The following is a 57671-nucleotide window of genomic DNA, read 5'->3' on the forward strand; positions in this document are numbered from 1 at the left end:
TGACTGGCCGCCCTCAGTACCTGGTGGATGGCTGGTCACCGATGCCGGAACTGATTTAGAATTGATCGCCAAGAGAGCGGGAGGTATAAAAGCCTCATGTATCCTGTCAAAACCACCATTCCTGAGGGGTTAATCCTCAAAGACGGCGACGAAGCTGACCTTCGTGTGGTGATTGAGGACGGAGCCATCGTGGTGACGAAGATTCTGCGCAAAAAATCTGCGGCTGAAGCGGCATCCGTCCAGCATACGATCAAGCTGGGAGTCTGGAACCGGAAGTAGTACTTTTGGAAAGGCCGCGCGACAGCCACCGTATTTGAAGGCGCATGTCGTGGCCACATCCAACTCATCCTGTTTCCCGCCGTGAAGTGATTCAGGCGGGAGCGGTGGGCTTGCTGGGCATGGGAATGAACCACCTCAGCGCTCTTCAGGCCATGACGGCGGCCACTCAGCCGGCGCGTGCGAAGTCGGTGATCTACATCTTCCTCTCCGGCGGTCTGGCGCAGCATGAGAGCTTTGACATGAAGCCGGACGCGCCCATGGAGATCCGCGGTGAGTTCAAACCCATCCGCACGCGCACGCCGGGGCTGCACATTTGCGAGCACATGCCCAATCTCGCGCGCATTTCAGAGAAGTGGTCGCTGGTGCGTTCTCTCACGCATGGCAGCAGCGATCACTCGCTGGGCCACCACATCATGCTCACCGGCCGCAGCGATGCTCCGCTCGGGTTTGATCCGTCGAAGCCCAAAAAATCGGATCATCCCAGCATGGTCGCTTTGGCCACCGCGCTCCTGCCGAAGCGGAAAGACAATCTGCCGCCTGCCATTGTCCTGCCGGACAAGCTCGTGCATCGTGAGGGGCGGACTCTCGCCGGGCAGTTTGCAGGTACGCTTGGCGCACAGCACGATCCATGGTTTTTGGAGATGTCGCCCTACCACCCGAAGCATTACGGCGCGTATCCCAAATACCTGTTTCACCATGAGCGCGGTTTTGAAACCGACACCGCGCTGAAGTTTCAGGCACCGCATCTTTCTTTGCCGCAGGGCCTCACGCTCGACCGCGTGATGGACCGTGTATCCCTGCGAAATGCCCTCGAATCTCAGACGGACGACCTGACTGCGCTCGCCGGCGATGAAGCCTTCGATTCCACTCGCCAGGCCGCCATTGGTCTGCTGGGAAACCGCAAGGTACATGACGCTTTCAGTTTGGAAAAGGTAGATCCCAAAATGCTCGACCGCTACGGCCGGCACAGCTTTGGCTGGTCGTTGCTGATGGCCCGCAGGCTGGTGCAAAGCGGTGTTCGCATGGTGCAGGTGAATCTGGGCAACAACGAGACCTGGGACACGCATCAGGCTGCCTGGGGCAATCTGAAAAACTACCTGCTCCCGCCGATGGACCAGGCAGTGAGCGCCTTGATCGAAGACTTGGATGCCAGCGGCCAGCTTGATGAAACACTCATCGTCATGGGCGGCGAATTTGGCCGCACGCCCAAAATCAAGAGCATTTCCGCCAAGGCCCTGCCAGGACGCGATCACTGGGGCCACGCGCAAAGCATCATGCTTGCCGGCGGTGGCATCAAAGGAGGTCGCGTCATTGGCGAGACTGACAAGCAGGGTGGCTATCCTGTCAGCGATGCGCAAACTCCCGAAAACCTTGCTGCCACCATCTACGAAGCGCTTGGGCTACCCCGCGAAACGATCTGGAAGGACTTTACCGGTCGTCCGCACACACTTTACATGGGTTCGCCAATCGGCGGACTCGTGTAGTGATTGATGACTTCACGCAAAGCCGAGCAGCTTCTTCAGTCCGTCGATCACTTTCTGCTCCTCTTTGCTGATCTTGGAACCAAGCCCCAGAAAGCCGCCGCCTTCGGCTTCCGCAGTCTTGACGGCGATTGCCAGGGCGACCCTTCGGTAAAGGTTGAAATCTTCTTCTCCGAACTTAGCGGCGGCGAGCACCACGGCCTCGGCGACCATTCTGGGCGGATGCGCACCACGGGCGGTGACGGCAGGCCAGAGAATGTGCATCTGGTCGGGAATGCGGGCTGCGGATTTTAGGATAAGACTTGTCGCCACGCCCTCAGAGACCGCCTGAATAATTTCGGCGAAAGTCTGGCATTCTTTGTCGCCCACATGGCCGTCAGCAGCAGCCACCAGCAGAAAACTTGCGACGAGTCCCATGCTCAGGATGTCCCACTCATCTTCCGGCAGTCCGCCACTGGCGATCTCCACATCCTGGCCCTGCATCAGCTCCAGGATGCTGGCCAGCGTGTCGCGGGCCATTGGCGGGGAATCCGCTGTCACCAGCGCGGCGGCAAGGCTGTGCAGGTGCTGGAAAAAAGCAGCCTGCTCGGAGGCGTCAAACTTCTGCGACACCAAGGCATGACCTTTGACAAACACAGGTTTGGGAAACTCCTCAAACTGGATATCGGCAAAACTCAGCCAGAAAAGCTGGTCGTAATAACGCAGCAGTGCGTGGGCGGCGCATGCCTCCATGCCGGGAGTGTAGCCTGCCATCAGCCAGTGTTTGAGGGCGTTTTTCCGCGCTTCCCCCAGCTCCCCGCCATGGCAGCCGTTCATCGCGGCGTACAAGCAGGCATAGACGGAGGCAAGCTGCCGCAGCTCGGTTTCGGTAAAACGTTGCAGCGCCGGATCAACGCCCGGCCAGTAGGTGGTGACCTGCAGCTGGTCCGTGAAGCGTTCGTTGTTTTTGCCGTAGGGCATGAACTTGAACATTTCGCCCAGCTGTACGGCCATGGCGACGCGTTCGGGAACGGGATTGCCGCCGTCATCACGCACGGCGGCTGCTGCCACGCGGCCCAGGTGCAAAACAAACTGCAGCTTGTCCTTCGGCGTGAGCTGCTGCATCTCGGCCTGGATTTCTTCGATCACCGGCGCTGTGTCCTGCGCTGTGGTCAGTTCTGAATAGAGCCTGTGGAAATGCGTGGCCAGATGCTGCAGCCCGCCTGTGTAAACACAGATGCGTGCGTTTGGATCGCCCGACGCTTCGACGTGCTCGTTGAACCGTCTGGAGTCCACGGGAGTCGGGCCGGCATCAACTCCGGTGATGGCGAGGTGAACAAACAGGGGCGCTTTTGCGAGGGTGTCAAAGTTAGGTGAGCTCATGAGCGTGCATTAAGAAGAAAGCAGGGCTTCTGTTATCACTTTTCTTTCTTTGCTGTCACGTCCTTTCCATCGGAAGTGATCTCAATGTTGCCATGCCACGCGGTGACGAATACCTGCGTGCCGAGCGGTTCGAACTGCTTGGTGAGCTTCTCGCCTGGAGATGGCACCTCGCTGCCGGCGTAGAAATCCAGGCATGAAGCGATGGCAAATTTCGGCCGGGTCGCGGCGGCGAATTCGGGATGAGTGTTAAATCCATGATGTGGCGCCGTGACCACCGCGGCTTTCAATTTCTCGGCCGGTGTCTTCTCCAGGACGTAGCGCTGGCCTGTGCCATAGGCGTCTCCGGGAAAGAAGAGGACGTTCTGCCCGTGCTGCATGCGCAGGAACAGGGAGTTCGTGTTCAGCAGGCCGTGCTCGGTGATCTTGGCAGGATCCGTGTCCAGATTGTGCATGGCCTTCGGTGGAGAGAGTACCTCGACTGCCAGCGCCGGATCAAAGTCGAGTTTGTCACCCTCCGTGGCGGCGATGTACTTTGCGCCACGCTCCTGCGCATGCTGACGGAGGCGGTTGTAAGCCAGCGAAAAGCCGCGCGCCGTGTAGCCGGTGTCCACAAAGGTCTTCACTGGCATGTGGTCGAGCAGCCACATTGCGCCGCCGTAGTGGTCCCCATGCGGGTGACTGATGGCGATGCCGTCGAGCTGCGTGATGCCGCGTGCTTTGAGAAAGGGCTCAATGGTGTCGCGTCCCGCATCATACGGTTCAGACTGCGGCCCGGTGTCGATCATCCATGTGTGGCCTCCCGGCGTCTGCACCACCACGGCCAGACCGTGCTTCGGCATGTTCAAATACGTGATGATGAGCTTGCCGTCTGCCGCGTGGAGAGATGTCACCAGCAGCAGACAAAGGATGAGGAGGGATTTCATGGATGTTTCAGCTTGTTCCAGCCGTTCGCAGGCTGTCGAGGCAAATCCCGCCACTGCGGCACCTGCGCGATGGTTTGCTCCATCAGGTCCGCGCACTGTTCGGCGATCGTCACCAGCGTGTCCCGCATGCCTGCGCTCTCGGCCATATCGATCATCGCATCAAACTCAAGGCCGCCGCTGACGCGTTTCGCCTCTTCGCTGTTTCGCGCCACCACGCGAAGCACATCCTCCGTGTGGTGCGGCAGCCAGCGGCGGTTTTCCGCGAGCACGGCGTTTAGCAGCGGCCGCAGTTCGGGCTTCCACCCTTCATCAAACAACTGCGCGAGTTCGCCGCGTTTTTCGCCGATGCGCATGTAGTGCGGCTGGATTGCCTCCACTGGCGTGGCCGCCATGTCGCGGAATGTTTTCTCCCATTCGATGCCGAGCTCTGTGCCGATGATGTGAAACGTGAACTGATCCTGCACGATGCGGTTACGCGGTGTGTAAACGCCATCCAGCAGGTGCATGTGGATGCCCGGCTGGACGGACTTGATCAAGGAGTCGCCGACAATGTGTACCATCCATCCCAGTGCGTAGGCCAGGCCGCGCTCGGAGCTCATGTCATCACGAACCGCCCGCGCGCAGTAGTCCGCCAGATGGTCCCATGGCACGCGCAGGCTCACCTCCTGCGGCGCCCAGCCGAATACGAGATGCGCACGGCCATAAAACAGCTCGTGGATTTCCTTCGGCCGATATTTCCGTCCGTCAAAATTCAGCGTCCAGGTTTTCACTGCGCCGCCGGTGACAGGGCTCTTCTCCAGCGGCACCGTGCCGAATCCCACCTCGCGTCCGGTGTCCACGCAGATGGCTTCAGGCATCACCTGGATGTCGCAACCGAGGTATGCGCCGCAGAGGAAACTCGGCAGATGGCGCTCAATGAGCGGTGCGACAGACAGGCCGCGCCCTTGCGCGGCCTTCGCCGCGAGGATGCCATACATCGTGTGTCCGATCAGTCCGCTCATGTTTTGAAGCAAACGCTCCGGCTTTCGTGGGTCTGGCAAGAGTCCCGATCTTCCCGCCGTAGGTTTGCTCGGCCCTTCAACCAGCCATGCTCAATCTCTACTCTCAACCCAGCGGCGGCTATTGCGACGGTGTGTCGCGTCGAAACTTCCTCAAGATCGGCGGGCTCGCCATGGGCGGGCTGTCGTTGAATGATGTGCTGCATGCAGAGGCTGTGCAAAAGACTGGCAGGTCGCACAAGGCTGTGATCATGATCTTCCTTCCGGGCGGCCCGTCGCACCAGGACATGTTTGACATGAAGCCGGATGCTCCGTCCGAAGTTCGCGGGGAGTTCAAGCCGATCTCCACCAACGTTCCGGGCATCCAGATTTGCGAGCACCTGCCGCGCCTGGCAAAGATGATGGACAAGTGCACCATCATCCGCTCCCTGGCCGACTGCGACTCGCGCCATGATGCCTTTCAGTGCCTCACCGGCCGCAACTCCAAGCAGCAGCCTCCCGGCGGCTGGCCTTCCTTTGGCTCCACGGTCTCGCGTTTGCAGGGAGGCACCAATCCTGCCATGCCTCCCTTCGTCGGTCTGGCGCCGAAGATGGGGCACATGGAATGGGCGCGCACCGGGGAGCCCGGCTTCCTAGGAGTCGCGCATGCACCCTTCCAGCCCAACCGTGGTGGCGGTACGGAAGACATGTCCCTGCATGGCATCACGCTGGATCGTCTGCGCGATCGCAAGTCGCTGCTCTCGAGCTTTGACCTTTTGCGCCGTGATCTCGATGCCACCGGTCTCATGGGCGGAGTGGACGTCTTCAATGAGCAGGCATTGAACGTGCTCACGAGTCCCAAGCTCCTGCACGCGCTCGATTTGAGCCGGGAAGACCCACGCATCGTCGAGCGCTATGGCAAAGGCGAAAACCGCAACCGGGATGACGGCGGACCACGCCTGCCGGAGCACTTCCTCGCCGCGCGCCGTCTGGTGGAAGCAGGTGCGCGTGTCGTCACGCTCGCCTTCAGCCGCTGGGACTATCATTCCAACAACTTCGGCCAGCTCCGCGAAGACCTGCCGCTGCTCGACAGCGGCCTCACGGCCCTCATCAGCGACCTTCACGAGCGGGGCATGGACAAGGATGTATCCGTTGTGGTGTGGGGTGAGTTTGGCCGCACGCCCAAGATCAATGACAAAGGTGGCCGCGACCACTGGCCACGCGTAGCCTCCGCGCTCCTCGCCTGCGGCGGCATGCGCCACGGCCAGGTCATCGGTGCCACCGATAAGCAGGCCGGCGAACCCACCGAGCGTCCCGTGGCCTTTGGCGAAGTCTTTGCCACGCTCTACAAGCAGATGGGCATCGACGTCACCAAAGCGACCCTCACCGACCTCACGGGCAGGCCCCAGTATCTGGTGGATGGACATCTGCCGATGGCGGAGCTGGTTTGAAAAAGCGCCGCCGAAAAGCACAGACTTAGTTTGGGACGACAAAATGTGTCACCGGCCTGCGTAGGTTTCGTTTGTCATGAATCTGCCACGCTACACTCTCATCGCCGCATTGGTTTCCGCCGCACCTGGTTTCGCGGCAGACGCGCCGCGCCCGCTGAACTTTGCCAACGACATCGTTCCCATCCTGACCAAGGGCAGCTGCAATTCCGGCGGCTGCCATGGCAAGTCGGGCGGGCAGAACGGCTTCAAGCTTTCGCTGCTCGGCTTTGAGCCGCAGGAAGATTACGAACACATTGTTAAGGAAGCGCGCGGTCGCCGCGTGTTTCCGGCTTCGGCGGAGCAAAGCCTGCTCCTGACCAAAGGAACGGCGCAGCTGCCCCACGGCGGCGGCAAAAAGCTCGACCCCAATTCAGAGGATTACGCCGATCTCGTGCGCTGGATTCGTGACGGCATGCCCTATGGAAAGGACACCGATCCGAAGATGGCCAGCATCAGCGTCGAGCCCGCCAAGCTCACCATGCCGCTCAAAGGGGCCCAGCAGCTCAAGGTCACCGCTCATTACACCGACGGCAGCACCCGCGACGTCACCAAACGGGCGCTGTATGAGGCCAATGAAAAAGCCATGGCCGAGACAAGCGAGACCGGCCGTGTGCAGCTCTTTGATCTCCCTGGCGACGTCGCCGTGATGGTGCGCTATCAGGGCAAGGTCTCGACCTTCCGCGCCACCGTTCCTCTTGGCGCTCCGGTGGAAAAACTGCCCGCATCCCGCGGCTTTGTGGATGATCTTGTCTTCGCCAAATTGAAGACCATCGGCATGCCGCCCTCAGACATCGCAGACGACGGCACCTTCATCCGCCGTGTCACGCTCGACATCGCCGGACGCCTTCCCACTGCGGCGGAAATGAAGGACTTCATGGCCTCCAAGGAAGCGAATAAGCGCAGCATCCTCATCGACCGCCTGCTGGACTCCCCGGACTACGCCGAATACTTCGCCAACAAGTGGAGCGCCCTGCTGCGCAATCAGCGTACGCAGCCGACCTTCGCGCGCGGCAGTTACCTCTTCTGGCAGTGGATTCGCGACAGCATCGCCGACAACAAGCCCTACGATCAGTTCGTCCGCGAAGTGGTCTCCGCCTCCGGGGATCTGGATCAAAATCCCCCCGTCGCCTGGTACCGGCAGGTGAAAGAAATGAAACAGCAGATGGAGGACGTGGCGCAGCTTTTCCTCGGTACCCGCATGCAGTGTGCGCAGTGCCATCACCATCCCTTTGAAAAGTGGAGCCAGCAGGACTACTACGGCTTCGCCGCCTTCTTCAGCAACGTCAGCCGCAAGCCCTCCTCGTTTGCGGGTGAGGAGATGATCTTCAGCAAGCGCGGAGTTGCCCAGACCACCAACATCCGCACCAAGGAGGCCGTCATGCCCACCAGCCTGGGTTCCACCGCCTTAAAGCTGAAGCCGGAGCAGGATCCGCGCCTCGCGCTGGCGGACTGGATGAGCCAGAAAGAGAACCCCTTCTTTGCCCACACGCTGGTAAACCGCTACTGGAAGCACTTCTTCAATCGTGGCCTCGTCGAGCCCGAGGACGACATGCGCGAAACGAATCCTCCCGTGAACCCAGAACTGCTGAGCGCTCTGGCCGCCGACTTCGTGAAGAACCGCTACGACTTGAAGCAGCTCATCCGCACCATCACCAATTCCACCACCTACCAGCTCAGCGCCGTTCCGAACGCACACAATGCGAAGGACCGCCAGAACTTCAGCCGCTACTATCCGAAGCGTCTGAACGCCGAAGTGCTCTACGACTCCGTCAATACGCTGCTGGACGTCCAGACCGCCTTCGCCGGCCAGGCCCCTGGCACGCGCGCAGTCGCACTGCCGGACAACAGCTACAACCAGAGCACCTATTTCCTCAGTGTCTTCGGCCGTCCCGACTCCTCCAGTGCCTGTGAGTGCGAGCGTACCCAGGAGGCCAGCCTCGCACAGAGCCTGCACCTGCTGAACGCCGCTGAAATTCAGACTCAGCTCTCGCGTGGCAACGGCCGCGCCGACGCGCTAACGAAGGATGCACGCCCTGATGACGACAAGATTTCCGACCTCTACCACATCGCTCTCAGCCGTGATCCCAATCCGTCCGAAATCAAATTCGCCCACACGCACATCGACAAAAAGACCGCCGGTAAATCGGGTGATGAAGCCTTTAAAGGAAAGAAGGAAGCTTATGAGGACATCCTCTGGGCATTGCTGAACACGAAAGAGTTTTTGTTCAATCACTAAGCGCCCGCCTGCATGCCTCGTCTCAGTCTTCATGTCGCCATTTTTCTGGCCTGCGCTGCTCCAGCGTTTTCCCAGGCCACCTTTCCGTCTCCGACGCTGACCTCCGTTTCCCCTCTCGGAGGAAAGCCTGGCGAGACTCTCGAAGTCACCCTGCGCGGTTCGGACCTGGAAGGCCCCCAGTCCGTTCTTTTCAACGACCGCTCCATCCCGGTCAAGAATCTCAAGCCGAATCTCTTCAGCATCGCACTTCCTGCTGACCTGAAGCCTGCGCTTTATGATCTTCGGTTTGTAGGGCGTTATGGAGTGTCCAATCCGCGCGTGTTTGAAATCAGCCCGATCGAGTCAGTCACATCCTCAGGAGCGAACGCCAAGTCTGACAAGGCTCAGAAGGTGGCGCTCGATTCCGCCATTCAAGGCGCCTTCAAATCCAATTCTCCTCATTGGTTTTCCTTCGAGGCGAAAAAAGGCCAGTCAATCAACGTCAGTTTTGACGGCCGCAGTTTCGACACTCGCACCGAACTTCTCGGCGTCATCACCACGAGCAGCGGCAAGGAGCTCGCCCGCATGCGTAATGGAGTCATGTCCTTTGCTCCTCCAGGTGATGGCACCTATCTCCTTCGGCTCAATGATTTGATGTATCGAACGGGTGATGATTATGCGTATCGGGTGACGCTGGGATCGAAGAAGCCGGCTTCTCCTCCCGCCTCGCCGTATGGTCCGCAGCCTGTGCCGCCCATCAGCGTCAAGATTGGCGATGTCATTCGCGATCAATTTCCGGTGCAGGGCCAGCCGCGCATTTTTGATCTCGCTTTCAAAGCAGGCGATCAGTTCATCCTCGAAGTGCATTCCCACCAGCTGGGCCATGCGACTGACCCGCATCTCGTCATCGAAAACCTCATGCCCGACGGCAAGCTCACGGCACAGGCCGAGATCGCCGACGCGCCCGCTATCACCCCCGCGCCGGACATTGCATTCGTCAACCGAGACCCTTCCTATGCTTACACGGCCAAGGCCGATGGCACTTTCCGCATTTCCATCAGCGACAGCTTCGCCACCACCCAGCCCTACGAGCTGCGCATTCTCAAAGAAGCGCCGAAGCCCCCGGCGCTCATCGCCATCAATCCCATTCTGCCCGGAGCGAAGACCAAGGGAGCGGAGCTTGGCAGTGCCAATGTCCCGCGCGGTGGCATCGCCGCTCTCGAAATCATCGTCCCCAATCGCAACTCTCTCAGCGAGCCCGTTGAACTCAAGGCTGACAAGCTCCCTGCGGGTGTCACTTGCCTCGGCGGGTTCATCGGCAAAGGCCAGTCCTTGGGTTACATCGCCTTTCAAGCCAGTGCAGACGCTCCCGCAGGCGCCAGCATCCTCGGCGGCATTCCACAGAGCCGCTTCGCGAGCTTCGGCGTGGCGGACGCCACCAAGGACAACATCCTCTACCGCACCACCGGCGCGCCTGCACTCGGTGTCAGCGTGCAGCCCACTCCTGCATCCGTGCAGACCGAAAAAACGGACATCCTCGAAGTCGCTGCAGACGGCAAACTGGAGATCGCCCTCAAAGTCACACGACAGGCAGATTTCACCGACGCCCTGAAGCTCAAAGCCCTCGGCCTCATCGACGCTGCCAAAGCTCCAGAAGCTGACATCCCCGCGAAAGCCGCAGCAGGCAAATTCACGCTGGATGTCAAAGCCCTCAAACTCGCCCCCGGCGACTACGGCTTCATCCTGCAAGGCCCGGCGAAGACGAAAGTTCGGCGTGGTGTCGAAGAACTCAACGCAGCCGAGGCCGATGCCAAGAAGGCTGGCGAAGCTCAGGCTGCCGCCAAAAAGCAGCTCGAAACTGCCAACGCCGATACCTCACCCAACAAGGCTGAGCTCGTCAAGACCGCCACTGCCGCGCTCAAAACTGCAGATGCCGCCAAGACCGCCGCCGCTGCTCTCGTCAAAGATCTCACCGCCAAATCCGCAGCCAAGGAAGCCACTTTCATCGTTTGTTCCAATCCCATCCGCATCCGCGTGAAGGAGGTCGCCAAGAAATGAGATTCATTCTCCCATTCGTCGTTTTGCAATCGTCGTTCGTCATGGCTGCGAGCCCCGCGCCCATCGATTACGACAAGCAGGTCCGCCCTTTTCTGAAGGACAACTGCATCGCCTGCCATAACAAGACCACCACCAAGGGCGGCCTCAACATGGAGACCCCCGAACTCATGGCCAAAGGCGGTGAGAGCGACCGGGGCATCATTCCGGGCAAAGGTGCGGAAAGCGTCATGTATCAGGCCGCGGCCCACACATGGGATTCCGAGATGCCGCCAAAGGGCAACAAAGTTGGTGCGGTGAACCTTACTCCGGAGCAGCTCGCGCTCTTCAAGGCGTGGATCGATCAGGGCGCAAAAGCCTCCGCCAAGCAGGAGATCGTCATCGCCTGGCAGCCTCTGCCCGCAGGCCTGCAGACCATCTATTCGGTGGCTGTGGCCCCTAGCGGCGACTATGCCGCCGCAGCGCGTGCCAATCAGATCAGCATCTATCATCTGCCCACACAGAGCCTCGTCACCAAGCTGACAGATGAATCCCTGCTCAAATCCGGACTGTACAAGCAGCCCGGGGTGGCGCATCGGGATGTGGTGCAGTCGATTGCCTTCAGCCCCGACGGCACCCATCTCGCGACCGGAAGCTTTCGCGAAGTGAAACTTTGGAAACGCAGCAACCCTGCAACTCCCGCGTTTGCGCCTTCGGCCAAATTCACCGCCACGCAGGAGGCGGACAACTCCATCAAGCTGACAGAGACTGCGGGTGGCAAGCTGATTGCCCACATCAAATCGGATCTCGCTGCCGAGCAGGCATTGGCGCAGCGCAGCCTCGCGGCCGTGCGTGCCGCGCTGGAGGTCACGTATCAAAACGAAGCCATCAAAAAAGCCGAAACCGACGCGACCGAGCAGGGCAACCGCCTGAAAAAAGCCAACGAACTGGCGGATCTCGCCAAAAAAGCGCTCGAAGAAAAGAAGAAGGACATCAAGCCCAAGGAAGACGCCAAAGCCGCTGCGGAGAAAGCAGCGAAAGAAGTCGCCGACCAGCTTGCGAAGGTGCCTCAGGAGAAGCCCGACGAAGCTTTGACGAAAAAGAACACCGAAGCGCAGGAAAAAGTCACAAAAGCTGCTTCGGATCTCAAGCTGGCCCAGGAAGCGCTTGCGCGCGCCGAATCGGCCATCACCGACACGGCCAATGAAATCAAGCTCGTCACGGAGAATGAAGCCAAGGCCAAGCAGACCGTCACAGATGCCAAAGCCCGTCTCGAAGTGGTGAAGAAGGAGGCAGAGAAAGCAAACGCAGAGCGCGATCTCGTGGCCAAGGCCCTCACGACCAGCCTCAAGAAAGCCAAGGCGCTCCAATTCTCCGCCAACGGCCTTGAACTCGTTGCTGAGCAGGACGCTGGTCCGCCTCTTGCCTGGAGCACGGTGAATGGCAAACCCATTGTGGCCGGCAGCACCAGCATCACGTGGACGCTCGAACGAAACCTCGGCACCGGCGATGGCAAATCTCAGATCTCCGACCGTGCAAATAGTCTCGCATTCTCACCCGATGGCAAAACACTCGCCATTGGCAGCGGCGAGCCTTCGCGCAGCGGCGACATCACTTTGTGGGACGTGACCACTGGAAAGCTGACGAAGGAGTATGCCGAGCGTCATCTCGACAGCATCTTCGCGCTCGACTTCTCACCCGATGGCAAACTCCTCGCCTCGGGCGGTGCCGACAAAGCCGTGCGCATCACCGACCTGAGCACCGGCAAGGTCGTCAAAGTCTTCGAAGGCCACACACACCACGTGCTTGGCGTGAGCTGGCGTGCGGACGGCCGCCTGCTGGCGAGCAGTGGCGCCGACAACGTCGTCAAAGTCTGGGACTGGACCACCGGCGACCGCCGCAAGAGCGTCGATGGCTGGGACAAGGAGGTCACCGGCGTTCATTACCTCGGTGCCGCAGACCAGATCGCCACCAGCGCGGGAGACAGCAAACTTCGCCTCATCACCAGCGACGGAGGAGAAGTGAAACAACTGGCGGGCGCCACCGCATTCCTGCAATCTCTCGCCACAACGAAGTCCGGAGATCTCATTCTTGGCGGAGATCAGGACGGCAACCTGCGTGAGTGGGATGTCACCACGGCGAAGGAGATTGCGGTCTTCAAACCATGATGCGTGGCGTCATCGCCTGCATTCTGTGCTGTGCCACTCTTCACGGTCCGGCCGCGGAGCTGGTCTGTGCGGGTGGCAATGAAGTGTTTGTGATCGACACGGATGGCGATGCCTCCCGCAAGCTTTGGCGCTGGAGTGGCGAAGACGCTGCGGATCTGCCAGTGGAGGCGCGGCGCGAGTTTAATCATCTCGACGAATGCAAGCCCCTTGAAAACGGTGCAAAGCTCCTGGTGTATGCTTCCAATGGAGGCTGCGCTTTGATCGAGCGTGCGACGAACCGCCTGCTCTGGCGCGCACGGGCACGCAATGCCCACTCCCTCGCACTGCTGCCGCACGACCGCATCGTCGCCGCCAGTTCGCTCAGCGGCGATCATCTGGAAGTATTCAACCTGTCCGGTTCCGCAGTTCCAGTTTTCAAGACTCCGCTGCATTCCGCGCATGGTCTTGTCTGGGACGAAAAACGCCAGTGTCTCTGGGCGCTGGGATTTGACGAGCTGCGCGCCTACACGCTCGAAGCATGGGACAGCGAACAGCCAGTGCTAAAGCTCAAAAGCTCGCACCCTTTGCCGGACATGGACGGCCACGATCTGCGTCCGGTGCCCGATACGAATAACCTGATCATCACCACTGAGAAAACCGTGCAGTTGTTTGATCGTGAAAGCGCCAGCTTCAAGCCGCATGCGCTCCTTGGCAAAGAGGCCGGAATCAAATCGGTCGATGTGCATCCTGTCACAGGTCGCATCGTCATCAGTTCCTGGGGGCCGGCGATCCGGCTGCTGGAGCCTTCTGGAACCATTCATTTCGAAAGTGCCCGGCCCTACAAGGTCCGCTGGCTGCGCTGATTGCGGGCGTGTTGCACGAAAGGATGTGTCCGGCTGTTCGTTTGCCTGTCACGTTCTTTCCACCCAACCCAATCAACCCATGAAATTTCATTCCTCCCTTCGTCTTTGCTCTCTTGCTGTCGCCCTGGCTCTGCCACATCTGGCCAAGGCAGAAATCGCCGTGAAAAGCGGCGAGAAGATTGCCTTTCTCGGCGATTCCATCACTGTGGGCGGCTGGGGCAATCCCGCAGGCTACGTGCGCCTTGTCATCGCCGGACTGGAGGCAAACGGCGTCAAGGCCGAGGCCGTTCCGGCAGGCATCAGCGGACACAAATCCGACCAAATGCTGGCGCGCCTGGACAAGGACGTGCTGAGTAAAAAGCCACAATGGATGACGCTGAGCTGCGGCGTGAACGATGTCTGGCATGGTCCTCGTGGCGTTCCTTTGGACGATGCGATGGCAAAGAGTGGAACCTACGATGACAAGGTCTCCACCCGCGGCACCTACAAGAAAAACATCACCGCCATCATCGACCAGGCGCAGGCTGCTGGTGTGAAGCCGGTCATGCTCACCGCCACCGTGATCCATGAGAATCTCGACAGCAAAGAAAACGGCCTGCTTGCTCCTTATAATGCCTTCCTCCGTGAACTCGCGAAGGAGAAGAAAATCCCGCTGGCAGATCTGAACGCCATGTTTCAGGAACGCATCAAAACCGAGAACAAGCCAGGAGTCAAAGTGCTCACCAGCGACGGTGTCCACATGAATGTGGAAGGCAACAAACTCATGGCCATCGGAGTGCTCCAGGCGCTCGGCCTCAATGCCGCCGAACTCGACAAAGCAAAGGCCGCATGGCCTGCGCTCGAATCTGCGGCCGTCGAGGCCGCGAAGAAAGCCGCCGAGGCTAAAGCCAAAGCAGCGGCGGAAAAGGCCGGTAAAAAATGATCGGAATTATTCATCCGATCATGAAATACATTCTCATCTCTTGTGCCGCTGTCATGTTCAGCGGCCCCCTTGGTGCTGCCGATGGCATTACCTGGCTCGTTCAGTACGACGGCAAAGCCTTGCCGGACTCGACCTGGACCACGGTCGGAACGGTGAATGCCAAGGTCGAGGCCGAAGGGCTTCGCCTCGTGGATGATGGCAAGGATTTCGGGCATTTTCGTGCGCCTTGGAAAGCCAGCCCCGGAGATGAAATCATCGTCGAGGCCACCGTGAAAACCGGTGCGATCACCGGCTCGCAGGCCAAGAAGCCTGCCACGTCGCTCTGGCCCTGGCGCGATGGCGCGCCGGTGATGGTCCAGGTCAGCGATGGCAGGCATCAGGAGGGGCTCGTTCTCTTTCCTGCGCAGGCCACGAGCTTCACGGACCGCTTCATACCCATGGACACGGCGGGCCAGTTTCACACCTACCGTCTTGTCATTCATGAGACGGACATGAGCATGTGGGTGGACGGTGTGCAGAAAGTGGCCGGTCAAAACGCCTTCTGGAAGCCAGCGGATTCACCGCAGCCATTCATCCAGTTTGGGTCCAGCGCCAAGACTGCCACCGGTGAGGCTGTCTGGTCCTCGGTGAAACTTGGCGTGCGCAAAGCCGCAGCACCCCTGCCGCCTGATCCGGTTCAGCTTGCCGTTGGCGAGTCCTGGCTCATCCCGAGGGAAGACGTAAAGCAGACACGCCCCTATCTGTATGACATGGGCAAAGGTCTGCTCCTCACAAGCGTCGCCCAGGGGCCGGATGCCTTCTATGAACCCTACGGCTTGCTCAAATCAACCGACGCTGGCAAAACCTGGACTCCTATTCCCGGGCTCGACAAGATCGACACCACGCCACTGCCCTGCCTGCGGCGGCCGGATGGCAGCATCCTCGGCATATCACGCTGGACGCGTACCCAGCCGGACGGCCGGGTCATGGGCAAAACCGTGCGGCTGAACGAAGATGCCACAAGCTTCACGATGACGGACAACGAGATCATCCTGCCAAAGCAATACGCCAACGAGTCCAAGAACGACCAGATCATCTGCGAACGCCACATCTGGAACGACGACGATGGAGGCATCACCATGGTGGTATGGAGCCGTAAGATGGTGAAGCTGCCAACCGGTCGCAACAGCACCGAGCGCTGGTCCCATCTCCTGCGCAGCACTGACGAAGGCAGGACTTGGAATCATTTTTCCGTGGTGGGTCCGGGAGGAGAGCCTGCCGTCGTGCGCCTCAGCGCCACCGAGCAGACGGCTGTCATACGAGGAGACCGCAACTCTCTCATGAGACAGATGTTCTCTCATGATGCTGGCAAAACCTGGAGCGCGCCCGTTGATCTCGAAGTCGGCAAAGTGCTGCCCGATCTCGTTTTGATGAGCAATGGCATTCTCGCATGCAGCTACGGTCGTCCCGCAAGCTGCCTGATGTTCAGCCTGGACGGCGGAAAGACCTGGCCCTCACATCATGTGATCTCAGAGAAGACAGGTTTCAATTACACCAGCATCCGCGAGATCAGCCCTGGCCGCCTGCTTTACCTCCACGATGCGCCTAAATTCAGTGGTCTCTTCGTCGACGTGAAGCCCGTCAAACCTTGACGCGACTCCTATGAAGCCCCTTCCGGTTCTCTTCCTCCTTGTTCTTTCTGCCGTGCCTGCAGCCGGCGCTTTCCTGGTTCAAGATGGCCAGGCGAAGGCTGAGATTGTCATTTCAGAAAAGCCTGCGCGAATGACGAAGCTTGCCGCGAAGGAACTGCAGGCCTACGTGGAAAAAATCAGTGGTGCGAGGCTGGAGATTGTTACTCAGCCACACGCTGGCAAAACACCGGTCTACGTCGGCAAAAGCCATTTTACGGAAGATCTAAAACTCAGTGCCGAGGGCCTGAAGGATGGCGCCTTCCTCATGGCCGCCGGGGCATCATGGCTCGCCCTTCTCGGTCCTGATGAGGATTTCGTTCCCATCGAGCCATGGGGGCGCAATCGCAGCGTGGGCGAGACGACGCGTGTGAACGCGGAGTTCGACAAGATTACCGGAGACACCTTTTGGAATCACCATCGGGATGTGCATGCCCGCTATCACAAGGACCTGGATGTATGGGACTACGACGACGCAGGCACTTTGAATGCTGTGTACGAATTCCTGCGCAGCCTTGGAGTGCGCTGGTATGCACCCGGAGATCTGGGCGAGGTGGTCCCTTCGATGAAAAGCATCCCGCAGCCAGAGGTGAACAAAACCGTTGTTCCAGACTTCGGCATGCGCCGTTTCACCTTTTATACGGACCATACTGGCATCGGCGACAAGGCCATCTGGTGTTTTCGTCTCGGGCTCAACAACGGCCACAAGATCGGCGGCATCACCCAGATCTGCCATGGCGCAAAGTTCGTCCTCATGCGAGACGAGATGAAGCAGGCACATCCGGAAATGTATCTGCTGACCGGCGGCAGGCGCGATACCACCACCAAAGGCAGCGGTTATCCCGATCTCACCTCGGCGGTGTTTTTCGAAAAGCATCTCAAATATGCACGCGCCATGTTTGATCACTTCAAGGAGCCCATGCTGAGCATAGATCTCGTGGATGGCTATGGTGGGATGACTTCTGATGATCCGAAATGGATGGCGCAGCTCACCCCGGAACGTGGCTGGTCCGGCAGCATGTCAGACCATGTCTTTGGTTACCTGAACCGGCTTGCTCTGGAATTGAACAAATCTCACCCGGATCGCCTCGTCAGTGGCCTCGCCTACAGCGCCTACAAGCTCCCTCCGGAAAAGATTGAAAAAATGAGCCCCAACTTTGTGCTCATCGAAACACGCCAGCGCCAGAGCTTCTGGGATGAAGCGAAACACAAGGAGCACCAGGACATGCGCGCCGCCTGGACGAAAAAACTCGCGCCAGACCGCTACCTCACCTGGGACTACAGCATCAATGCACGTCCCGAGCAAGCGGGGCGGCCTGTGTATTACACGCACCAGATCTCGCGTGACCTCCGCGAGCTGAAAGGACATACCCTCGGCGAGATGATCGAGATCTACGACCATCCTGCCGGCAGGGAGTCCACGTTCGGCTATGACCCCTTCGCCATCGAGCATCTCAATCTCTACATCACCTCGCGCCTTTGGTGGGACGCCAGCCAGGACGTCGATGCTCTCGTCTCGGAATATCTGAACGCTTACTACGGTCCCGCAGCCGCAGCCATGCAAGCCTTCATTCAGTACTCCGAGGCGAATTGGATGCACATGGGGCAGGACGCCGGGAAAATCGGCACGGCGCTGGCTCTTTTCGCCAAGGCTCAGGACTCCGTGGATCCGCAATGCGCCCCTGGCCGGCGGCTGCAAAAAATAGCCGACATCATGAAACCGTTGAAGGCCTTGCAGCAGCAGCTCAGCCGCAAGCGCGAGACCGACGCCGACTATCGCGTCCTGGAGGCGCACCAGACCGGTGGAAAGCCCCTCACCAGCAGGCCTTTCGATGGTCAGGTCCTCAAGGACTACTGGACCGAGGCGCGTTCCGCCGCTCTGACAAAGCTCTCCCCCGCCGCTCCACATCCGAAGGCCTTCACCCACTTCCAAATTCAGCGTCAGGACAGCATCCTCCATGTCGGCATCATCTGCCAGGAGCCCGACATGCCCGGCATGAATATTGCAACGACCGCTTCCGATGATCCCAAACTGCTGGAAGGCGATCACGTCACGCTGCTCATCGAGTCGCAGTCCCGCAATTACTATGAAATCGCCATCAATCCCGCCGGGGCGATCTTGGAAATCGACCACGCCAATGGTGGCAAAGGAGTGAACTGGGCCTCCGGTGCGCAATGTGCCGTCCATCGCGGGGACAAGCTCTGGAGCATCGAACTGCGTCTTCCGATCATTGGCGAAGGCGCCTTTGCTCTGGATCCACTCAAAGGCATCGATGGTGCCCAGCCGAAAAGTCTCTTTCCCTGGCACTTCAACCTGTGCCGTCAGCGTGTGCGCGGCGGCACCGTTGAACGCACCGCCTACGTTCCCACCGGCAAAGACACCTTCTACGTCCCAGAAAAGTTCGCGAAGATGTGGGGCAAGTAAAACATCCCAAGACAATGAGCAGCCGGCATCTCAAGCTCCTCACTCTCCTTGTGTCGGTCAGCCAGGCCTTTGCTGCTGATACGGTGACGGACATCGGAGACCGCCTGGAAATTTTCGTGGACCGCGCCCTCATCGACACCATGGAGGGCACGGCTCTTCAGCTGGCTCAGCCGAGGCCCGAGGAGATCAGCATGACGTTTGATTATCCTTGGGAGGGAAATTTCTCCGCCGCATACATGACCGTCATCAAGGACGGCGGCACCTACCGCCTTTACTATCGCGGTGGCACCAAGACAGAAACCGGCATTCTCAAACCCGGCACTGAAGTGACCTGTTATGCGGAAAGCACGGACGGGAAAACATGGGTGAAGCCAAAGCTGGGCCTCGTCCCGTTTGAAGGCAGTACTGAGAACAATATCATTCTCGGGCCCACTCCGCGCCGGACTTCGGTCAATTTTACCGCCATGCTTGATGACCGTCCCGGTATTCCTGCAGAGGAGCGCTACAAAGGCGTTGGCGCTGGCACCGGACGCGAAGAAGGCCTCCTTCGTTTTGTTTCGCCCGATGGCATCCATTGGAAAAGCTATTCGGACGAAATCATCTTCGACGGCTACAAGCTGGATTCCCTCAATGTCTTGAGCTGGCTTCCGGCGCAGCAATGCTACGCCATCTACATGCGCGCCTGGAGCGAGGGCGGCACTCCCGGACATCCCAAGCCGAGGGAGGCCTATCGAACCATCGCCCGTGCAGTTTCCAAAGATTTTAAAACCTGGTCGGAACCGGTGCGCATGCAGTTCAGCAGCGAGGAAAAAGTGCGCAATCTCTACTCCAATGCCACGATGCCGTACTTCCGCGCTCCGCACATCCAGATCTCAATGCCACACCGCATGATCAGCGAGGAAGTGGTGCCGCGTGCGGAGCTTGAGGCTTATAAAACTGAGACTCGTGCCATCGCCAATTCAATCGGAGACGTCATGCTCATGTCCTCACGTGATGGCACGACCTACGACCGCACCTTCATGGAGGCTTTTGTGCGTCCCGGCATGGAGCGCGGCGCGTGGCATGCCCGCAGCTTGTTTGCCTCCATGGGCATCGTCCCCACCGGCGCTGCGGAGATGTCATTTTATGTCTCGACGAACTACGCCATTCCATCGCACCAGATCCGGCGGTACTCCCTGCGCACCGATGGTTTCGCTTCTGTCCATGCTGGGTACAGTGCTGGTATCATGACGACGAAGCCTCTACGTTTCAGTGGTGAAAAACTTGTCCTCAACTATTGGACCTCCGCTGCAGGCCGTATCCAGGTGGAACTTCTCGAGGAATCCGGAAGACCCATCCCAGGGTATGCCGCTGGCGACTGCGATAAAATCATTGGCAACGAGATCAGCCGCACGGTGACGTGGAAGGAGAATTCCAGTCTCCGTGAACTCGCCGGCAGGCCAGTGCGCCTGCGTTTCCGCATCACGGACGCCGATCTTTATTCCCTGCGCTTCGAGCAGTCAAAAGTCCCCTGAACCTCCATCCCATGAAATCGCTCTTTCCATTTACCCTGCTCTGTATTGCCATGGTTCTCGTCTGGCGCACCCAGGCCGTTGAACCTTCTCCTGAACGCATTGTCGTCCTCACCTTTGACGACTCCGTGGCCAGCCACGCCACCTTTGTGGGGCCGCTGCTCAAGAAACAGGGATTTGGCGCCACCTTCTTCATCACTGAAGGCTTTGAGTTCCTTGTGGACAAGGAGCACTACATGACGTGGGAGCAGATCCAGGCTCTGAATGCGGATGGTTTTGAAATTGGCAACCATACTCGCAGACACGCAGGTGTGGCAAAACAGAAGCCGGAGCAGCTCGCGGCGGATGTCGAATACATCGAGCAGCAGTGTTTGAAATTTGGCATCCCGAAGCCGGTCAGCTTCTGTTATCCAGGCTATCAGACCAGCGAGCCGGCGGTGAAACTCCTGCGCGAGCGCGGCTACCAGTTTGCCCGTGCGGGAGGCGCGCAGGCCTATGACCCGTCCAAGGATGATCCTCTCGTCTTGCCCCAGGCCTTCGATGGCAAACCGGACAGCACGCTGGAGCAGTTCAAGGCGGCGGTGGCTCAGGCAAAGGATGGCAGGATCGCCGTCATGACCTTTCACGGCGTGCCCGACATCAAACACCCCTGGGTGAACACAGAACCCGCAAAATTTGAAAGCTACATGCAACACCTCAAGGATGAAGGCTGCACCGTGATCGCTCTCAGAGATGTGGCGAAGCACGTGAAGCTCAGGCAGCCGTGAAAGCAGATGGCGCGGAAACTTCTTTGGGCAACTATACGCGCCCGCCATGATGACACGCCTGCTCCTCCTTCTCTTCGCTGCTTTTCTAACTCCGGCGCAGGCCCTGGCGCAGGCGGGCCGCGCCAGTCTGCTGGAGAATGGCAGCTTTGAGACCGCTACCAGCACAGGATTCCCGGCACGCTGGCCGGTGAATGAAAACATCACCTGGGAGCAGGAGGGCAGTAACCACTTTCTACGGCTGAAAAGTCCGCGCCCGGGTGCAAACGTCACGGCCTTCCGCCATGTGGCGCTGCCGCCAGAGGTGAAGGCTCTCGAGCTTGGCTACAAGGTGCGCCATGAAGGAATCAAGCGCGGCAGGAAGGCGTGGTTCGACGGCCGCATCATTCTGAACTTCAAAGGCGCGTCCATGGAGGTGGTGAATCCATCCCCAAAAGCTCCCACGTTCACGGGCACCTCCAAAGAATGGAAAACCAAAGTGCAGCAGTTCCGCGTGCCCGAAGGCGCGGTCACGCTGGAGCTCTTGTTCACCCTGTTTGAAGCGGATGGCGGCCAGCTCGACTTCGATGACATCACCCTTACCCCCATTTCCGCAAGCATCATGGATGCCGCTGAGTCCGAAGCCGCGGCGAAGGATGCGGCACGCATCGCCGCGCTGCCAAAGCCCAAGCCTCAGGTGCCGGCCGCTCTGCCTGACCAGCTTCCGCCACCGCTGCATGTGGCGGGAAACCAGCTGCAGACACCCGAGGGCAGGTCCGTCTGGCTGCAGGGGCTCGCACTGCCCAGCATGGAATGGTCGGCAGGAGGGGAAAACATTCTCAAGTCCATCGAAGTGGGACTCACAGGGTGGAGGGCCAATTGCATCCGCCTCTGCCTGCGCGAGCACTTCTGGGCAGGGAAGGGACCCTATCAAAACGATGGCGGCATGCGCTATCGCCAGCTTGTAGAGGATGCGGTCAATGCCTGCGCGGCCAAAGGCGCGTACATGGTGCTCGATCTTCATGACTACCGCGCGCCCCGTGAGAAGCACGCAGAGTTCTGGCAGGACGTGGCGAAAAAATACAAGGACCATCCCGCCGTCATCTTTGAACTGCTCAATGAACCGCATGACATCCCATGGAAGGTCTGGCGCGATGGCGGTCCCGTCACTGACAAAAAGAAAAGCGCCGATGTCGCCGCGCAAAACAGCCAGGCTCTCGTCAGCTTCCAGTCCATCGGCATGCAAAAGCTCGTGGATGTCATCCGCGAGACCGGCGCGAAGAATCTCATCATCGCCGGAGGCCTTGACTGGGGCTATGACCTCGGTGGCATTTTGGAAGGCTTCGCTCTCGAAGACCGTGGCGGAAATGGCATCATGTATTCCAGCCACGTCTATCCCTGGAAAAGCGACTGGCAGGGCAAGTTTCTGAACGCCGCCGCCAAATATCCCATCTTCATTGGCGAGGTGGGAGCGGACACGCAGCGCATGGACTTCCTCCCGCCCGAGCGCCAGGAAAACCCCGCCACATGGGTGCCTGACATGCTCGGCATCATTCAGAAACATCATCTTCACTGGACCGCCTGGTGCTTCCACCCGAAGGCCACGCCGCGCGTTCTTCTTGACTGGGACTACACCCCCACACCCTTTTGGGGCGCTTTTGTGAAGCAGGCGCTTTCAGGCACTTCTTTTGAAACGAAGCGCCTGCGCTGAGAAAATGGCTGTGTTCTTTCGCCGTCCATGCGGTTGAAGCTATAAAAGCCTTCGGCTGCTGCGTTTGAAGAGCAGCCATGAAACTTATCCTTTTGTCTCTCCTTGCCTTTGCCTCCGCCGCATTTGCCCAGAATGTAAAGTCGGGCATCCCTTATGCGGAGGACGGCCATGCCCGGCATGTTCTGGATGTTTACGCTCCAGAAAACGCCAAAAATCTTCCCGTCGTCTTCTGGATCCATGGCGGCGGCTGGCAGCAGGGAGACAAGACAGATGTGAAGCTCAAGCCGCAGTGGTTCATGGACAAAGGCTTTGTGTTTGTCTCCACAAACTACCGCCTTTTGCCTGAAGTGGACATGGGCACGCTCACACGGGATGTCGCCAAAGCTTTTGGCTGGATGGAGAAGCACATCGCTGAATATGGTGGCGATCCCAAGCGGGTGCTGGTGGGAGGTCATTCCGCCGGAGCAGAACTGGCCGCGCTGATCTGCACGGATGACCGTTACCTGAAAGCGGAGGGGGCCACTTTCGACTGCCTCATCGGCTGCGTGCCCGTGGATGGAGACACCTATGACGTGCCTGCCATCATTGAAACTGCGGAGACTCGTCTGCGAGTGCACCATCTGCCGCCACGGGTAAATGGCCACCGCGAAAAGTTTGGCGGCACTCCGGAAAAGCACATCGACTTCTCGGCCGTCACGCATGTGGCGAAGGGCAAAGGCATCCCGCCCTTCCTCATCCTCCATGTGGCTGCTCATCCAGATACCAGCGCTCAGGCGGCACGCCTTGGCAATTCGTTGAAGGAGGCCGGAGTTCCGACCACTGTTTTTGGCGCCAAGGACACCAGCCACGTGAAGCTCAACGACGATCTCGGCCTGTCCGATGACCCAGCCACTCAGGCACTGGCCAGGTTCATTGGCCAGATCCTGAAGCCGTGATTCATCAGCTGGTGCAAGTCACACGCCTTCGATGATCTTGTTCAGCCGGTCGTTGAACTCCGGCAGCGGCAGGCCGCCGTCTTCCAGGGTGATCCAGCCGTTGTAACCCACATCATCCAGCGCCTGGCGCATCTTTGGCCAGTCGATGCTGCCATCGCGCGGGTGCACAAATTTCCCGCTGTGGTTGTCCGGGGCGAGTGCGTAATCCTTGATGTGGATCTTCTTGATGAGGCCGCCAAGCGTGTGAATCCAGTCATGCACGGGCACCAGGTATTTCACGTGGTTGCCCACGTCATAATACGCCTTCACAAACGGGTGGTTGAAGGACGCGACAAAGTTCTTGTACAGGTCCGGGCGCACCCATAGATTGTTCCAGACGTTTTCGAGTCCGATGATGACATTCAGTTTCTCCGCCAGCGGAATAAGCTTCGTCACCTGTTCCTTCGAACCGTCCGTGGACTTGTTTTGCAGCCCGATGTATCGCGCAAACGGGGTGTTGTCACCCTTCACCACCCGGCTCACGTGGCCGGTCTTTTCATCAAACTCGATGTCAAAATCCCACGGGTCCGGCATCTTCACCGTCGGCCCGCCCACACGGCAGGGCACCAGCAGGATCGTCTCTGCACCCAGCCAGTTTGCCGTGCGCAGCGCCTTTTCCGTCACCGCATAGCTCGCCGCCACCTGTCCTGGATCATCGCTGTTGAACTCCGCCCAGCCCCGCAGCACGGAGTGGACTTTCAAACCCATGCTTTCGACGAGTTCGCGCGCCTTTTTGGCCTCCGTTTCTTCATCAAAGAGATGGGAGACTTCCACCCCATCAAATCCCGCCTCCTTAAGTTCGCGAAGCGCCGTCTCCTCCGGCTTGCCGATGATCTTGGCCTTCTTGATCACCGTCTTGAAGGTCGCCGCGTTCGTGGATGAAAAGAGCGACAGGGAAGCTGCGCCTGCACTGACGAGGAATTGACGACGGGAGGGAGTGTGGACGGTGGGTTTCATCGGGAAGCCAAACGCTTCTCGCTCGCAACATGTTGCTGTGTATGGACGATTGCCTTCGTGGCATTAAGTCTTCCCATGAAATCTCTCTGCGCTTTTCTGCTTTCCGCTGCGTCACTCGCCGCCGCCGACTCCATCTTCGATGGCCGGACGCTCGCGCACTGGTCCGGCAAAGCCGAGCATTGGCGCGTGGAGGACGGCGCCATCACGGGCGAAATCCCGGAAAATCAGCAGCTCAAGAGCAATGAATGGATCTTCTGGGATGGCGAAGTTCACGACTTCGATCTCACCGTCGAATTCCGCATCACGGGCGGTCCTGGTGCGAATTCGGGCATCCAATACCGCTGCCAGCAGAGTCCAGACGGCCATGCCAGCGGCTATCAGGCGGATCTTGATCAGGGGGCCGTCTGGCTCGGCCGTATTTACGATGAGCATGGCCGTGCGTTGCTCGTCGAGCGCGGCTCACGCGTGAGCATCGCGCCGGACGGCCGCCGCTGGGCCGATGTTTTCGCGGAGCCCAGGAGTCTCGCCAGCGTCATCAAAGCTGGCGACTGGAACAAATACCAGATCACCGCCACCGCTTCGCACGTGGAGGTCCGCGTCAATGATGTGCTCATGAGCGTGCTCGACGATCACGAGGCCAAAGCCGCCGAATGGAGCGGCAAGATCGCATTCCAGCTCCATAGCGGCCCCGGACCTGCAAAAATTCAATTCCGCAACATCCAGCTCACCCACCTCGGCAAAACCGCCCTGCCGCAAAGAAGTGATGCGGGCACTCCTGCCCGCAATCTTCCCATTGCCGACGTCCTCTCCATCCCACCACCCGCCGAACTCAACCTCGGCTTCGAAACCGGCACCCTCTCCGGCTGGAAGGCCGAAGGCGATGCCTGGGACAAGCAGCCAATCGAAGGCGACACCGTCGCCATCCGCAAACGCGGCAATTCCCAGCACGCCGGCAAATTCTGGCTCGGCGGCTACGAGCGCCTCGGCGACAAAGGCACCGGCACTCTCACCTCCACCAGCTTTGTTGCGTCTCATCCTTGGGCCAGCTTCCTCATCGGCGCAGCCGCCGATGCGAAGACCGAGCGCGTCGAAATCGTCGAAGAAGCCACCGGCAAAATCATCCAGAGCAGCAGTGCCGCGCAGCAGGAAAACATGAAGCGCGTGGCCGTGAATCTGGAAAGCGTTGTCGGCAGATCTGTCTTCATCCGCATCATCGACCAGTCCAAAGCCGGCTGGGGCCATGTGAACTTTGACGACTTCGTCTTTCACGCTCAAAAGCCCACCTTCGCCGTGGCTTCCTTCAGCGTCAGCGCAGACCGCACCAAGCGCGGCGATGAAAGCCCCGTCCTCTGGCACCTGCTCCCCAATCCCGCCAAACCCACGAGCATCAAAAACGACGCCGCACAAAAACTCGTCGCTGGTATGAAATTGCAGGAAGGCTTCCAGGTTGAGCTTGTCGCCGCAGAGCCGGACGTTCGCCAGCCCATCGCCTTCTGCTTCGATGAGCGCGGCCGCATGTGGGTGGCCGAAGCCTTCAGCTATCCCAACCGCCAGCCGGAAGGGCAGGGGAAGGACCGCATCAGCATCTTCGAAGACAGCGATGGCGACGGCTCCTTCGAAACCAAGAAAATCTTCTGCGAAGGCCTGAACCTCGTCAGCGGCATCGAAGTCGGCTTCGGCGGCGTCTGGATCGGCGCGGCTCCTTATCTGCTCTTCATCCCCAAGGACGCTAACGATACAGTCGGCAAACCACAAATCCTCCTCGACGGCTGGGGCTATCAAGACACCCACGAAACACTCAACAGCTTCACCTGGGGCCCTGACGGCTGGCTCTACGGCAATCAGGGCGTCTTCACCCAGTCCCTCATCGGCAAGCCCGGCACTCCCGATGACCAGCGTACCACGCTCAATGCAGGCGTCTGGCGCTACCACCCCGTCCGCCACGTCTTCGAAATCTTCTGTCACGGCGGCAGCAACCAATGGGGCCTCGACTACAACAGCAACGGCCACTTTTTCATGACCCACTGCCGCAGCTTCTGGGGCAAAGGCGGCACCACCCATGCCATCCGCAACGGCCACTTCTGGAACCAGGCGAATAGCAAATACGCCCCCTTCATCTCCGCCACCGCTCCCGACTTTGCCCCCGATCTGCAAAACTATCTCCCCGCTTCTGCGCGCTACGATAGCGGCGAAGGCGGCGCGGGCAAGCCCGGCACCACCGCCGTCTATGGCGGCCACTCCCACGTCGGCACCATGATCTACAACGGCGACAACTGGCCCGCCATCTACCGTGACCACCTCTTCACCCACAACCTCCACGGCCATCAGATCAATCAGCAGCACATGGTCCGTACCGGCAGCGGTTACGAAACCTTCCACGCCGGTTACGATCTCCTCTACAGCCCCGCTCCTGACTACATCCCAGTCGATCTCCAGACCGGTCCCGACGGTGCCGTCTATGTCATCGACTGGACCGACACCCAGCACTGCCACAACCCCGAAGACGAAAAATGGGACCGCACCAACGGCCGCATCTACCGCATCTCATGGAAGGAGACTTACAAGCCGGTGAAGGTGAATCTGGACAAGATGAGAGCCCATCAGCTTGTAGAATTGCAGCTGACCGGCACAGATTGGGAGGCGCGGATGGCACGTAAAAAACTGCAGGAAATACAAGATGCAGATGTGTCAAAAATTTATGGTCTGGAAAACAAGGGGGATATGGTTTGGCTACGCGCGTTATGGACGCTCGCATCTCAGAGCCGATTTGAAGTCCCTATAGCACAGCAAAGCGCAGAGCATCCGAACGACATCGTCCGCTCCTGGGCCATCCAACTCGCCACCGAAGACCCCGGCAAACCCAAGCTCACCTCCGCCACTCTCCTCAATCTCGCCCAAACCGACCCCTCACCCACCGTCCGCCTCGCCCTCGCTTCAGCACTGCCAAACCTCGACACCAAAACCGTCTGGGAAGTCGCCTCCGCACTCGCCATGCACGGCGAAGACAAAGACGACCGCTTCCTCCCCAAGATGATCTGGTTCGGCCTCGGTCGTGTCATTGCTGAGGACTGGCCTCGCGGCCTCGCACTCGCCGCCAAAACACCTCTCCCATCTCTCGCCGACTCCATCCGCTGGTTCGCCGCCACCAGTCCCGCCGGTCGCGAGGCCTTGATCCCCACCATCCAAACCGAGCGCGATCTCAAAATCCTCGCCTTCGGCATGAAGGACGAAGCCAAGGCCGCCATGCCCAAAGCCTGGCCCCAGCTGCAAGCCAAGTTCCCCGGCGCCACCTCCGATCAACTCTCCGCCCTCTTTGGAGACAAAGCCGTGCTCGCCAAAATGCGCGCCATGCTGGCCGATGCATCCCAGCCGCTCCCACAGCGTCGCACTGCCTTCGATCTCCTCAAACGTGTTAACGACACGGAAGCCACCCCCATCTTCGCCAAACTCCTCGACCAGCCCGACTTCACCAGCGTCGTCATTCCGCTGCTCTCACGCTCCACCGATTCCGCCACGGCCATCGCTCTCATAAACCGTTTCGCCAAACTCAACGACACCGACCGCAGCGCCGCCCTCGGCACCCTCACCAGCCGTGCCGAACTCGCCCTGCCACTCCTCGCCGCCGTGAAGTCTGGCACCTTCGAAAAGAAGCACCTCAGCTCGCTTCAAATCCGCCAGATGCGCAATCTGAACAACGCCGAGATCAACACCCTCCTCGACACCACTTGGGGCAAAGTGAACGAATCAACTGAAGCCGCCAAAGCCAGCATCGCCAAACTCAGGAAAGCGTATCAGTCCGCGCCTCTCTGGGCCTTCAATGCCAAGTCAGGCGAGGAAACCTTCAAGCAAGTCTGCGCCGTCTGCCACGCGATGGGCGGCGTCGGCGGCAAGCTCGGCCCCGACCTCGCCGGCTCCTGGCGCAACGGCCTGGACTACTTCCTCGAAAACATCATCGATCCCAACGCAGTCGTCGGAGACAACTTCCAGCTTCACGTCCTCACCAAGAAAGACGGCAGCGTCATCTCCGGCGTCATCGAGCAGGAAACCGAAACCGCCATCACCGCCCGCACCGTCACCGAATCCCTCATCATCTCCAAGGCCGACCTCAAAAGCCGCCAGAAAATGCCCGTCTCCCTCATGCCCCCCGGCCTCCTTGAATCCATGCCCGAGCGCAAGGCGCTGGAGTTGCTCAAATATCTGCTGAGCAAGCGGGAGTAAGCGCTCGGCCAAAGCCCCCCGCTTCCTCCGAAGCGCATCCAGGTTATTTCCAGCACTCAACTGGCATATCCGCAATGGCCGAAGCGTATAATCCGGATCATCATGAAGCCTGCCCTGCCGATCCTTGTTTTCGCTCTCGCATCCTTTCTCCAGGCCCCGGCACAGACGCCCGAATGGAAGGCTGCGGCCGCCAGCACGGTGATCACACCGACAGAACCGATGTATCTCGCCGGCTTCGCAAACCGTGAGGTTCCCGCAGAAGGGACGGCGATGGAGCTGCATGCAAAGGCCCTCGCGCTTCAAGATGCGCAGGGAGAGCGCTTCGTCATGGTCACGCTCGATCTCGTAGAGGTGACGGCCCAGCTCCGTGAAGCCGTTGCTGCCGTCGTAAAGGCCAGGTTCAGTCTGCCGGAGAAGGCACTGCTGTTAAACTGCTCGCACACGCATTGTGGTCCGGAGCTGCGCTACACGGACCTTGAGTTCATGAGCTTCACTGATCCTCTCCGCAAGGAGCGCTGCCTGCGCTACAATGAATGGCTGAAAGACAAGATCATCGGCATCATCGGCGAGTCGTTGCAGCAGATGGAGCCTGCGACGATCAGTTATGGTCATGCGCGTTGCGGATTCGCCATGAACCGCAGGCTGAGAAACGACAAGCCCACAGGCGATCCCTACTTAAACAGCCCGAATCCCGAGGGCGTGGTGGATCATGATGTGCCGGTGCTCACGGTCCAAACCGCAGCCGGTAAATTGAGCGCCATCGTCTTTGGCTACGCCTGTCACAACACCTCGATGAGCATCAAGCAATGGCACGGTGACTATGCCGGTCATGCGCAGCAGTTGATCGAGGAGGCGCATCCGGGCACCATCGCATTGTTCATGATGGGATGCGGCGGTGATCAAAACGCGTATCCACGTTTCAGTCCCATTTTCAGCCTGCGCCACGGCCAAAGCCTCGCCACTGCGGTGGAGGCAGCCATAGATGCCAAGCCAAAACCGCTGCATGGCCCGCTTCGTATTCACTGGCAGACCACTCGCCTCGACTACCAGTCGGTTCCGACGGCGGAGCAGATCGAAAAACGGCTGAGCACAGGGGAAGGCTATGAAAAAGGCTACGAGGTCTATCAGCGCAAGTGGGATGAAAAGCGCTTGCATACAATCAAGCACGGCGGATTGCGCGACCACTACGACTACCCGGTTCAGGTGGTGCGTTTCGGTCAGGATCTGACCTTCGTGGCTCTCAGCGGCGAGACTTGTGTGGATTACTCGTTGCGCCTGAAGCACGAGTTCAAAGGCCCGGGAGCCTTGTGGGTCGCGGGTTATAGCAACGACATCCTCGCCTACATACCGAGCAGGCGCGTGCTGCTGGAAGGCGGCTATGAGGCTTTTCGTTCGCTGATGTACTGGTCCAACCCGCTGCATCCGGACAAATTCGCGGATACCCTGGAGGAACGCATCATCTTAAAGTCGCAGGCAATGATGCGCTAAAGATTGTCTTGAGGGAAGGGAGTCGGAATCGGACGCAATTACGTTCTTGCGTCGGAGCGGCCTTTCTCGTCATGCTGTGTGCATGATCCGTTTTCTCCTTTTTCTCAGTCTCTTCTTCACCGCCGCGCTTCACGCCGAAGAAAAACGCCCCAACATCCTCTGGCTCATCGCCGAGGACTTTGGCCCGCATCTCGGCTGCTACGGCGCCAGGGAGGTCTCGACACCCGTGCTTGATGCTCTCGCCGCTAAAGGCATGCGCTTCACCCGCTACTACACCACTGCCCCCGTCTGCTCCGCCAGCCGCTCCGCCTTCAATACCGGCATGTATCAGACCACCATCGGCGCGCACAATCACCGCTCGCATCGCGATGATGGCTACACGCTTCCAGAAGGCGTGAAGGTCATCAGCCAGCGCATGCGCGATGCCGGTTACTTCACCGCCAATGTGAAGGACCTGCCGCCTGAAGCAGGCTTTAAAGGCACCGGCAAGACAGACTGGAATTTCAAAGAGCCGGAGAAGCCCTTTGACTCCTCCAACTGGGATGATCTGAAACAGCACCAGCCCTTCTACGCTCAGCTCAATTTTCAGGAAACCCACCGCACCTTCCATGCCCCGCCCCATGCCGATCCCGCCAAGGTGGAAATTCCACCCTATTACCCCGATCACGAAGTCACCCGTAAAGACATGGCGCAATATCTTGATGCAGCCACCGCTCTCGACGCCAAGATTGGAAAAGTCATGGACCTCCTGAAGCGCGACGGCCTCATGGAAAACACCGTCATATGCTTCATGGGAGATCACGGAGCTGCGCACGTGCGGGCCAAACAGTTCTGCTACGAGGAAGGGCTGAACACGCCTCTCATCATGCACTGGCCCGCAGCTGTGCCCGCACCCGCAGGCTATGAGGCTGGAAAAGTGAGCGACCGTCTGCTTATGTCCATCGACCTCACCGCCACCTCCCTCGCCTGGGCAGGCATTCCAAAACCCCAGGGCATGCAGGGCCAGGTCTTCATGGGAGCCACCGCAGAGCCTCCCCGCGAGTACGTTTTCGGTGCACGCGACCGCTGCGACATGACTGTGTTCCGCTTCCGCACCGTCCGCGATGCCCGCTACCGCTACATCCGCAATTTCACCCCGGACCGTCCCTTCCTCCAGCACAACGCCTACAAGGAAAAGCAATACCCCGTGTGGAACCTCATCAAAGATCTCGCCGCGCAGGACAAGCTCACCCCGGCCCAGGCCTCTCTCGCTGCACCCACCATGCCCGAGGAAGAACTGTACGATCTGCAAGAAGACCCCTATGAGATCCACAATCTCGCCAGATCAAACCAGCCCGAGCATCGCTCCGCCCGCGAACGCCTCAGCTCGGTTCTCAACTCCTGGATCGAGCAGTCCAATGACCAGGGCCGCATCCCCGAAGCCGAAGATGTCGCACGCAATGAAGGCCGCACCAAGGAAGCCCCTCCGGCGAAGCAGGAAAAAGGGAAGAAGAAAAAGGCATGAGCGGTGAATTCAAAGTGACGAATGCGCAGCCCCGGCCATCCTCAGCGTGTGAAGCTGCTCCCCAACCATCGCGCGCATGACGCGCAGCATCTCATCCAGCGCTGGCGCGTGCTCGCGCGCGCCGCAGGCTGCCGGGTCAGAACCCTGTGCAAGGCCGGCGATTTCCCCGTCATTGTCCTCGAATCCGCCGCTGCGCAGGCCCGTGAGCCCGCCGTCTATCTTTCCACCGGCGTGCATGGCGATGAAGCCGGCTCCGCCTGGGGCCTCCTCACATGGGCGGAAAAAAATCTGCGCCGGTTGCAGCTCGGCTCTTTCCTGATCGCCCCCTGCGTCAATCCCGTCGGCCTCACGCTCAACACCCGCCTCGATCACCGTGGCTTCGACATCAACCGCCGCTTTCACGACTCGTCCGATGAAATCTGCGGACCCTGGCAGCAGTGGATCACCGGTCGCGCCATGCGCTTCGGCCTCTGCCTGCATGAGGATTACGATGCCCAGGGCATCTACCTCTACGAGCTCAATCACTCACCGCAGACCGTCGGGCATGACGTCATTTCTCGTTGTGAACGCATCATGGCGCCGGACCCCCGCCGCAGCATCGACGGCCAGCGGGCAAACAAAGGCGTCATCCGCCGCCGGACTCTTCCCACGCATCTGCCCGGCATGCCGGAGGCCATCGAGCTCCACGTGCGTGGCTGCCCCATCACACTCACCTTTGAATCCCCGTCGGAGTTTGACTTCGACACCCGTGTGCGGGTGCAGGTGAAATTTGTGGAGTCCGCGCTCTCCCTTCTCGCCTGAACCATGCGCGCTTTCATCCAGCAATCGCTCGTCCTGGTGCTTCTCACCGTTCTGAGCAGCTGCGCTTCAGTGAAACAATTAACCGCAGGCCGTGCCATGCTGAATGCCGAAAACTGGGTAAGCCACGATGGCAAGATCATGCCATGCAAATGCTGGCCTGTGCCAGCCGGCGGGAAGCCCCGTGGCGTGGTGATCGCCGTTCACGGCCTCAGCGGTGCCAAGTCTGACTTCTGGTATCTCGGAGAGCAGCTCCCGCCTCACGGCTACACCGTCTACGCCTACGATCTGCGCGGGCAGGGGAATGATCCCGTCATCGCCGAGCGCGGCGACATCAAAAAAGCCGCTGCCTGGCAGCATGACCTCGCCACCTTTCACGCGCTCGTCAAACGCAGGCATCCGCACACCCCCGTTTTTTGGTATGGCGAGAGCCTCGGCAGTCTCATCACTCTGCACACGGCGGCGGATCTCCTCAGCAATCGCGCGGATCCTGACGGCATCATCCTGGCCACGCCCATCGCGGGTTTGCGCAAAGCACTCAGCGGCTTCCAGCGCTTCCTGCTCGAAACCGCCGCCAAGCTTTCTCCCCGCACACGCTACACCCTTGGCGAACTGGCAGGTGTGGATGAATCAAAAATTCAAGTCACGTCCAATTCCACCTTGGGCAATCAGATGGCGGTCACCCCCCACCACGTCCCTGCTTTTTCACTGCGCCTCCTTTCCACCATCGGCGGCATGATCGATGCGAACCCGGAATCAGCGCACCGCTTAAAAATGCCGGTTCTCTTCATCGCATCGCCGAACGACGTCCTGTCTTCTGCGGATCAAATTCAGTCCCTCTTCGCGGAAGTTCGCAGCCGCGACAAAAGGCTGCTCTGGTATACCCGCTCCTACCACTTGCTGCTTCACGATGTTCAGCGCGAAGAAGTGGTGCATGATGTGACCCATTGGCTGGACCGCCAGGTCACAGCCTCCCGCCGTTGATGCCATGACTCTCGATCAAGCCATCCTGGAAGCTCTGGGGCAAAGCGAGCTCCCGCTGAAAGCGGCGGAAATCATCCGGATCATCAAGCCTGTGGTCGGGCGCGTGGCCACGCCCAAAGCCGTCGCTGCAGCTCTGGAGGCGAAGTGTGCAGCCGGTGCCCTTCACCTCATTTCCGGGACAAAGCCGCTCTTCACGCCGCATAGCCCCACAGCTGCCGCCACGGCCCTTCTAAGACACTTCGTGCAAGTTTCCAAAAAGGAGCAGCCGGCGGCAAAGCTGAAGAGCAGGCTCCCGACCGCACTGCATCCCTGTTTTGAGCCCGCACTGGCGCTCCTTGCCTCACAAGGCGCCGCCTTCGTACTGCCGGGCTCCCGGCGCCTTGTCTTTGCCCGTCGCCCCCCGCCGTCGGCTTTGCTCAGTCCCGCTCAGCGTCGCACCCTTCAAAAGACTTTTGATGTCGTAAACAGCCTCCGCGTCTGCCCGGCCACGCTGGACGCCTTCATCGCCTGGCTCGATGAAGAATCTTCCGCTGCGCCTTCTTCTTCTTCTTCTTCCTCCATTGATTCATCTCCCTGCACTCCCGGCGAGGCCGAGCTGCGGGCTTGGTACGACGCAGACCGCATCCGTTCTTCCACGGTGATGATTCCCATCCCCCGCACCTTCGCTCGTTATCAAGCCTGGGCGGCGGAACGTGGCGGGATGGCTGATAGTCAAGTTCTACGAAATTTGCTTGAGGGGCTTTACAACAATGGGCTGCTCCTGCTAGAACCTTGTGAAAGACCGCAAGACCTCCCGGATGATGAGCGTGCACTGCTTGTTCCCATGTCCCTCGGCCCTCCCGGTTACTCCTGGTGCTGGATTTCTTGATGCAGCACTTCATCTCGCCTGAACTCCGTACTGACTCCCCAAGACCATGTCTTCCTTTGCCGGCCTGAATCCCTTCATGTCCACAAGCGTGGGCGAGAATGACCTGTGGAACGCAGCCTCTTTCATTGATGTGCCGCACATCAATTCGGTGCCGTTCGGTGCGCTGCGCATCGCTGTGGATCAGGTGCGCGCGCAGCATCGCAGCCAGGTGCGGTTTGTCCGTGGCGCGGGCGGTTCCGGCAAGTCCCATCTCTTTTCGCGCCTCCGGCGTGAATGCGCAGACAGCATCTTTTATGCGTATGCGCCCAATCCGCCGCTGCAGCCGGAGGCTTTGGAGAACTTCATTCTTACCAGGTTTGTCGGCAGCTTGCGTCATCCGGCACGTGGCAGGGATGGCAAAGAGGCGCCCTACAGCCAGATGCGCCTCCTGGCCTACGCTCTGCTCAAACCTGTGGTCGAGGAAGATCACACCTACCTGCAGTTGCACGAGGCCTGGGCCAGGATCGACATCGAGACTCGCAAGGAAATGATCCATCAGGCCGTCCAGCTTCTGGAAGCGGACCATCCCATGGTGCCACGCAGCGTTTTGCGCTGTCTGCTCAATGTCTTGCGCGACGACAAGGAGCATCTTGCGGCTCAGTGGCTCTCCGGCGCAGCCTATCTCACGGAGGGGGAGCTGAAGTATCTCGGTGTCGCGGAGCCTCTGGCGCGCTCAGAGATGGGGGTGGTCATCCAGCTCTTCGGAAAGCTCGCCGCCCAGATCGGCTCCCCTGTGGTTCTTGTGCTCGATCAGCTGGATCTCATCGTCACCCAGCCGCAGTTTGACGAAATGCAGCGCCTGCTGTTCGCGCTGATAGATCAAAGCGAGAACTGGGTCGTGCTGATCGGTCTCGTGGTGGAACGCTTTGCCGCATGGGATGGCGCTCTTTCACAGGCTCTTCGGGGTCGTTTAGGTGTGCCGGACTCGAATGCTCCCATGGGCTTTCGCCTCCCGGTCATCGACATGCTGCCCATTGCCAATGAGCAGAAGCGCCTGCTGCTCAACTGCCGTCTTGCCTTGCCTGGCCTTGTCGAACAGCGCGCCAAAGAAGGCATCACATCGCCCATCCATCCGCTGCTGGAAGAGGACATGCAGCGGCTCACGGCTGGGGGCGCCATCTTCCCGCGTCATCTTCTGGCGGCTGCCGCAGAGGCCTTCGCCATGCGAACGATGCGCTCGGTTCTTCCACCGGAAATCGTGGGCGCCGTCGCTGCGCAGCCTCCGGCCCCGCAGGCCATGCCGCCGTCCATGCCTCGCCCGTCGTCGCCGGTCGCGGCACCACCGGTCACCACGCTGCCTGTGGCTGTTCCTCCTGTGCCTGCACTTCTTGCGCCTTCGGCAGAGGTGCCAGTGGCGCTGGCAGTTGCGGATGAAGCCAAAACGGCGCCTGTTGTGCCCCCCCTGCCACCTCCCGCCGCGGTGCAGCCGCTTCCGCTGCCACCTCCGGCGGCTTTGGCGGGCGTCAAAACAAGCCTGGCTGACAAGATGGATGGTCTTCTGCAGCAGGCGGTGGCTGCCGCCATGTCCGAACCTGTGCCTCCTACGGCTCTCGACCTTGGCGAGCGCACACGTGATCTCATCGAGCTTATGGTGGCTCCGCCCGTCACGATAAGCGAAGGAGACATACGCAAAAGCTACGACAATTTTGATGGTGCCGACCGCTGGTTCGAATGGGGTGGAAGCAAGGTTCGCATTGTCACCAGCGATGCCATGCGCGGCAGTTTCATCGCCGTGCTCGAGCGACTCAAACCCGCTGCCGGAGACACTCTTCTGCTGCGCAATGTCATCGCTCCTGTCTCCGGGCAGCTCACCATGGAATTGCTCAATGCCTTCAAGGCAAAGAACATTTTTCATCACCTCACCGCGTCTGAGGCTGCTGTCCTAGCGGCGCTGGGTCGCGTGCTCGCAGACCTCCGTGAAGGCTCCTACGAGCAGTTTGCCACCGAACCTCCTGCTTCAAAGGACCATGTGCTTGCTGTCTTGCGTGCTCATCCTCTCCTGCGCAGTCTGAGGCTGTGGGGCATGATTCAGCAGGCTCATGCCCCCAGGCAGGTGCAGCCCGCGCAGCCGCAGAGTTCTGTGCTCTCTTCCATCGTTCGTCCGACGCCTGCCGCCATTCCTTCGGTCCTTCCCTCGGACACGCCCCCCGTTTCTTTGGGTGCCAAGCCGCCCCTCGTGCCTGTGGCCAAGCCGCCGCCTCCACCCCCGTTCACAGGCGCTGCCAAGCCGCTCGCGAAGCCGCCATCTGCTCCGGCTTCCAAGCCGGTGGCCAGGCCGCCTGCGCCACCCATGATGAAGCCCCCGGCAGCGGCGCCGCGTCCGCCCGTAAACAAACTGCCCCCGCCTTCCCAAGGAAACGCCGCCTGAGCAAATCGAGGTGCTTTGCCGCTACATCGCCATGGTGCGCGACGTTATTCGCGCACCATGAAAGCATTCGTCACCTTCCTGCTCTGCAGCTTTGCCATTCACATCCTCGCAGCGGAGGCCCGGCGCCCCAACATCCTCTTCATCTACGCCGATGACCAGTCCACCAAGACCGTCGGCTGTTATCCCGGTTCCTGGCCCTGGGTGAAAACACCGAACATTGATGCGCTCGCCAAAAACGGCACGCGCTTCCACGCCGCCTACCTCGGCTCCTGGTGCATGCCTTCACGCGCCACCATGCTCACCGGCCGCTTTCCTCACGGCATTGAGTCCATGTCCATGGAAGGTAAATACCCCGGCAGCACCTACGATCCCAAGCAGTGTCCCTTCATCCCTGCAGAAATGCGCAAACAAGGCTACCACACCGCGCAGATCGGCAAATGGCATACTGGCACGGACACCGGCTGGGGCCGCGACTGGGACCACCAGATCGTCTGGAATCGCCCGCTGCATCCCGAAAACGCCGGCGCTTACTACGAAACGCAGATCATGAGCGTCGATGGCAGGGAGCAGACCATCGAAGGCTACCCTGCTGACAACTACACCAAGTGGTCCCTCGACTACATCCGCGGCAAGAACCGCGATGCCGCCAAGCCCTGGTATCTTTGGGTATGCTACGGCAGCGTCCACGGCCCCTCCACTCCCGCCAAACGCCACAAGGGCACCTACAAGGACGCCGAAGTGCCAGTCCCCGCAGACATCTTCCCGCCCCGCCCAGACAAGCCCGCTTACCTCAACAAAAAGCAGGCATGGACCAAAGGCCCGGACGGCCACCCCATGGCTGGAAAGGGCGGAGAAGCCTTTGGCGAAAGCAAAAAGGGCAAGCGCTTCGACGACTGGGTGCGCCAGGTCAACGAATGCGTGCCTGCCATCGATGAAGGCGTCGGTCAGCTCATCGCAGCCCTCAAAGAGTCCGGCCAGTATGACAACACCCTCATCATCTACACCGCAGATCAGGGCTTCTCCATGGGCGAGCACGGTTTCCGCACCAAGCTCGCCCCCTATGACGCGAACTACCGTTCGCCCCTCATCATCAGCATGCCCTCACGCTTCCCCACCGGTCAGGTCTGCGCTGCTTCGGTAAACGCCCCCGACCTCGCCGCCACCTTCCTCTCCATCACAGGTGTCAAAGTCCCATGGCAGACCCACGGCCGCGATCTCACCCCTCTTCTCGAAAAGCCCGCCTCCGCCTGGCCGCACCCCTGCTACTACGAGCACATGGGCAATGAGTACGGCACCAAAGTCAGCCAGACCATCCTCACTGGTGCCGAGCAGCAGAATGATCAGGGCGTGCCCCTCTACAGCGCCCTCGTTCAGGATAACTTCAAACTCATCCACTACCTCGACGGCAAATCCGGCGAAGAACTCTACGACCTCAAAAACGACCCCGAGGAACTCAAGAACCTCATCACCGACCCCTCTCAAACCGACCGCATCACCAAACTCCGCACCGCCATACAGTCCGAACTCAAACGCACCCAATCCGGCTTCACCGACTTCGTGGAGTAAGCGATTGAACCGCTCCGGAACGTAGGATGGGTGTGGCGACAGCCCGCCCGTCCACCAGCGCTCCGCAAACACCCACGCCCCCCGGTCAGCCCCCCGCGAAGTGTACCGCACATTCCATGTGCAGTCTGGTACAGTACTCATCTCGCTCCGCGAGATGAGCCCAGCGCTCCCTCACCCGCACAAAAAGCCAAGACAACAGGGCTAGGTCTTGATCTGATCTCCCGTTTGTTCCGTGTATTCCGAAGGCTGTCATCTCCCTTTCAGCCAAACCCTCACGGCCTCAAAACCGCCCCCTGCCTCACCAACTCTTCCTGCATCTCCCCCACCGGCACCTTCCGCACTTCCACGCCATGCTGGATCGCCAGATGCGCCGCCACTCCCGCCGCCTGCCCCAGCGCCATCCACGTCGGCTCCAGCCGGATGCTTGAAAACGCCACATGCGTCGTGCTCGCAGGCACGGGCACGATCAGCCCATCGACCTTCTTCGGCACCATGATCCGATACGGAATCTGATATGGCCGCGTGATCTTTTTCAGCATCCCCAGATACCCCTCCAGCACCACCGTGTCCCCCGGCTGCCGCTTCTGCATCGGAAAACTGTCGATCGGAAACTCCCCCACCGCGATCGAATCCTCATGCATCCGCTCAGAGGGTAGCCCCTCCTGCTCCGTGATGTTCCGCTCGCTCAGCGTAAACTCACCCACCAGCCGCCTCCCTTCGCGAACATAAAGCTGAAACGGAAAGTGCCCGTGCTCCGGAAACTCATCTTTGCACGGCTGATACTTCAGCGCCGTCTCATGCGCATTCTCCGCCACCTCGCTGTCATGCTGCAAAAACCACAGCAGCCCCAGCGACAGATCGCGAATCTTCTTCGTGATCCGCTCCCGCTCCTCCCACCCGGCCTCGATGTAGCCCGCATTCTCTTCCGCAAACACAAACCCCAGCGGCAGCGGCTTCATGTTCAGCTCCACCTTCTCATTCGGGAGCTTCCTTACCGTGAAAGCAATCGTCGTCAGATTCCCACCAAACCTCCCACCCTTGAGATCATCAAAATACCCCAGATACCGCGTGCGATCATACCCCGCCGGCGCAGCCGTCAGCCGCACCTGATTCTCTGGATTCGAAGACAGCGGAATCCGAAACGTGAACGCCTGCATCCGCTTGTCTCCCTCCCCCGTGCCACCGATGCGCTCACCTCCAGGCACATTGTAAATATGCCCCGCATGCGGCTCCCGAAACTCATCCCGCCCCTCACGCCCCAGTCGAAATTCCGCCCCCGCCGCCGCGATCAAATCCCCCTCATAAGTCCCATCCACAAACACCTTCGCACTCAGCTTCTTCTTCTCCTTCGTATCCCGGTCCAAAATCGTCACAGCGACCACCCGCCCCTCCTTCACGTCCGCACTCACGAGTTCGTGATGCTTCAGCGCCGTGATCTTCGGCTGCTCCTTCACAAAACTCTCGAACACCTCTTCCGCCACCTTCGGCTCATACCAGTAGCCATCCTTGCACAGCTTCACCGCCTCCGACTTCTCCCCATAAGCCGCCACATAGTGCGCTTTCACGCGATCCACAAACTCGCGAAAAAAACCCTGAATCATCTTCCGGTTTTCAATGTCACTCGCCCCCAGTCCGCTCGCGCTCATCCCACCAATCCGCTTGTGATACTCCACCAGCGTCACCGCATGCCCCAGCCTCGCCGCCGTCACCGCCGTGGCGATCCCGCCCGGCGTCCCACCAATCACCACCACATCCTGCGCATGCAGCGCCGCCGCAAACATCGCGATTAAAAAACAAAAGTACTTCATGGCTTCGTTTGAAGCTTTTTCCCCGGCAGCAGAAACATGCGTCCCGCCTCATTGCAGATGAGCAGATTCGGCCCGTTGCCACCCAGCATCGTGCCGACCGCACCCGTCTCATGCGCACCACCCGGCTGAATGACCTTGCCCTCCGCATCCTGAAACGTCAGCGGCCTCGCAAATTGCATCTTCGCATTCGTCCCCGTGTTCAGCATCACCAGCGGCGTGCCCAGTGTCTTCTTCAGCTTCGTCGGCAGCGCCGAATCCACCAGCTTCCCGATCACTCCGCCCACCACCGGATTCTGCCCCAGCGCCGCCATTGGATATCCCGTTTCACGATCCGGGATGGAGCACACCCGTCCTGTCCCAATCACAAAATCCAGATTCCCATCCTCGTTCCAATCAAAGAAGTCCAGCTTGCACCGCCCGCTCATTCCCGCCACGCCACCGCTGGCGCCAATCGGCTTTCCATCCTCCAGCAACAGCTTCCCGCCGTCCTCCACATTGTAATCATCAATGCGCCAGTACAGGTGAAACTGATCATCTCCATCCACGATCGCCAGCGCCACCCGCTCCCCGATCTTCGCCAGCGCCGCACGGCAGCGCCACATCCCATGCAGGTCAATTCCATCGCAATAAATAGGATGCGCCGCATCCAGTCTCGCCTCCGTCTTCGTGCCACAATTCACATAGATCAGATAATTCCCGGTGATGTCACACGTGATCAAATCCGGCAGCCCGTCTCCATTCCAATCAATCACATTCGGCGAAAGATACCCCCATCGCGCCTCCTGCAGTCCCTGCAAACTCCCCGCATACCCCGCCTGCACCTGAATCTCCCGCCCGCCTGCGTGCACACGCGTGGCAGGCAAAAACTTCGGCTCCTCGTTTCTGCCCACGTTTTTAAAGAACAGCACAAAGCCCTCCGAATTCCCCGCCAGTATGTCCAGCACACCATCGCCGTCCCAGTCCACGGCCGTCGGTGATGGCAGCGTGCCCGCATACAGGTCTGCATGCTCCTGCAGCACCGAAACGGGCTCCGCAAAAACCGGCGCTCCAGCTTTCGTAAACTTACCCGTGAACCGGTAGAAATACAGCGAGCCCTCTCCACACGCAATCAGCCCTCCTCCATAAGCACACACGCTCGGGTTGATGCTCGGATGCCGCAGCGCATTCCCATCCTCACCCGCAATCAGCCGCTTCGTTTCCAGGTCAAACCCGCTCGCAGCCCTGTTCCGATAATACACCAGATTCCCCTGCCGCGATCCCGTCACCACATCACGCTCACGTCCTTTCCCGAGGCTCAGCCACGTGATCCCATGCATCGAAAAATACACCTCATTCTTCGTCTTCGTGATCTGCTTCGCCTCACCCTTCGAGTTCACACCCATCAGATACCGATACCGCAGATCCCCCACCGCAATCCCCGATGAGTTAAACGGCCGCCACTCCTCCGTGTTCGGACTCCCCTCCGGCCCTTTGCCGCCGTTCGACATCTCAAACGCCAGATCATAGCCACCATCCTCATTGAGCAGCACCCCCACGCTCCCCGGCGACTTCACCGCCCCCGGCAGCTTCGTGCGCTTCGTCTCCCGAAACTCCAGCGTCTCCCGGTCAAACTCCGTCGTCACCAGCGCATCCTTGTCGATCCACAGCCCGATGATGACCCCATCCTTCCGCTGAAACACACTGCCCTTCTCCTTGTACGCACACTTCACCTCCACCGGCTGCGCAAACACCGGCGCCCCCTTTTCCGCCGTATCCACCCACCGAAACAAATGCACCGCCTGCGGCCCCCCATACCCCGCCACAAACAAATCATCCCCCTTTCCACCAAACACCCCCGCATGCCCCAGCACATGATGATTCAAATTCACCAACGCCAGCGGCCCCCTCCCATTCACCGCCGCCGAAGCCAGCGCCTTCGTCCCCTCCGGCAGATGCGGTTCCGCAGCCAGACAAGTCACGGCAAAAATGAGAGACAGGAGAAGCGATTTCATAGAGGTCCAATGAGCTGTCGTAACGCTTCAATCCCAACAACATCTATCCAACTTCAGCAGCCAGTTGCTGCCGAATCTTGAACCCGCATGAGCATCTTTGACATGCGGGTCCATGCTCGATCAAATCTACTTCGCAGCCGCAGCCTCCGGTGGCACCAGCTTGCACGACTGCCACGCCAAAAAGCGCCATGTCCCACCCTCCAGCTTCCACACCCCCAAGAACGCCAGCGTCGGCTCAATGACACCCGTCGGCGTCCCAATCTTCAGCTTCGCACTCCCCGTCATCAGCGCGATCCCCGGTGCCGGAAAGGTGAAATTCCTCTCCACGTAATCAATCGCCTGATACTTCGTCGTCCCCTTCAGCAGCACCTCAATAAACGACGCCTTCGTATCCACCACACCCGTCGAATGCGAATACCTCAGCTCATCGGAAAAGACCGCGCTCAGCTTCTCACGGTCCGGCGTTTTCATCGCCGCCACGCGCGCATCATCCGCCGCCTGCACCGCAGCCAGCGGCGCCTCTTCGGCAAAGGAGACAAAAGCGACCAGGCAGATCAGGGAGGTAATCAGTGTTTTCATGGTTTCGATGTTTTAGCAGTCAGTTGTTTCACAATAAAATTCCAAATGTCGTCATACCCCTCCGTGGGGTGCTCCGGATATTTCACATAACACGTGGCTCCCGCGGCCAGCGCCAGCTTCTGAAACCCCACCGCCCACGCAGGCGAGTGCACATCATAGTTGTTCTGCGTCAGCGGCGTCCGCACCTCCGTCTTCTTCCCGCTGCCGTCCACCTTGGTTTCGACGATGTAGTCAGGCTTCGTCATTCCCCACTCATTCTCAAAATACATCGGCGTCGCGTTCTTGTGCAGCAGCCAGTCCGGCGACCACTTCTTGATAACCGGCAGCAGTTCATCGCGCCGTTTCAGCGATTCCTCAAAGTTGCACCCCAGCGCAGGCGCTCCCCATTCCACACCGGGCACCCACTCCTGCATCCGCTTCGGATCAATCGTCGGCTGGCAGCGATACGCCGCGATGCACGTCACAAGCTCCGGCGCCTTGCATCCCACATACAGCGCTGGCAGCGCTCCCTGCGATCCACCACCCAGCGCGATGCGCTTCGGGTCCAGTTTCCACTTCTCCGCGTTCTCCACCACAAATTTCACCGCGCTCATCGCATCCTCCAGCACATAGGAAATCGGTTCCGGCGCCTTGTCCGCCGTCGCATCCCCCATCGTCCTTACCTCCACCGCGATCACCGCAATCCCATGCGGGAAAAATCGGTTCACATCCACCGCATGCTTTGATGCCTTCCAGATCCCCCCAAACCACAGCAGGGCAGGGAAGGGGCCTTCCCCCTTCGGGGGCACATGAATGTCGATCAGCTGATGCGGATGCGCCCCATACGGCACATCCGCGTGCATTGGTTTCGGCGGCTCGGCCGCATGGGCCATCGTCAAAACCATGGCGGCAAAAAGTGAGCAAATTCTCATGGCTGTTTCGTCTGCGTTTTTTTCAAATACTCCGAGGGCGTCATGAACACAACGTTCTTCGATTTCAGAAACTCAATGATGCCCGTAAATCCCGCCCAGCGCTTGTCATCCCACTGCTCCGGATGCCCCTGCAGCACCAGCACCTCCCGCTTCGCCGCCTTCGCTTCATAGAACGTTTTAAACTTTTCCAGGTCCGGCACAAACGTCGGATTCTCCAGCGCCATCACCCGCGGAATGCTCAGCCGCTTGTAATACTTCGGCTTCTCCGGTCCATACAGCCAGATCGTTACCTCCGGCACCATCTCCATTGCCTCATCCGTCGCCTCCGTGGTGCCGCTCCAGTGCGGCCCAAAGGCTGGCAGCGTAAAGCCCAGCTTCTCTTTCGCCAGTTTCTCGCCCTTGGCCAAAACCGCCCGCTGCTCCTCCGCCGTCCCATGTTCAAACTCTCCCGGCTCGCTCGCATTCTTCATGTGGTAGCCATGCATCCAGAACTCGATCTGCCCCGCCGCCTGCACCGCCTTCAGCCATTGGAAATACATCGCATTGTCTTTCTCCAGCGATTCTGTGATGATGCCAAACGAACCCTTGATCTGGTTCGCCGTCAGATAGTCATGCACCTTGAGCCATCGGTCGGACACCGGCTTCGCTCCCACCCTTCTTGCGATCACATCATCCAGCTTCAGTAGAATGATTTGCGGGTCGGCAAATGCCGGAACGGCAAGTGCGAGAAGGAGAAGCAAAGGCAGGGTTTTCATGGGCGGGGGTGGAACTCGTCAGGGCCTCGACCATGCGTCGGAAGGGCACGGATGCCAGTCGAAGCTTCTTTCCCTCTGCAGCGCATGCTCTTTCGGCCCGTCGCACGCTCCCAATGGATGAACACCCTCTCCCGCGCTTCGCTGCACACCAATCTCCTGGCTACCTCTCTCCTTCGTAGTACGTAGTGCAGGTATGCTCGAGGCCCTGCAAACCATCCCCGTCCTGCGCATCTTTGACGAAGCCAAAGCCCGTGAGTTCTACTGCGGCTGGCTCGGCTGCAAGGTGGAGTTCGAGCATCGCTTTGAGCCCGCCGCCCCGCTCTACATGGGTGTTAGCCTCCACGGCCTGGCCCTCCATCTCTCCGAGCATCATGGCGATGGCACCCCCGGCACTCATGTCTTCATCCGCTGCAAACACCTCCGCGAATGGCATGCAGGCCTCCTCTCCCAAAATTACAATTACAACCGCCCCGGCATCGAAGACGCCTTCTGGGGCGGCATCTGCATGACTCTCACCGATCCCTTCTGCAACAAGCTCATCTTCAGCGAGCAGGATGTGACCTGAGCCTTCAAACCATTGACCAAGAAGGCCGAAAATCAGCCCACTCTCATCTGGGTGAGCAGGGGCGACGCATTGCGAATCTAATTCAGTATCAAAGCACCCCAGCGTGAATCCCCTCTCCAGCCCTTGTTTTCACAGCTCCAACACACTCTTCGGGGCACCGTAGCGAAGCGGGTCGAAGGCCGCCGAAGGACAATAGACGAAGTCAAAGGCCGGGTGCGGGCCTTCACAAAGCCCTTGTGAATGGCCTCCACGTCACATCACTTCCCCACCTGCACCGCCTCACCGGCGAATCTTCCCACCTCTTCAATGGCATTGCCCTCATTGACCACGCCGGTGCTTTTCGCCACCCACACCACCGCATTCTTCGCGATGCCATAGCTTGCTCCCGTCTCAGGCGGCGCATCATGCTGTGGAGAAACAAACCGGTTGTGGCGAATGATAATTCCCTCCGCAGAAGAAACCACCAGCTGCGGCCCCGCCCCTCCTTCAATCACATTGGTTTCGATCTGCACGTTTTTAAAAACCGCCTTTGTCCTCAGCTCCGAACTGCTCGAACTCGATGTCATTGAAACAATCCCCGCCTGGCATGACCACGGCGCCGCACAAAACCAGCCGCCATTCCGGATCACATTTTTTCGGATTATCAGGTCCTCAATGCCTGCCGCCGCCGTGCCCGGCACCTCCGGACACACGATGAGCGCATGCGGCGTGTCGAGAAGGTTCCCTTCCATCAATCCTCCAGCCTTCAGCAGAATGCGCCCCGGGCTATGCACGTGGTTGTTTCGAAACACGAACCCGTTGCCCATGCGGTCCGGTGAATAAACACAATCGCCCGGCTTCAGCTCCGCAGCCCGGTCCAGCGTCACCACATGGCACTTCGGGCTTACGTGCCACAGGTCCCATGTCTTCGCCTGGCCCAGGTTCTCTTGCACTTCCGCGGACAATCCCGCATCTTTGCGTGCCACCACTTTGCGGGAGGTGATCTGCCATTCCGGCCCGTCCACACCCGCCCGCACCCGGTCGCCGTTTTGAACGCCATCCGTAAACTCATCACGGCTTGCCAGCACCACGGTGCCTCCATCATTTTTCAGTACCATGTAATCAGACGACTGCACGCTCCACGAATCATCCCCCGCATCCGCGATCTCGCAGTTTTCGATCAGCGGCCCCTTCCGCATCGTCTTGCTTTGAAACGCATCCCACGAGCTGCTCAGCAGCCGCTCCTCGACCGCGCCCGCAGGCTTGGGCCCCGGCACAATTTTGCATCCGGTGAAAACGGACCCGCCCTCGCCATCGGCTTCCAGAATGCCCATGCCCGGTGCACTGTGCACCGTCACATTCCGGAACGTGATCCGTTCGCATTGATCAATGGCAATGGCGTGCGGCGCTCCCGTCTCCTGGCCGGTGCTTAGCGAGGCCAGATCGCCAATCACCGCCGCCTTCGCAATTCCCTCCCTCCGAATGCGAACGACATCTTCGCTGATCATCTCCGCCTTCGTCCCCCACAGGAAAGGCATGCCCTTCTTCCGAAACCGCGTCTTCGCATCGATCACATCTATCCGCGAATACGCTTTCCGCGGGTAGCCCGCATGAATCTTCACATCGATGGATCCGCCATCCGCCGAGCCCGCGATTACCTCCCCCTGTGTGAACGGCAGCGGATCATAGTCCACCGTCAGACCCTGCACCACCACACTGGAACAGCGGTGCATGCTGATCGCTCTCATCAGCTTCGCCCCCACCAGCGTCACCCCGTCCGCGATGATCTCCACATCCTTCACGCCGCTCAGCGCCCAGAGTTCACCTCCGGACTTCGGCTCAAGGCGATAAATGCCTGGCGCGATCACGATCCGCTTCTCCCCGCGCCGCAGCGCCTTGTTTACCAGCGGGCGGAAATCCTCGGCGCCTGGGGCGGAAGCAAGGATCAAAAGCGAGAAAAGGCAGGGCAGGGAGTGGCGCAGTGGCATGCTGCTCTCTAGGCAGCCGGCGCACCATGTCACTGCGGATTCGCCGCTTGCTTCAATACAAAGTCCACCAGTTCCCGGCATTCAAAAAAGGAAGGCCCCACCTTGTGCCCTTCGCCTGGAATCACCTTCACCTCGATCTGCCCGCCGCCCGCCGCATACCGCTCCTTCAGCAGGCCCGTGTTCAACTCGTAAGGCACCACCACATCCGAGTCTCCATGCACCGAAAACATCGGCACCTTGTTCGCCAGCAGCCCCTGCAGGTTGTCCACAGGATTAAACTCCTTCAGCTTCGCGGTCAGCTCCGCCTCCGTCATGCCATAGTCGGCCAGCGTCTGCGGCTTGGAGTTCTTCAGCGGCCAGCTCTCCAGGTTGCACACCGGATAAATGCCCGCCCACGCACGCACTTTTTCCGGATTCCGAAACGCCCACGCCAGCGTCATCATCCCTCCTCGGCTCTGCCCCAGCAGGATCGGCTTCGCGGAATATCCCCGCTTCACCATTTCATCGTAAAACTGCGTAAACTTCGCCGTGCTCCCCGGCGCACCGCGCACTTCTCCCAGATCATACCCCGCGATGCTGATGCCCGCCTTCATGAATGTCTCATAATACATCTTCCGGCCAAACAGAGACACACCGCCCAAAGTCGGTGCATACCACACCCACGGTCTGCCCGCGCCAGCTTTCGGTGCAGCATAGAGGAAGGCCTTGTGGCCACCCACTTCAAAGATCTCGGCAGTTTTAGGCAGCACCTCCTGCGCGCTCGCTGACCACGCAAAGCCCAGGATGAGAGAAAGAAAAAAGCAGCGGTTCATGCCGATGAAATCGCAGTCCGGCAGTCCATTATTTCCGGGTTTCAAACGCCCTGAAATAATGCAGCACCGGGTAGTCATAGCGGTTGCCCAGCGTTTCCTTCAGTTTCCCCAGACTTTCGATCCCGTGCTCGCTCGCGGCAGCCTGCATCTCCGCTTCTTCCTCAGCGTTGTAGTAGTCACGCGGGTCCGCCTTCAGTTCCCCCGCCTGAATCGCCTGCGCCAGATGATTGTGGATCGTGCTGATCGCCAGCCCGCGCAGCTCCGCGATCTTCTCCGCACTGTGCCCCTGACGCTGCAGCCGCAGCGTCTCCAGCACCGTGCCCGTGAGACCTTCCTCGATTTTCATTTTCGGCGGTGGTGGTGGCGCGGCTTCTTTTGCAAATGTCTGCGCCTCATGCGTCTCCAGCCATTGCGTGATGGCTCCTATGAAGGCCGTCCCAAAATCCGCCAGCTTCTGGCTCCCCACGCCCGGAATCGCCAGAAACTCCCGCTCCGTGCGCGGGTACTCCCGGCACATGTGGCGCAGGCTTGTGTCTCCAAACACCACATACGGCGGCACTCCGCGCTCATCCGCCAGCCGCTTGCGCAGCGCGCGCAGTTCTTCAAACAGCCCCTCGTCACAGGCGATGCTCCCCGCCTTCGCCACCTTCGCCGTGCTCGTGGCCGCTTTGGCCGCCGCCGGAGCTCGTGTCAAAATCACCGGCGTGCGGTTCATCAGCGCCGCCAGCCCCTTTCTGGAAAGGCTCAGCGTCTGAAACGCATCCGCCGTCGCATCGATGTACCCCAGCCGCACGAGCTGTCGCCCCAGCGCCGCCCACTCCTCGCGCGGGGTATCTTTGCCAATGCCATACGTGCTTAGCTGGTCATGGTACCATTTGCGGATCTTCTCCGTGTTCGCCCCCGCCAGCACCTCCACCACATGGTTCAGCCCCGTGCTGAACCCGCTCTTCTGCCGGATGCGGAAGATGCAGCTCAGCAGCTTCTGCGCCTGCGTCGTCGCATCCCACTGCTCGCGCGGCTGCAGGCAGATGTCGCACCCGCCGCAGTTGTCTCCCGGCCACTGCTCGCCAAAGTAATCCAGCAGCGCCGTGCGTCGGCATTCCGTGCCCTCCGCAAAATCCGCCATCATGCGCATCTGCCGCACCGCGATCTCCGCCGCCTTCGCATCCGTCATCTCATCGAGAAACTTCAGGTTTCTCACCAGGTCTCCTCGCGAATACAGCAGCACGCACTCGCTCGGCAGGCTGTCGCGTCCCGCGCGCCCTGTCTCCTGGTAGTAGCCCTCGATGTTCTTCGGCAGGTCCGCATGAATCACATAGCGCACGTCCGGTTTGTTGATCCCCATCCCAAAAGCGATCGTCGCGCACACCACATTCGCCTCATCCCGGATGAAGGCCTCCTGGTTCGCCGCTCGCTCCTCCGGCTGCAGCCCCGCATGGTACGCCACGGCCCTCACTCCCTCGGCTGTCAGCGCAGCCGCCAGGCTCTCCGCGCTCCGGCGCGACTGCACATACACGATCCCCGCCTCATTCGGCCGCTGTCGCACAAAATCATACACCTGGCTCGTCGCCTTCGCCTTTGGCAGCACCGTGTAGCTCAGGTTCGGCCGGTTAAAGCTCGCCAGAAAAACCTCCGGCTCATGCAGATGAAGCTGGCGGATGATGTCCTCGCGCACCTGCTCGGTCGCGGTTGCCGTCAGCGCCAGAAACGGCACGCCCGGCAGCTTGTCACGCAGTTGCGCCAGCATCCGGTACTCCGGCCGGAAATCATGCCCCCATTCGCTGATGCAGTGCGCCTCATCCACCGCCACCGCCGTCACATTCCAGCGTTGCAGATCGCTCACAAAATCCGGCATCATCACCCGCTCCGGCGCCGCATACAGCAGCTTGTAGTGCCCCTCTTCCAATCCCGAGCGCCGGCGATGCGCCTCGCTCCCTTGAATGGAGGAATTGATAAACGTCGCCGCCACCCCGCTCGCCACCAGCGCATCCACCTGGTCCTTCATCAAAGCGATCAGCGGTGAAATCACCAGCGTCAACCCCTCGCGTGCCAGCGCAGGCAGTTGAAAGCACAGCGACTTCCCGGCACCTGTCGGCAAAATCGCCACCACATCCCGCCCCGCCAGCGCCGCTTCCATGATTTCCCTCTGCAGCGGACGGAACGTGTCATAACCAAAAGTCTGCTTCAGCAGTGGGGCAAGTTCAGCGTGGCTCATGTCGGGTTGCGCCCTTATTGTGAGACGCCCGCTATAAATTGCCAGTCGAAGCTGCGCACTTCACGGCCCGTCCGGCAGTTCCCTCAGCCACGCCAGATTAAAAACATAATGGTTCTTGCTCGTGATGAGCTGCACATTCCCATCCCGCGTCTGCGTCGCGGAAAGATACCCGCACGGCTCCGCCATCGTGTCACTCACCACGCACATCCCCTTGTCGATCATGTTAATGGATCGCTCCTTCCCACCCGGCGTGATCAGCCTCCTCACCGGCCACGTCTTCCCTTCATCAAACGACACCGCTGCAAACATCCCGTATCCGGTAAACTCCCCGCTCTTCGATTTAAACTTCATCCCTTTCCTTTCCTTCCACCCGTTCCATTGATCCGTAAAACTGCACAGCAAAATGCCGCCCTCGCTCAGCCGGATCATCACCGCCCGCTGCACACTGCTGATCGCCGGAAACTCACTCGACTCATAAGTCCACGTCTTTCCCAAATCACTGCTGTAGCTGACCGGCGTCTTAAACCCAAACTTAGCCTGATCCTCCGGCCTGTCATTCCGACTCACAGCCATGATACGTCCATCGCTGAGCTGAACGATTGGCGCATGAATCCCCGGATAGCGAAAGCCCTTTCCGCCCGGCCGGAAATCACTCGCTCGCTGTTTCACATCATTAAATGCCCACGTCTTCCCCGCATCACGGCTGAAGACCAGGCTGCTCTGCCGCGCATCATTCGTGATCACCAGCGTCCCATCCACCAGCCGGATCATCTGATTCCCAAACTCCCCCACCGGATCTGCGAGCACGGGCACCGACCATGTTGCCCCATTGTCCGTCGAAATTCGCACCAGATTTTCGTGAGCACCACGCACCAGATGATACAGCGTCGATTTCCCGTCCCACCAAATCTTTGGCCCATGGTCATTCACGTCCGCCCCATCCCAAAACGGCGATGCCTCTTCCCACTCGCTGCTCCCGCGTCGCAAACGGCTCGCCACATTGCACAGCTCGCTGCCTCCTTCATCCACGCATGAATACCACACCGCCAGCAAATCACCGTTCGGACATTCCGTGATCGCCGGACTGTGATTGTGCGTAAAAAACAGCGGCCCAAACGAATCCTTCGCGATCTTCACAAACGGCTTCGGCTCCACAAACACCGGTACATCCTGCGGCCCTTTTTCAATCTTCAGCGCGTTCTGCTTCACATTCTGCGCATTCAAAGGAGGCGCTGCAGGCGCAGTCATCTTCCCCGGCGGCATCTCCCCCATCACCACACGAAAGCCCACCCGGTTGCTCCGCGTCTGCGGCAGCCATCCCTCACGATTCGCCGAACGCAGCAGCCGCACAAAGCTCGAGTGATGCCCCCCGCGAATCACCCGAAAATCCCCCGCGCTCCTCCCCATCGCATCCGTTTGTTCCCCCGCCTCATACGGCCCATACCAGTCCAGACACCACTCCGACACGTTCCCGTGCATATCATAGAGTCCCCACGCACTCGCCGCCGTCTGCCCCACCCGCACACCCGCCTTCGCATCTTGCCGATACGCCTGCGGCCACGCACCTGGAGTGAAAAAACGATCTCGATGCGCAGTGTCACTCCACCACGGCTGAAACCCATCCGGCAGCGCATCCCCCGTATGAAACAGCGTCGTCGTGCCCGCGCGGCACGCATACTCCCACTCCGCCTCCGTCGGCAGCCGATACGTCTTGCCCTCCTTCTTAGTCAGCCATTCACAAAATCCCGCCGCCTGCCCCCACGTCACCGCATTCACCGCGTCATCATCCGCATCCTTCGGCCGAAAATCCGCATCATATTTCCGATACTGCTCCACCGTCACCTCCGTCACCCCCATGTGAAACCCCTGCGTGATCTTCACCCGATGCGCCGGCTTCTCATCCCAGTCCGCATCATCAAACTTCTCCGGATGCTTCACCATCTTATAATCCGCCGCCGGCCCATCCTGTCCCATCACAAAAGCCCCCGGCTCAATCCTCACCAGCCTCATCCCAATCGAATTGGTCACCGGCTCCGCCGCATGCAGAGAAGCCATCAAGGCAAAGCTAAAAACAAAAGTCCGTGTCATAAGCAAAGTCATGAGTCGTTAATCGCACTCAGTTAAGCTCGGATTTCGCACGCTTTGCAACCACCAACGAGTGCACGACCTTGAACCCCGCATGAGCATCTTTGACATGCGCGACAGTCTCAATTCGTTCAGCCCTGAAAGGGCGACATAGTGCAGCCTTGGGCAAGCGAGCGCAGCCCTGGGTAATCGACACGCAATCCGGGAAGCAAACCCAAAACTCCTCCACTCTCAGCGTTCACCAGCAGCGTCCTCAGAAAGCCCCGGCACACGCCTGCCGCCCAACGCACGTCATCCCCCTCACTCCCTCTTCACCACCACCCGAAACGGCCGCAGCGGCAGCCCCGCTCCGTTCTCCAGCGAGAGAATCGGATTCTCCGCCCATGCATACCTCAACTCCTGCGGCTTCGGTGCATCCTTGCTCCACACCATCACCTCATTCCCCTCGATTTTCCCTTCGGCCCACACCCACTTCCCATCCGCATTCTTCAGCACAAATCCCCGCACCTCCCCACCACGCGCTCTCAGCCCCTCCGCGTGCTTCAACCGCAAACGCACCTTCTCCCCTTCAGCCTCATACGACACAAATTCCGGACTGTGCACCTCTCCAAGCTCAAGCCCATACACCTCGGCCAGCGCCAGATTAGCCAGCCGATCCCCCACCGGCTTCTTCACGGGAAAGTGCGCATTCTCCGCGATGCCCAGATCAATCGAGCACACCACGCCCGTCTTCGGCAGCTTCAGCGCCGCATTCTGCACCTCACGGACCACTGGCAAAGGTTTGTCCTCATCCGGCTTCGTCTGCAGCGGGTGCATGTTGTTCACCTCCACATAGTAAAACGGCAGTTCCGCATGCCAGTGCGCCCGCCATGTGCGGATCAGTGTCTGGATCAGCTCCGGATACTCCGCCGGATGCTTGCCATTACCATCCCCCTGAAACCAGATGACACCCTTCACCGCATAAGGCTCCAGCCCCGCGATCTTCCCATTGTAAAGCCTCGTCGGCACCTTGCTCCCATCCGGCGTGTAAAAGGGCCGCGGCCTCACCTTCGCATTCTTCACCATGAGTTCTTGCGTCGGATTCGCCTTCCGCCACGCCGCCTCCTCACTCTTGTATTTCTCCTCCGCCTCCTTCGAATATCCCTTCAGCGCCTCCTCATGCCGCTTCCAGATTGCGGCCCCCACCGAAGTCTTGTTCAGTTCCTCCTTCGGAATCCACATCTCCGCACCCGTGCCACCCACGGATGAAACAATCAGCCCCACCGGTGTGCGCAGCCTCTGCTGCAACGCCAGTCCGAAATACCAAGCCACCGCCGAGCATTTGCCGATCGTCTCCGGCGCGGCCACGGCCCAGCTCCCCTTCACATCCTCCTGCGGCTCATCAGCCCCCTGGCTGCTCACCATGAAAAACCGGATCTTCGGCTTCACCGTCAGCGTCTGCGCTTTCGCCTCCGCCAGAGTCTCCGGTGCCACATTCGGCGCCGCCACTTGAAAGGCCATGTTCGACTGCCCGCCTCCCAGCCACACCTCGCCAATCAGCACATCCTTCGCCGTCACCGTATTCGCCCCCTTAACCGTCAGTGTCTGTGGCTCATCAGTCGCCTTCATCGCATCCAGCATCACCTTCCACTTCCCATCAGCGCCCGTCGTCACGCTCTTCGTTTCCGTCGCCAGCGTCACAGTCACCTCCTCACCCGCCTTCGCCCACCCCCACACCGGCACCGGCGTCCCCGCCTGCACCACCATGTGATCAGAAAACAGCGCTGGCAGCTTCACCTCCGCACGGCTCACTCCAGTGCCGACACACAACAACAAAAGCAAAAGGCAGGTCTTCATAAAAGGATTGGTTCATTCAACGCCTCACTCGCTCACTTCTTCACCGGTTTGCTCTTCTCAAACTCCTCCTCCATCAGTTGCGGCTCACGGCTCTTGTGCACACCACCTTCGCTATCAGCCAGCCGGTTGATCATCTGCTTCAGCTTGCCCCCCTCCGTCACGATCTTCCCCGCCTTGATGTCCACCTCGCTGAACTTCGCAAACAGGATCTCCTGCTCGTCCCTCTCATACCGCCCGCGGTCATACGTCACGTAAATAAAACCGTTTGCACCCTCCGTCCCGTCCGGATAGCTCACCCGCTGCCGCTCATCCAGCATCAGCTTGTGCGGCCACGTCTTGCCATCGTCCTCGGAAAGCATCGCCGTCAGCCGGTCACGCCCGCGCGGCACATCATTCACCACCAGCAGCAGCGCACCGGACTTCAGCTTGCGCAAAAAGAAGCGCGTGTTCAGCCCCCGCTCCTTCGTAAACGGCCCCTCGTTCACCCACGTCGCCCCATGGTCAAACGACTCCGCCTGCGCGATCCCATACGTCGTCCGCGCCATCATCAGCAGACTCCCATCCTTCCGCTCCACCGCCATGTGCTCCGCAAACGACACATCCTTCACACTGAATTTCGAGAGAAACGAATAGCTCTTCCCCTGATCCTTCGACACATAAAACTGCGTCCTCGTCCCCTGCTTCGTTTCCTGATTATTATCAATCGGCCGCAGCCAGTCACCGTTCGAGAGCACCGTCGGCTTGTTCAGCCCCAAGCCAAAACCCGCCAGCACCGGCGCATTCCACTTCGGCATCGCATCATCCGGATTCTCACAGCAGAACCCCCACAGCGAGCGAATGCCCTCGGGATGTTTCACCTTCAAAATCCGAAACACAAACCACCACAGCCGCCCCTGCGGATCGATCCACACATTCGGATCTCCCGTGCTCCCTTCAAAAAACGTCGTCGGATCATACACCGCCACCGGGTTGCTCCACGTCACCCCATCATCATCGCTCGTCACCAGCAGCGCATGGTTCCCGCTGCTCCCCTCGCTCAGCGGCCCCGCATACCACGTCGCCCACAGCCGCCCCTTCGCTGTACGTTCAATGCTCGGAATCCCCTGCCACATCCGCAGTCGCGGCCAGTACTTCGGCCCCGGGTCCATTTTGATCACCGGCGGCGTCCTCGTCGTCACTCCAAAATCATCCGGCACGAGTGTGGTAGCCTTCGGCGGCTCCGCTGAGTGCAGCAGGCCTATGGAGAGGAGTAAGAGAGAGCAGATTCTTTTCATGATCGGTTTCATTTCCAGTTCGCGAGAGGGTTTTCTTTCACATCCAGCGGAAAGCTCACTCGCTCACCCTGGCGCACATGCGAAGCCATCACCGCCGTGATCATCTCCACCGTCAGCCGCCCATCCGCCCCGCTGCACAGCGGCTGCCTCTCCTTGTCTTCAATGCACGCGATCAGATCCAGCGCACCTGTCGCATGGCTCATCACCTGCTTGCCGATGTCCGCGATCGGCTCCGGCTCACCCACGCCCGCCGCACTGATCGGCACCCACGTCCGCGCTTCCTTCATCGGCTGAAACGGACTCTCCGCGCACAAATGCGCCAGCGGCGTCTGATCCACGCGAATGTCGATGATCCCCTTCGTGCCGATGAGCTGCAGCCCAAATCCCACTTTCGGATCACCCGCCTCCTGGATCGAATCAAAGTAAAACGGCACACCCGATTCCAGATCAAATCGTGCATGCACCTCGTTCCCCGCCATCGGGCCAAAGTCCGCCTTCGTCTTGATCACCTCCGCCTGCGTCACCGGCTTCCCATTCAGCATGATCGCCCCCGAGCACGCCACCGGTTTCCCTGCCAAAAACGCTCCCAGGTTAAGGACGTGCGATCCCAAAGTCCACAGATCCTCCATCCCTCCGCGTCGGTCTTCTTTCCCACGCCCGCGAATCTCTAGCAGTCTTCCGATCAGCCCCTCCTGCACCAGCTTCTTCACCACCGGCAGCGTCGGGTGCCATCGGTTGCGATGCGCCAGCGCCAGCTTCACTCCGTTCTTCTCACACGCCGCGATGATCTCATCCGCCTCCGCCAGCGTGCGGCAGAACGGCTTCTCCAAATAAATCCCACGCGCACCCGAAGCCGCCGCCACCAGCGCCATGTCCCGATGCAATCCCATCGCCGGACCAATCGCCACCACGTCCGGCTTCGCTTTCGCAATTTCATGATAATCCGCAAACCCCTGCGTAATCTTCAGCTCCTTCAGCGTCGCCTCCAGCTTCTTCGCATCCGGATCCGCCGCCGCCACGATCTCCGTCCCCGGCACCTTCAGCCACATCGTGTCAAGACTGTGCCCATAGCTCCCCTTGTTCCCCAGCACCACCACCCGCCACTTGCGCGCAGGTTCAGCAGAATGAGCGGCAAGTGCAAAGGTCGAAGCGGCAGAGGCAATAAAGTGTCGGCGGTTCATGGTTGGGTGGGGATTTGGTTCAAAGTGTAATGCGCGATCTCCGGCGTGAGCAATGCCTCTTCTGTGGAATGCAGCCCCTTCACCGTCAGCTCATGCACACACCCAGCGCGCAGCGGCTTTATCTCCAGCTCCACACTCAGTCCATCTTTCGCGACATCAACCACACGCACCTCCGGCTCTTTCACGTCAATATCCGGCCCGCCATAATCCGCGTGATACTCATACGTGTAGCTCCGCATCTGCCACTTCGCCGCCATCACTGCCTCCTTGGTCACCGGCTGTGTAAACGTACACCGAAACCCCTTCGGCCTCGCCTCCATCGTCCTCATCGAGAACGGCCCCTTTCCATTCCACACCACTCGCTCCACGCCATACGGCTTGCTCCCCACCGAGCTCCATCCGCGGCTCGTCTCTCCCACGAACAGCGAGCCATCCTCACCAAACTCCAGCCGCAGCACCCCCGACTGAAAGCGCTCCATGAAGGGAAAACACGCCCCCTGATACTCACCGCCCACCTTCTCCAAAAACACGCGATTGATCGACGCCTGTGTCAGCTCCCCCACAAAGAATTGCCCCGCAAACGGCCCAAACTTTCCGCCCGTTCCATCATACGCCATGTCCGTCGTGCTCATGCCCATCTTCCGATACGGCATCCACACCGCCGCCGGTTTGTAGATAGGCATCCGCTTCGCCGCTTCAGCTACCGGCACATTTTCCACCAGCTCCTTCGGCTCAGCAAACGGCGCCCCCGGCAGCCTCGCCGAAGCAAACGCCGCGATATGCCCATGAAACCGCCCCTGCGCGATATGGTGAATTCCGCACGCCGAATTCCAGTGTCCCTGCTGATCTGTGTAAAACACATCACCCTCCGGATTAATGCCAATCCCACACGGCGACCGCATCCCGCCCGAAACCGGCTGCCACTTCCCATCCGGCGTCATGCGCAGGCTGTAGCCTCGCCAGTCCCGATTCGGCAGCACCACATCTCCCATCGTGCAGTTCAGCGTGATCCACATGTTCCCCGCCACATCAAACTTCGGCCCATAAGTGTACTCATGGTACGCACCGGTAACTCCCCACCCCTTCGCGATGCAGCGATACTCATCCGCCACTCCGTCACCATTCGTGTCCCGCAGCCGCGTCACCTCGCTGCGCTGGCTCACATACAGGTCACCATC

41 protein-coding genes (2 of these 41 cut by a window edge) are annotated in these 57671 nt (G+C 59.8%); 24 read left to right on the forward strand and 17 right to left on the reverse strand.

The features are described from left to right. The 3 genes in view from ACILSO_RS26125 to ACILSO_RS26135 are tightly spaced (at most 44 nt apart) and all read left to right on the forward strand, a layout consistent with a single transcriptional unit that may run on beyond the window. Positions 1 to 59: the final stretch of a DUF1501 domain-containing protein gene (locus tag ACILSO_RS26125; protein WP_395740423.1), read on the forward strand. The gene continues 1303 nt to the left of window position 1, outside the view; 59 of the gene's 1362 nt are visible here — the last part of the coding sequence; its start codon lies beyond the left edge, outside the window; the stop codon is at positions 57 to 59. A gap of 37 nt (positions 60 to 96) precedes the next feature. Next, positions 97 to 279, forward strand: coding sequence for a hypothetical protein (locus ACILSO_RS26130; protein WP_395740424.1), 183 nt, complete (start codon positions 97 to 99; stop codon positions 277 to 279). A gap of 44 nt (positions 280 to 323) precedes the next feature. Further along, positions 324 to 1763, forward strand: coding sequence for a DUF1501 domain-containing protein (locus tag ACILSO_RS26135; protein WP_395740425.1), 1440 nt, complete (start codon positions 324 to 326; stop codon positions 1761 to 1763). Between the two features lie 12 nt (positions 1764 to 1775). Here ACILSO_RS26135 and ACILSO_RS26140 read toward each other — a convergent pair whose 3' ends face one another. From ACILSO_RS26140 to ACILSO_RS26150, 3 genes are read right to left on the reverse strand one after another with little or no spacing between them, the layout of a single operon-like run. Then, positions 1776 to 3122 carry a hypothetical protein gene (locus tag ACILSO_RS26140; protein ID WP_395740426.1) on the reverse strand — a complete coding sequence of 449 codons (1347 nt, stop codon included), beginning with the start codon at positions 3120 to 3122 and terminating at the stop codon, positions 1776 to 1778. A 35-nt stretch (positions 3123 to 3157) separates the two neighbouring features. Then, complete coding sequence (locus tag ACILSO_RS26145) at positions 3158 to 4045, reverse strand: ComEC/Rec2 family competence protein (RefSeq protein WP_395740427.1); 888 nt, start codon at positions 4043 to 4045, stop codon at positions 3158 to 3160. Beyond that, positions 4042 to 5046 (reverse strand): hypothetical protein, encoded by a 1005-nt coding sequence (locus ACILSO_RS26150; protein WP_395740428.1) that lies wholly within the window; start codon positions 5044 to 5046, stop codon positions 4042 to 4044. The genes ACILSO_RS26145 and ACILSO_RS26150 overlap by 4 nt, the downstream gene beginning before the upstream one ends. 86 nt (positions 5047 to 5132) lie before the next feature. Here ACILSO_RS26150 and ACILSO_RS26155 point away from each other — a divergent pair, with 86 nt between their 5' ends. The 12 genes from ACILSO_RS26155 to ACILSO_RS26210 all read left to right on the forward strand — a co-directional run bounded on the left by ACILSO_RS26155 (position 5133) and on the right by ACILSO_RS26210 (position 23685). Further along, the gene (locus ACILSO_RS26155; RefSeq protein WP_395740429.1) at positions 5133 to 6473 is read left to right on the forward strand and encodes a DUF1501 domain-containing protein; all 1341 of its coding nucleotides are present in this window, start codon (positions 5133 to 5135) and stop codon (positions 6471 to 6473) included. Between the two features lie 76 nt (positions 6474 to 6549). Continuing rightward, positions 6550 to 8748 carry a DUF1549 domain-containing protein gene (locus ACILSO_RS26160; protein WP_395740430.1) on the forward strand — a complete coding sequence of 733 codons (2199 nt, stop codon included), beginning with the start codon at positions 6550 to 6552 and terminating at the stop codon, positions 8746 to 8748. A 12-nt stretch (positions 8749 to 8760) separates the two neighbouring features. Next, on the forward strand, positions 8761 to 10785 hold the full coding sequence (locus ACILSO_RS26165; protein ID WP_395740431.1) for a hypothetical protein: 2025 nt from the start codon (positions 8761 to 8763) through the stop codon (positions 10783 to 10785). 41 nt (positions 10786 to 10826) lie between these two features. Beyond that, a complete protein-coding gene (locus tag ACILSO_RS26170; protein ID WP_395740432.1) occupies positions 10827 to 12929 on the forward strand; it encodes a c-type cytochrome domain-containing protein in 2103 nt (700 codons plus the stop codon). Then, on the forward strand, positions 12926 to 13771 hold the full coding sequence (locus ACILSO_RS26175; RefSeq protein ID WP_395740433.1) for a DUF6528 family protein: 846 nt from the start codon (positions 12926 to 12928) through the stop codon (positions 13769 to 13771). Before ACILSO_RS26170 ends, ACILSO_RS26175 begins: the two co-directional genes overlap by 4 nt. Before the next feature lie 79 nt (positions 13772 to 13850). After that, a complete protein-coding gene (locus ACILSO_RS26180) occupies positions 13851 to 14693 on the forward strand; it encodes an SGNH/GDSL hydrolase family protein (protein ID WP_395740434.1) in 843 nt (280 codons plus the stop codon). 20 nt (positions 14694 to 14713) lie between these two features. Beyond that, a complete protein-coding gene (locus ACILSO_RS26185) occupies positions 14714 to 16324 on the forward strand; it encodes an exo-alpha-sialidase (protein WP_395740435.1) in 1611 nt (536 codons plus the stop codon). A 10-nt stretch (positions 16325 to 16334) separates the two neighbouring features. After that, positions 16335 to 18785, forward strand: a complete 2451-nt coding sequence (locus ACILSO_RS26190; RefSeq protein ID WP_395740436.1) for a DUF4838 domain-containing protein — start codon at positions 16335 to 16337, stop codon at positions 18783 to 18785. A 14-nt stretch (positions 18786 to 18799) separates the two neighbouring features. Further along, the gene (locus ACILSO_RS26195; protein WP_395740437.1) at positions 18800 to 20299 is read left to right on the forward strand and encodes a hypothetical protein; all 1500 of its coding nucleotides are present in this window, start codon (positions 18800 to 18802) and stop codon (positions 20297 to 20299) included. 11 nt (positions 20300 to 20310) lie between these two features. After that, entirely contained in the window at positions 20311 to 21063 is a 753-nt protein-coding gene (locus ACILSO_RS26200) for a polysaccharide deacetylase family protein (protein ID WP_395740438.1), read from the forward strand. 46 nt (positions 21064 to 21109) lie between these two features. Then, a complete protein-coding gene (locus tag ACILSO_RS26205; RefSeq protein ID WP_395740439.1) occupies positions 21110 to 22750 on the forward strand; it encodes a glycoside hydrolase family 5 protein in 1641 nt (546 codons plus the stop codon). 77 nt (positions 22751 to 22827) lie between these two features. Then, complete coding sequence (locus tag ACILSO_RS26210) at positions 22828 to 23685, forward strand: alpha/beta hydrolase (RefSeq protein WP_395740440.1); 858 nt, start codon at positions 22828 to 22830, stop codon at positions 23683 to 23685. Positions 23686 to 23703: 18 nt separating this feature from the next. On the opposite strand, the gene ACILSO_RS26215 is transcribed toward ACILSO_RS26210, so the two are convergent. Further along, complete coding sequence (locus ACILSO_RS26215) at positions 23704 to 24681, reverse strand: sugar phosphate isomerase/epimerase family protein (RefSeq protein ID WP_395740441.1); 978 nt, start codon at positions 24679 to 24681, stop codon at positions 23704 to 23706. 75 nt (positions 24682 to 24756) lie between these two features. Here ACILSO_RS26215 and ACILSO_RS26220 point away from each other — a divergent pair, with 75 nt between their 5' ends. The 8 genes from ACILSO_RS26220 (at position 24757) to ACILSO_RS26255 (ending at position 38514) form a co-directional block, all read left to right on the forward strand. Further along, positions 24757 to 28899 carry a PVC-type heme-binding CxxCH protein gene (locus tag ACILSO_RS26220; RefSeq protein ID WP_395740442.1) on the forward strand — a complete coding sequence of 1381 codons (4143 nt, stop codon included), beginning with the start codon at positions 24757 to 24759 and terminating at the stop codon, positions 28897 to 28899. 102 nt (positions 28900 to 29001) lie between these two features. Then, positions 29002 to 30387 carry a neutral/alkaline non-lysosomal ceramidase N-terminal domain-containing protein gene (locus tag ACILSO_RS26225; RefSeq protein WP_395740443.1) on the forward strand — a complete coding sequence of 462 codons (1386 nt, stop codon included), beginning with the start codon at positions 29002 to 29004 and terminating at the stop codon, positions 30385 to 30387. 82 nt (positions 30388 to 30469) lie between these two features. Then, positions 30470 to 31891, forward strand: coding sequence for a sulfatase (locus tag ACILSO_RS26230; protein WP_395740444.1), 1422 nt, complete (start codon positions 30470 to 30472; stop codon positions 31889 to 31891). Positions 31892 to 31912: 21 nt separating this feature from the next. Next, positions 31913 to 32692, forward strand: coding sequence for a M14 family metallocarboxypeptidase (locus ACILSO_RS26235; protein ID WP_395740445.1), 780 nt, complete (start codon positions 31913 to 31915; stop codon positions 32690 to 32692). 3 nt (positions 32693 to 32695) lie between these two features. Next, a complete protein-coding gene (locus tag ACILSO_RS26240) occupies positions 32696 to 33673 on the forward strand; it encodes an alpha/beta fold hydrolase (protein WP_395740446.1) in 978 nt (325 codons plus the stop codon). A 4-nt stretch (positions 33674 to 33677) separates the two neighbouring features. Then, a complete protein-coding gene (locus ACILSO_RS26245) occupies positions 33678 to 34541 on the forward strand; it encodes a hypothetical protein (protein ID WP_395740447.1) in 864 nt (287 codons plus the stop codon). Positions 34542 to 34587: 46 nt separating this feature from the next. After that, complete coding sequence (locus ACILSO_RS26250; RefSeq protein ID WP_395740448.1) at positions 34588 to 36948, forward strand: hypothetical protein; 2361 nt, start codon at positions 34588 to 34590, stop codon at positions 36946 to 36948. Positions 36949 to 37005: 57 nt separating this feature from the next. Beyond that, complete coding sequence (locus ACILSO_RS26255; protein ID WP_395740449.1) at positions 37006 to 38514, forward strand: sulfatase-like hydrolase/transferase; 1509 nt, start codon at positions 37006 to 37008, stop codon at positions 38512 to 38514. 272 nt (positions 38515 to 38786) lie between these two features. Here ACILSO_RS26255 and ACILSO_RS26260 read toward each other — a convergent pair whose 3' ends face one another. From ACILSO_RS26260 to ACILSO_RS26280, 5 genes are all read right to left on the reverse strand, one after another. Then, positions 38787 to 40322 (reverse strand): FAD-dependent oxidoreductase, encoded by a 1536-nt coding sequence (locus ACILSO_RS26260; RefSeq protein ID WP_395740450.1) that lies wholly within the window; start codon positions 40320 to 40322, stop codon positions 38787 to 38789. Continuing rightward, on the reverse strand, positions 40319 to 42313 hold the full coding sequence (locus tag ACILSO_RS26265) for an FG-GAP repeat domain-containing protein (protein WP_395740451.1): 1995 nt from the start codon (positions 42311 to 42313) through the stop codon (positions 40319 to 40321). The genes ACILSO_RS26260 and ACILSO_RS26265 overlap by 4 nt, the downstream gene beginning before the upstream one ends. A 126-nt stretch (positions 42314 to 42439) precedes the next feature. Continuing rightward, a complete protein-coding gene (locus ACILSO_RS26270; RefSeq protein WP_395740452.1) occupies positions 42440 to 42892 on the reverse strand; it encodes a nuclear transport factor 2 family protein in 453 nt (150 codons plus the stop codon). Further along, complete coding sequence (locus tag ACILSO_RS26275; protein ID WP_395740453.1) at positions 42889 to 43776, reverse strand: hypothetical protein; 888 nt, start codon at positions 43774 to 43776, stop codon at positions 42889 to 42891. Before ACILSO_RS26275 ends, ACILSO_RS26270 begins: the two co-directional genes overlap by 4 nt. Before the next feature lie 23 nt (positions 43777 to 43799). Continuing rightward, the gene (locus ACILSO_RS26280; protein ID WP_395740454.1) at positions 43800 to 44558 is read right to left on the reverse strand and encodes a DUF2334 domain-containing protein; all 759 of its coding nucleotides are present in this window, start codon (positions 44556 to 44558) and stop codon (positions 43800 to 43802) included. Positions 44559 to 44751: 193 nt separating this feature from the next. Between ACILSO_RS26280 and ACILSO_RS26285 the strand changes: the two genes are divergently transcribed. Further along, positions 44752 to 45123, forward strand: coding sequence for a glyoxalase superfamily protein (locus ACILSO_RS26285; RefSeq protein ID WP_395740455.1), 372 nt, complete (start codon positions 44752 to 44754; stop codon positions 45121 to 45123). A gap of 257 nt (positions 45124 to 45380) precedes the next feature. On the opposite strand, the gene ACILSO_RS26290 is transcribed toward ACILSO_RS26285, so the two are convergent. From ACILSO_RS26290 to ACILSO_RS26325, 8 genes are all read right to left on the reverse strand, one after another. Continuing rightward, a complete protein-coding gene (locus ACILSO_RS26290) occupies positions 45381 to 47090 on the reverse strand; it encodes a right-handed parallel beta-helix repeat-containing protein (RefSeq protein ID WP_395740456.1) in 1710 nt (569 codons plus the stop codon). Between the two features lie 29 nt (positions 47091 to 47119). Beyond that, a complete protein-coding gene (locus ACILSO_RS26295; protein WP_395740457.1) occupies positions 47120 to 47902 on the reverse strand; it encodes an alpha/beta hydrolase family protein in 783 nt (260 codons plus the stop codon). 28 nt (positions 47903 to 47930) lie between these two features. Then, positions 47931 to 50117: a DNA helicase RecQ gene (recQ, locus tag ACILSO_RS26300; protein WP_395740458.1), complete on the reverse strand. Its 2187-nt coding sequence runs from the start codon at positions 50115 to 50117 to the stop codon at positions 47931 to 47933. A gap of 60 nt (positions 50118 to 50177) precedes the next feature. Beyond that, positions 50178 to 52172 (reverse strand): SUMF1/EgtB/PvdO family nonheme iron enzyme, encoded by a 1995-nt coding sequence (locus tag ACILSO_RS26305; RefSeq protein WP_395740459.1) that lies wholly within the window; start codon positions 52170 to 52172, stop codon positions 50178 to 50180. A 330-nt stretch (positions 52173 to 52502) separates the two neighbouring features. Further along, a complete protein-coding gene (locus tag ACILSO_RS26310; protein WP_395740460.1) occupies positions 52503 to 54038 on the reverse strand; it encodes a sialate O-acetylesterase in 1536 nt (511 codons plus the stop codon). Between the two features lie 32 nt (positions 54039 to 54070). Next, positions 54071 to 55312 (reverse strand): sialidase family protein, encoded by a 1242-nt coding sequence (locus ACILSO_RS26315; RefSeq protein WP_395740461.1) that lies wholly within the window; start codon positions 55310 to 55312, stop codon positions 54071 to 54073. Between the two features lie 8 nt (positions 55313 to 55320). Next, positions 55321 to 56493 carry a Gfo/Idh/MocA family protein gene (locus ACILSO_RS26320; protein WP_395740462.1) on the reverse strand — a complete coding sequence of 391 codons (1173 nt, stop codon included), beginning with the start codon at positions 56491 to 56493 and terminating at the stop codon, positions 55321 to 55323. After that, positions 56490 to 57671, reverse strand: partial view of a hypothetical protein gene (locus tag ACILSO_RS26325; protein ID WP_395740463.1) — the 3' portion only. 270 nt of this gene lie beyond the right edge of the window; the window shows 1182 of its 1452 coding nt (coding positions 271-1452); its start codon lies off the right edge, out of view — the gene reads right to left on this strand; its stop codon occupies positions 56490 to 56492. Before ACILSO_RS26325 ends, ACILSO_RS26320 begins: the two co-directional genes overlap by 4 nt.

This window comes from Prosthecobacter sp., assembly GCF_044226605.1.
Lineage (GTDB): Bacteria > Verrucomicrobiota > Verrucomicrobiia > Verrucomicrobiales > Verrucomicrobiaceae > Prosthecobacter.

Coding starts and splice junctions, on each gene's coding strand:
- ACILSO_RS26215 (WP_395740441.1), bottom strand. CDS start 24,681: ATGAAACCCACCGTCCACACTCCCTCCCGTCGTCAATTCCTCGTCAGT.
- ACILSO_RS26265 (WP_395740451.1), bottom strand. CDS start 42,313: ATGAAATCGCTTCTCCTGTCTCTCATTTTTGCCGTGACTTGTCTGGCT.
- ACILSO_RS26250 (WP_395740448.1), top strand. CDS start 34,588: ATGTCTTCCTTTGCCGGCCTGAATCCCTTCATGTCCACAAGCGTGGGC.
- ACILSO_RS26170 (WP_395740432.1), top strand. CDS start 10,827: ATGGCTGCGAGCCCCGCGCCCATCGATTACGACAAGCAGGTCCGCCCT.
- ACILSO_RS26200 (WP_395740438.1), top strand. CDS start 20,311: ATGAAATCGCTCTTTCCATTTACCCTGCTCTGTATTGCCATGGTTCTC.
- ACILSO_RS26255 (WP_395740449.1), top strand. CDS start 37,006: ATGAAAGCATTCGTCACCTTCCTGCTCTGCAGCTTTGCCATTCACATC.
- ACILSO_RS26140 (WP_395740426.1), bottom strand. CDS start 3,122: ATGAGCTCACCTAACTTTGACACCCTCGCAAAAGCGCCCCTGTTTGTT.
- ACILSO_RS26150 (WP_395740428.1), bottom strand. CDS start 5,046: ATGAGCGGACTGATCGGACACACGATGTATGGCATCCTCGCGGCGAAG.
- ACILSO_RS26280 (WP_395740454.1), bottom strand. CDS start 44,558: ATGAAAACCCTGCCTTTGCTTCTCCTTCTCGCACTTGCCGTTCCGGCA.
- ACILSO_RS26165 (WP_395740431.1), top strand. CDS start 8,761: ATGCCTCGTCTCAGTCTTCATGTCGCCATTTTTCTGGCCTGCGCTGCT.
- ACILSO_RS26145 (WP_395740427.1), bottom strand. CDS start 4,045: ATGAAATCCCTCCTCATCCTTTGTCTGCTGCTGGTGACATCTCTCCAC.
- ACILSO_RS26210 (WP_395740440.1), top strand. CDS start 22,828: ATGAAACTTATCCTTTTGTCTCTCCTTGCCTTTGCCTCCGCCGCATTT.
- ACILSO_RS26225 (WP_395740443.1), top strand. CDS start 29,002: ATGAAGCCTGCCCTGCCGATCCTTGTTTTCGCTCTCGCATCCTTTCTC.
- ACILSO_RS26130 (WP_395740424.1), top strand. CDS start 97: ATGTATCCTGTCAAAACCACCATTCCTGAGGGGTTAATCCTCAAAGAC.
- ACILSO_RS26315 (WP_395740461.1), bottom strand. CDS start 55,312: ATGAAAAGAATCTGCTCTCTCTTACTCCTCTCCATAGGCCTGCTGCAC.
- ACILSO_RS26310 (WP_395740460.1), bottom strand. CDS start 54,038: ATGAAGACCTGCCTTTTGCTTTTGTTGTTGTGTGTCGGCACTGGAGTG.
- recQ (WP_395740458.1), bottom strand. CDS start 50,117: ATGAGCCACGCTGAACTTGCCCCACTGCTGAAGCAGACTTTTGGTTAT.
- ACILSO_RS26175 (WP_395740433.1), top strand. CDS start 12,926: ATGATGCGTGGCGTCATCGCCTGCATTCTGTGCTGTGCCACTCTTCAC.
- ACILSO_RS26185 (WP_395740435.1), top strand. CDS start 14,714: ATGAAATACATTCTCATCTCTTGTGCCGCTGTCATGTTCAGCGGCCCC.
- ACILSO_RS26205 (WP_395740439.1), top strand. CDS start 21,110: ATGATGACACGCCTGCTCCTCCTTCTCTTCGCTGCTTTTCTAACTCCG.
- ACILSO_RS26290 (WP_395740456.1), bottom strand. CDS start 47,090: ATGCCACTGCGCCACTCCCTGCCCTGCCTTTTCTCGCTTTTGATCCTT.
- ACILSO_RS26190 (WP_395740436.1), top strand. CDS start 16,335: ATGAAGCCCCTTCCGGTTCTCTTCCTCCTTGTTCTTTCTGCCGTGCCT.
- ACILSO_RS26240 (WP_395740446.1), top strand. CDS start 32,696: ATGCGCGCTTTCATCCAGCAATCGCTCGTCCTGGTGCTTCTCACCGTT.
- ACILSO_RS26245 (WP_395740447.1), top strand. CDS start 33,678: ATGACTCTCGATCAAGCCATCCTGGAAGCTCTGGGGCAAAGCGAGCTC.
- ACILSO_RS26155 (WP_395740429.1), top strand. CDS start 5,133: ATGCTCAATCTCTACTCTCAACCCAGCGGCGGCTATTGCGACGGTGTG.
- ACILSO_RS26295 (WP_395740457.1), bottom strand. CDS start 47,902: ATGAACCGCTGCTTTTTTCTTTCTCTCATCCTGGGCTTTGCGTGGTCA.
- ACILSO_RS26135 (WP_395740425.1), top strand. CDS start 324: ATGTCGTGGCCACATCCAACTCATCCTGTTTCCCGCCGTGAAGTGATT.
- ACILSO_RS26285 (WP_395740455.1), top strand. CDS start 44,752: ATGCTCGAGGCCCTGCAAACCATCCCCGTCCTGCGCATCTTTGACGAA.
- ACILSO_RS26195 (WP_395740437.1), top strand. CDS start 18,800: ATGAGCAGCCGGCATCTCAAGCTCCTCACTCTCCTTGTGTCGGTCAGC.
- ACILSO_RS26235 (WP_395740445.1), top strand. CDS start 31,913: ATGCGCAGCCCCGGCCATCCTCAGCGTGTGAAGCTGCTCCCCAACCAT.
- ACILSO_RS26260 (WP_395740450.1), bottom strand. CDS start 40,322: ATGAAGTACTTTTGTTTTTTAATCGCGATGTTTGCGGCGGCGCTGCAT.
- ACILSO_RS26160 (WP_395740430.1), top strand. CDS start 6,550: ATGAATCTGCCACGCTACACTCTCATCGCCGCATTGGTTTCCGCCGCA.
- ACILSO_RS26220 (WP_395740442.1), top strand. CDS start 24,757: ATGAAATCTCTCTGCGCTTTTCTGCTTTCCGCTGCGTCACTCGCCGCC.
- ACILSO_RS26270 (WP_395740452.1), bottom strand. CDS start 42,892: ATGAAAACACTGATTACCTCCCTGATCTGCCTGGTCGCTTTTGTCTCC.
- ACILSO_RS26320 (WP_395740462.1), bottom strand. CDS start 56,493: ATGAACCGCCGACACTTTATTGCCTCTGCCGCTTCGACCTTTGCACTT.
- ACILSO_RS26180 (WP_395740434.1), top strand. CDS start 13,851: ATGAAATTTCATTCCTCCCTTCGTCTTTGCTCTCTTGCTGTCGCCCTG.
- ACILSO_RS26275 (WP_395740453.1), bottom strand. CDS start 43,776: ATGGTTTTGACGATGGCCCATGCGGCCGAGCCGCCGAAACCAATGCAC.
- ACILSO_RS26230 (WP_395740444.1), top strand. CDS start 30,470: ATGATCCGTTTTCTCCTTTTTCTCAGTCTCTTCTTCACCGCCGCGCTT.
- ACILSO_RS26305 (WP_395740459.1), bottom strand. CDS start 52,172: ATGGCTTCTCTGCATGCGGCGGAGCCGGTGACCAATTCGATTGGGATG.